Here is a 55,641-nt window from a genome sequence, read left to right on the forward strand (position 1 = left end):
GCCCAAGCATGGAAAATGGTTCCTCTTCTCGGATCCAACTCGCAAAATCGTTTCTCTACTAAATTTATAGACTTACCTAGCCTAACCCCTCAATCAACCGGCCGCGCGGGTTTTCCCGGCGCCCATTCGCAGCGAGGGATCATGTTCAGCCTGACCAGACGCGTTGTCGGCCTCGGCCTTTTGGCGGCGAGCGCCGCCTTGTCGTTTAGCGCCTCGGCGCAGGAGCTCAAGCAGCTCAACATCGGCTACCAGAAGACCGGCCTGCCGGTCATCGCCCGGCAGCAGCAGGTGATCGAGAAGGCGCTGAGCGACAAGGGTGTCGCGGTGAAGTGGGTCGAATTCACCGCCGGCCCGCCGCTGGTCGAAGCACTCAATGTCGGCGCCATCGATGTCGGCTGGACCGGCGACGCGCCGCCGATCTTCGGCCAGTCGGCCGGCGCCAACATCGTCTATGCCGCCGCACTTCCGGCCAATGGTGACGGCGAAGCGATCTTCGTCAAGCCGGCATCGCCGATCCAGTCGCTCGCCGATCTCAAGGGCAAGCGGATCGGCGTCGGGAAGGGTACCAGCGCCCACAATCTGCTTGTCGCGGCGCTCGAAAAGGCAAGCATTCCCTTCGACCAGATTACGCCGGTCTACCTCAGCCCGGCCGATGCTGCGGCAGCCTTCGCCAGTGACCAGATCGATGCCTGGGCTGTCTGGGATCCGTTCTTCGCCATCGCCGAGACGCGCTACCAGCCGCGCGTGCTGACGCGCTCCAGCGAGATGCTCAAGGTGAACACCTATTTCCTCGCCAACAAGGATTTTGCCAAGGCGCATCCGGAGGCCATCACCACGACGATAGCCGCGCTTGGCGTCGCGGCGAAATGGGCGGACGCGAACCGCGACAAGGTGGCCGCCGCCCTGCATGAAGTGACCGGCGTGCCGCTCGACGCGCAGACGATCGCCGCCAACCGCACCAAGTTCGGCATCTTCCCGATCACCGACGAGGTCATCGCGGGCCAGCAGGCGACCGCCGACCGCTTCTACAAGCTCGGGCTGATCCCGAATGCGGTGCGCATCTCCGACGCCGTGTGGACCGCGCCCGGCAACTGATTTTTCTCGCGCGGCGCCGGGCGGAAACGTCCGGCACCTTTGCCGTTTCCGCTTCAAGGATCTTGCCATGACCGCTCAAGCCAATCCGCAAGCCGGGCCACTCGATTTCTTCTGGTTCATCCCGACGCATGGCGACGGCTCCTATCTCGGTTCCGAGCAGCAGCAGCGGCCGCCCGAGTTCGCCTATTTCAAAGAGATCGCGCAAGCGGTCGACCGGCTCGGCTTTCCCGGCGTGCTGCTGCCGACCGGGCAGAATTGCGAGGATTCCTGGATCACCGCCTCCGGCCTTGCGGCGCTGACGGAAAAGCTCAAATTCCTGGTGGCGCTGCGGCCCGGCGTGACGCTGCCGACCTTCGCGGCGCGCCAGACGGCGGCGCTCGACCGGCTGAGCAATGGCCGGCTGCTGCTCAATGTCGTGGTCGGCGGCAATCCGACCGAACTCGCCGGCGACGGCGTCTTCCTGCCGCATGACGAGCGCTATGCCCAGGCGCAGGAATTCCTGACCATCTGGCGCGCGCTGGTGTCGGGCCAGAGCGTCAATTTCAACGGCAAATACTACCGCGTCGACAATGGCCGCCTCGACCTGTTGCCGAGCCAGGAGCGGCCGCCGCTCTATTTCGGCGGATCGTCGGATGCGGGCCAGGAGCTCGCCGCCGATCTCGTCGACATGTATCTGACCTGGGGCGAGCCGCCGGCGCAGGTCGCCGAGAAGCTGGCTGCTGCGCGCAAGAAGGCCGAACGGCGCGGCAGAAAACTGCGTTTCGGCATCAGGCTGCATTTCATTGTGCGCGAGACCGAGGAAGAGGCCTGGCGCGCTGCCGACCGGCTGATCAGCCACGTCACCGATGCGCAAATCGAAAACGCCCAGGCCCGCTTCACCAAGGAGATGGATTCGGTCGGCCAGCGGCGCATGGCAGAACTGCATGGCGGCCGCCGCGACCGGCTGGTGGTGTCGCCCAATCTGTGGGCCGGCGTCGGGCTGGTGCGCGGCGGCGCCGGCACCGCGCTGGTCGGCTCGCCGGAGCAGATCGTCGAACGCATCCGCGAGTACCAGGCGATCGGCATCGACACCATCATCGGCTCCGGCTACCCGCATCTCGAGGAAGCCTACCGCGTCGCCGAGCTTCTGTTCCCGCGGCTTGGGCTCGGGACCAAACGGGCGCAGGCGCATGAGAACATCGCCAACGAGTTCGCGGTCGGCTTCCATGGCGCGAACCGCCTGCAGGCCTCGTCATGACACTGACTCAACGCGTCAAACAGAACGGCATCGGTTGGCTGTTGCCGGCGCTGGTGATCGTTGGCTGGGAAGCCGCCAGCCGCGTGGGCGTCATGCCGGCCAATGTGCTGCCGGCACCGAGTGCGGTGGCCGAAGCCTTCTGGCGGCTGACGCTGTCGGGCGAGCTGATCCAAAACATCGGCGTCAGCACGCTGCGCGCGCTGGCCGGCTTTGCCGTCGGCGGCTCGATCGGCTTTGCGCTCGGCCTTGCCAACGGGCTTTCGGCGCTGAGCCGCGGCCTGACCGACACGACGCTGCAGATGATCCGCAACATCCCGCATCTGGCGCTGATCCCGCTGGTCATCCTGTGGTTCGGCATCGACGAGGAAGCCAAACTGTTCCTGGTGGCACTCGGCGTGTTCTTCCCGATCTATGTCAACACGCTGCTCGGCATCCAGAGCGTCGACCCGCAGCTGGTCGAAATGGGCCGGGTCTACGGCATGGACCGGCGCGCGCTTTTCCTGTGCGTCATCCTGCCCGGCGCACTGCCGGCGATCTTCGTCGGCCTGCGCTATGCCTTGGGCATCATGTGGCTGACGCTGATCGTGGCGGAGACCATCTCGGCCAGTTCCGGCCTTGGCTACATGGCCATGCAGGCACGCGAATTCCTGCTCATCGATGTCGTCGTGCTGTCGATCCTGATCTATGCGCTGCTCGGCAAGCTCGCCGACAGCCTCGCCCGCCTGCTCGAGCGGCTGTCGCTCGGCTGGCATCCCGCCTTCCAGAACGCCTGAGGTATCGATGCCCGCCGCCAGCCTCGCCGCCGTCCGCTCCTTCGTCGCCGCCCCGATACCGACACGGCCGGCGGTGTCAGTCGAAAGCCCGCGCGCCTTCGCCTTCAAGGGCGTGGAGAAGCGTTTTGGCGACAAGGTCGTGCTCGACGGCATCGATATCGACGTGCCGGTCGGACAGTTTGTCGCCGTCATCGGCAAGAGCGGCTGCGGCAAGAGCACGCTTTTGCGGCTGCTGGCCGGACTCGACCGGCCGACCGCCGGATCCCTGATATTCGGGCCGGAAGCAAAGGCCGGCGCCGGGGAAGAGAGCCGCACACGCTTCATGTTCCAGGAGCCACGGCTGCTGCCCTGGGCCAGCGTGGTCAAAAATGTCGAGGTCGGGCTGACCGGCATTGCCGCCGGCGCGGAAGCCAGGCGGCGCGCGCTCGCTATTCTGGGTGAGGTCGGCCTCGCAGACCGGGCCGACGAATGGCCCTCTGTGCTGTCCGGCGGCCAGAAGCAGCGCGTGGCGCTGGCGCGCGCGCTGATCGGCCAGCCGCAGATACTGGCGCTCGACGAGCCGCTCGGCGCGCTCGACGCGCTGACCCGGATCGAAATGCAGCAGCTTCTGGAGCGCATCTGGCTCGAGCAGAAATTCACCGCCGTGCTGGTCACGCATGATGTCGCCGAGGCGGTGGCGCTCGCCGACCGGGTGGTGGTGATCAGCGAAGGCCGGATCGCGCTCGACCTCGAGGTGCCGGTGGCGCGGCCGCGCTGGCGCGGCTCCGTCGAGCTCGCCCGCCTGGAGGGCAGGATTTTGGATCAGCTGTTCGGCTAGTTCCTTGACCAGGATCGGCCGGCGGCTGCTCGTCAGATGCGCGAACGGCTCGCCCACGCCAGGCCCAGCAGGCCGAGCATCATGGTGACGATGCCGATATAGAGCCATTGCGACTGGCCGGTCATGAAGCTGCCGCCGACCACGCCTATGCCCTGCAGCGACCACAGCGCGCCGATGGCGAGCACAATCAGGGCCAGCAGATATCTGAACAGTCTCATCGCCGAGATTCCTTTCCCAAGTCGATCGTCAACTGCGCCATGGCCGTGATGAAAGAGCGAAAGGAAGAGGTCCAGTCGCGCGTGTTTTTACTTGTATAATAACGCCTTATCTTGCTGAAGGTATCTGCAAGATCGCCGCGAAAGCCGCCTGAAATACGCCAGTGCATCGCGAAAAACCCCTGACAAACTGTTTCCCAGTGACTCCAAACGTGTGCCAGTGCCACGGAACCGCCAGATACCTGCCGCATTTCCTGCCTTATTCGACACTTAACGGCTGGGGTCTGTCCAAGAACGGAGCCAATCCCCCAACATGAAGAAAATAAACCAGACCGCGCTTGTCGCGGTAACGATAGCGGCTGGCCTGATGGTCGGCGTGTCCGCCTCCTCCGCCGCCGGCCAATGCGGCCGTGCTTCCTGGTACGCGCTGCACTCCCGGACCGCCAATGGCGAGCGCATGAACCCGTCGGCAATGACCGCCGCGCACCGCAGCCTGCCCTTCGGCACCAGGCTGAAGGTGACCAACCAGAACAATGGCCGCAGCGTCGTCGTGCGCATCAACGACCGTGGCCCATTCATAAAGGGGCGCGTGCTCGACCTGTCGAAGGGCGCCGCCGGCCAGCTCGGCTTCATCGGCTCGGGCCATACCTCCGTCTGCATGGCGCGCGTCTGATCCTGCCGTGTCCGGCCCATCGGGGGCCGGACTCGTCCTGCCATGCTGACCCGCCAGTCCTGGCTTTCGCAGCTGCACATTGAGCCGGCTGCCTCTGTTCAAAGCGGATTCTCAAGGCCTTGGACCAAAGAATGGCATATGTCACGCCACGTGACGTATTGCATCGCAGCAATATCTTGTTAACCTCCGCGCGAGACATTCAAGGCTCGGCGCTGCTCGTCGTCCTTCAGTCACGGCAGCTGCGGAGTACCTGATGTTCTACCAGCTCTATGAAATGAACCATGCCGCCCTGCAGCCCGCGCGGCTCTATGCCGATGCGGTGCGGCTGTTCTACACCAATCCGCTCAACCCGTTTTCGCACACGCCGTGGGGCCGCTCGGTGGCTGCGACCGCCGAATTGTTCGAGCGCACGACGCGCCGTTACGGCAAGCCGCATTTCGACCTGACCAAGACCGTGGTCGACTGGAAGAGCGTCGAGGTCAACGAAAAAACGGTGTGGTCGCGGCCGTTCTGCAACCTCACCCGCTTCGAACGGTCCGTGCCTGCCGGGCGCAAGGCCGACCCAAAGCTTTTGATCGTGGCGCCGATGTCGGGCCATTACGCGACGCTGCTGCGCGGCACGGTCGAGGCGATGCTGCCCTATGCCGACGTGCACATCACCGACTGGGTCGATGCCCGCATGGTGCCGGTGACCGACGGCCATTTCGACCTCGACGACTACATCGACTACATCATCGGCATGCTGCATGCGCTGGGGCCGGACACCCATGTTATGGCGGTGTGCCAGCCTTCGGTGCCGGTGCTGGCGGCGGTGGCGCTGATGGAAAAGCACGGCGATCCGTTCGTGCCCTCGACCATGACGTTGATGGGCGGGCCGATCGACACCCGTCGCAACCCGACCGCCGTCAACCTTCTGGCCAAGGAAAAGGGCATCGACTGGTTCCGCGACAATGTCATCATGAACGCACCGTGGCCGGTGCCGGGCTTCGGCCGCGAGGTCTATCCGGGCTTCCTGCAGCTGTCGGGCTTCATGAGCATGAACCTCGACCGCCACATCATTGCCCACAAAGACTTCTTCATGCACCTGGTCAAGCATGACGGCGACAATGCCGAGAAGCACCGCGACTTCTACGACGAATATCTGGCGGTTATGGACCTGACGGCGGAGTTCTATCTGCAGACCGTCGACACGGTGTTCGTGCGCCACGCTCTGCCCAAGGGCGAGATGATGCATCGCGGCGAAATCGTCGACACCAAGGCGATCCGCAACGTCGCGCTGTTTACGGTCGAAGGCGAGAACGACGACATTTCCGGCCTCGGCCAGACCCAGGCCGCGCACGACCTCTGCCCCAACATCCCGGCCGACCGGCATGCCCACTACATGCAGCCGGCCGTCGGCCATTACGGCGTCTTCAACGGTTCGCGCTTCCGCTCGGAAATCGTGCCGCGCATCGTCGATTTCATCACCAGCTACGGCCGCCAGAACCGCGTGGCGGTCAAACCGAGGCTGGTTCGCTCCGCCAAGGGCTGAGGCTCGATACAGCTGTGGCGTGCATTGCCTGCAACAGCGGGGCGACTTTGCACGCTAGAGGCGTTCTGTTGCACAATAGACGCTGTTGGGCGGGCGCGGGTAACCATGCCGATGAATCTCTCTCCCCCCATAATTGACACGGACTGTAAATCCCCTTTAACCTTTCGTTAACAACAAGGGCGAACGGGGACAATGACTTCCTCAGCGATGGCACGGACGCTGCGCTTGTGTGCGGCAACAGGGCTTGCGGTTTTGGGATGCTGGGGGGCGCCGGCATTGGCGGGCGGCGCCATGGCAACCGGCGGCATGACGTCGCAACCGATCGGCCACTATGATTTCTGCAAGGCGCATCCGGGCGAATGTTCGATCCGGCCGAGCAATCTCGTTCCCGCCGCGATGACCGATGCCTTCATGCGCAAGCTGATCAGCGTCACCGCCAGGGTCAACGCCGCCGTCAAGCCGATGAGCGACTACGACATTTACGGCAAGGACGAAGTCTGGGCCTATCCCGACAAGGGCGTCGGCGACTGCGAGGACTATGTGCTGGAAAAGCGCCGCCAGCTCTTCCGCTCGGGCGTGTCGCTGGCTGATCTCCTGATCACCGTCGTGCGCAAGCCGGACGGCGAAGGCCATGCGGTGCTGACGGTGCGCACCGACAAGGGTGACTACGTCCTCGACAATCTCACCGACAAGGTGAAGATCTGGGACGCCACCGGCTACCGCTTCCTCAAGCGGCAGGCGATCGACAACACCGGCCGCTGGGTCTCGATCCGCGGTGGCCAGCAAGTGCTGGTAGGCGCGGTCCAGTAATACGGACACGACGGTTTTCGAACAGGCTGCTGCGCGCGGCCGCTTCGATACGCCTTAGTCGCTTTAACACAATAGGTTGGCGCCGCCCCTCATTGCCCTGCCGGGCATTTCTCCCCGTATAGCGACGGGGAGAAAGAACGCCGTCGCGTACGATTTCGCCAACCATCGAAAGGGCGCGCCGAGGCTGCGGCCCGCCCCCTTCTCCCCGTCACTATACGGGGAGAAGGTGCCGGCAGGCGGATGAGGGGCGGCGCCAGCGTTGCCAACCGCGCACCCCCGAACCGCCTTTCCAAAAAAATTTCGCAACCTCCGTGAACCAAACCGTCTCCGCCAGCGACACACAGCCGTAAACGAACCCAACCAATCCAACCAAGGAGACTTCAAATGACTGCTTTTCTGCGTAACACCTTCCTCGCCGCCGTCGCGGTATCGTCGTTGGCCGGATCGGCTTTGGCCGACCAGAACATCCCGAGCTGCGCCAAGACGTCGACCAACGACCTGTGGAGCAACCGCTGCTGCGGCGCCGGCGACGTGAGCTGCCTGGGCAAGGGCCGCGACCATGGCGAACATGGCAGTACTGGCGGCCGTGGCGGCCAGGCTGGCGCGAAGTAATCTCGCCATATGCCCGCTGGCAATCCGCCGGCGGGCATCGCTTTCAGATGAAGTGAATGTGGCACGAGAGGAACTCGCGCCCGCGACGCGTCAACGCCAAGCTACGCCCGCCGTCCAAGTGCTGCCCGGATCGACGCGGTGATGCGGCGAAGCTCGGCTTCGTCCAGCTTCTCGATGTTTTCGGCCAGCAGATTGGCGAGTTCCGTCGCCGCAGGGCTGAGCCCCGACGTGTCGAGCTTTACCCGCGGATGCGAGGCCTCGGCCAGCCGCGCCAGCTCTTCGGCATCGTCCCAGATGACATTGAAATAGCCGATGATTTTCTGGATGAGCGTCCAGGTCGGAGCGCCGCGGCGGCCATGTTCCAACGCCGACAGATAGGCCGCGCTGACGCCGATCGCCTCGGCCATGTCCTTCTGGCGGACACCGCGCTCGATTCTCAGCGCGCGAATCTTTTCCCCGAACGGCGTCATCCGCGAACTCGCCTGAGCCGAACGTATAGTGCGCCCGAACCGCCATGGTTGCGGGCGGCATGGTCGTGGCTGGAAACCAGCGGCCGAAAGGCGGGCGTCGACAGCCAGGCAGGCACGGCGCGCCGCAAGACGCCATCGCCGCCCGAGGACGAACCTTTTCCCGTAATGATCAGGACATAGCGGATGCCGCCGGCATGCGCCCGGTGCAGGAACGAAAACAGCAACGAATAGGCCTCATCCTGCGTCATGCCATGCAGGTCGACGCGGCCTTCGATCGGCAACCTGCCCTTCTTCAGCCTGTCCAGCGTCGGCTCGTCCAGCGCATGCGAAACATGCTGTGCCTTCGGCTTGGCGGCGACGACAGCGCTGACGACGGCCGGCACCTGCACCGGCTTGGGGTCGACGACGATGTCGGGAATGTCGACCGCCATCCTGCCCTTCAACGGCCGCGCCGTGCGCGCCACCAGGTTCCAAAGCACCCGGTCGTCTTCGCTGAGCTTATCGGGGCGCCGGCTCATCGATTCGACCCCGAAACGAGGCCACGCGGCACCAGCGCATAGAAATCGGCCGAATTGCGCACGACCCCGGCGATCTCGCCGGCCGCGTCGCCGGAACCGGCGAAGAGATCGCCGCGCGCCGGTCCAGTGATGGCCGAGCCGGTATCCTGCGCGATCATCAGCCGCCGGAACGGTTTCTGGTCGAAGGCGGTCAGCGACGGCGCGTTTATGTAGAAGGGCGTGCCGAAAGTGTGCAGCAGCCGGTCGACGGCGAGCGAACGGCCCGGGGTCAGCGGCACCTTGGCGGCGGCGATAGGACCGAGCGTCGCATCGTCGACCGCCGCTTCGCGAAAGAAGATGTAGGAGCGGTTCTGCCAGAGGATCTTGTCGATACGGTCGGGATGCGCCCGGAACCAGGCGCGGATCGACTGCATCGTCACTTTTTCCAGCGGGATCTCGCCGATCTCGGCGAGAATCTTGCCCGGACCGGTGAAACGTTGGCCGGATTTGGCGGCATATGTGACACGACAGAGCCGGCCGTCGGTCATCTTCAGCCTGGCCGCGCCCTGCACATGGATGAAGAACGCATCGACTTTTTCCGCAAGCCAGGCGATTTCCAGGCCTTTCCCGGCCAGCGCGCCGCGCTCGATAGCGCCGCGATCAAGATATTCCACCAGCCCCTGCGGCGTGTCGCGGGCGAAGGCCAGGTATTCGTCCATGTCCTCGGGGCGGTTGGCGTCATCAATGTCGACGAGATCTGCCGGTCGCGCCAGCAGCGGCACCGTGAATTGATCCGTGCGCACCGGCGAGGCCTCGACCTCCGGCTCGTAGAAGCCGGTGACCAGGCCGGCATTCTCGGCCTGAACCTGGGCCGGAATGAAATGGCGCTCGAAAAACGCACGAGCGCCGTTCCGATTCGGTAGCGAAACGGAGCGCGCCTCGTCATAGGCGCCGGCAAAAGCCTCGAACCGGACGCCAAGCGAGCCGGTGCGATAAGGCTTGTTCAGGACATGGAAGGCCGAACGGCGAAAGGCCTCATAAGCGGAGAGGTGATCGTCCGCGCCCCAGCCGGGAAGATCGTCGAAGGACTTTTCGACGAAAAGCGGCGATAGCGACACCTCAGCCTCGCCACTGGCCATGTTTGCCTGCATGTCGCTATCCCAAAACCGCTGCCCACTTTGGGCGACATGCAAAGATTCAGTCTTCTTCCTCGGTGGCGACCAGCTTCCAGTTCGGATCGCGCGAGCGTGTGTCGCGGGCGAAGGTCCAGACGTCCTTGACCTCGGCCACCGTCTCGGGATCGCCGTCGATGACAGCGCCCGCCTTGTCGCGGGTCGCCGAGATCAGCTCGCTGACGATGCGCAGCGTGATGTGCGCCTCGCCGCCCTTCATCTCGGCCGAGACGATGTCGGCCTTGTCGATGCCGACAAAGGAGGACTGGATCTTTTCGGCTTTCGCCTCGCGGTCGCCGATAGCGGCGACGAAACCATCAAAAACCTCACGCGACAACAGGTTCTTCAGCGTTTTGCGGTCGCCATCGGCATAGGCCATGACGATCATCTCATAGGCCATCTTGGCGCCGTCGACGAAACCCTTGGGCTCGAAGGACGGATCATTGTCCTTGATTGTGCGCAGGCCTTTGTTGAGGTCGGTGTCGGGCTTGGCGAAGGCGTCGATGGCTGCATAGGTTTCGGCAGCCGTTTCGCCCGGCAGGCGCTTGCGCGGCAGTGAAACCACATTTTCGGGTTTCTGGGTCGCGTCCTTCTCGGTGCGGCTGGCCGTATAGGGATCGAAAGGCGGACGTTCGCTGCCCGTGCGGCGGCCGAGCACGTTGCGCAGCTGGAAGAAGATCACCACTGCGGCAATCAGAAAGAAAATGGTGCCGAAGTCGAAGAATCCCATATCTTTCGCCAATCAATCCCTGACCCGGCCGGGACCGCAGGCCAATCCGGGCCGCGGTCGCATAGCGTTCAACATGCAAAGCATATAGAACGCATGGCGCAATCATTCAAATCAAAGGCAGGCATACCTATCTAACGGCCTCAGTGCCAGCGGCGATTGTACGCCGTCCGGCGAAACATGGAAACGATCGGTCAAGACTTGCGCATTTCCTTCCTCCCTTTGTTCCTGCTTGCGCTGCCCCTGCTGGAAATCGCCGGTTTTGTCATTGTCGGCCGCGAGGTCGGGGCGCTGGCGACAGTCGGCCTGGTGCTGGCTTCCAGCATTGCCGGCGTGCTTCTGCTCCGGCACCAGGGTTTCGGTGTCATGGCGCGGGTACGCGCCGAGATGGCCGGCGGCGGCGACCCCAGCCGCCAGCTCGCGCATGGCGCCATGATCGTGGTTGCCGCGATCCTTTTGATCATCCCCGGCTTCATCACCGACATTATCGGCCTGCTGCTGTTCCTGCCGCCGGTGCGCGACCTTGCCTGGCGCAGGCTCAAGGGCCGCATCGTCGTGGCCACCGATTTCACCGGCAGTTTCCGTGGCAGGTCGCGCGACAAGGTCATCGATCTCGACGATGGCGACTATTCGCGCGAGGATGATTTCAAACGCGGCCCCGACCACAATTCGCCGTGGCGGCGGCTGAAGGATGACTGAAGTCGCCTTGAGGGCGGTCAGGCCCTGAATTCCGGACGCCGGTGCCGCCTTTCGCGAGCCGAGGCAAATGCCCGGAGCCCGAAGGCGGCAAAACCTTGTCTTGTCATGCCGACCATGCTAGCCAACGCCCGATTTCAATTCGGTCAGCGCTGCTGCCCAGGCAAAAGGATCAAGGCTCATGGCCAGCAAAGATGACGCGCCGGTCGGCGCCGCAAACGGCAACGGCGAAACGGCACAGCCGTCGCTCAACGTGCTTGCCCAGTATGTGAAGGACCTGTCCTTCGAAAGCCCCGGCGCGCCGAACTCGCTGCGCGGCCGCGACAAGGCCCCCGGCATCGCCATCAACGTCAATGTCAACGCCAACCCGCTGTCCGACAAGCAGTTCGACGTCAATTTGTCGTTGAACGCCAAGGCGTCCTTCGACCAGGAAGTGCTGTTCAATGTCGAGCTGGTCTATGGCGGCGTCTTTTCCATCTCCGGCTTCCCGCAGGAACACATGCTGCCGATCCTGTTCATCGAATGCCCGCGGCTGCTGTTCCCGTTCGCCCGCCAGATCATCGCCGAAGCCACCCGCAATGGCGGCTTCCCGCCGCTGATGCTCGACCCGATCGATTTCGCGCAGATGTTCCAGCAGAAGCTGGCTGAGGACCAGGCCGCATCGAAGGTCAAGGTGAGCTGAGGCTTGCCACTATGGATTGAAAAGCCCGGCCTTGTGCCGGGCTTTTTTTGTTTGAGACGAGCATACTGAGATGCTGGCGGGACAGCACCCCCCTCTGCCTTGCCAGGCATCTCCCCCTCAAGGGGGGAGATGGCCGTCATCGCGACCTTCGCCAATCTTCGACGTTGCAGGAATAGCCGGAGCGGCGAAGCTGCCAATCTCCCCCCTTGAGGGGGAGATGGCCGGCAGGCCAGAGGGGGGTGTGACGGAACGCTACCTTCCCGATCTGCTCACCCCGCCGCCACCTTCAGCCACAGCGCCTTTTCACCGAGCGTCGCCACCAGCCCGGCATGCGCGGCGCGCTCGCCCTCGGTCAGGCGCGGCGGCAGTGCGATCGGCCTGGCGGCGATTGAGATGTCGATGTCGGCGACGTCACCATTGCCATTGACCTGCACCGCCACCGTTTCGAGGATGAGCGCAGCCTGCTTGCCGCCGATGAGCTCGATATAGACCTCGGCCAAGAGCTCGGAATCGAGCAGCGCGCCGTGCTTGGTGCGGTGGCCGTTGTCGATGCCGTAGCGGCGGCAGAGCGCGTCGAGCGAATTGGGACCCATCGGGTGCTTGCGCCGTGCCAAGGCGAGGGTGTCGACGACGCGCCCGGTGTCGATGACCGACTGGCCGAGCCGGCCGAATTCCGTATTGAGGAAGCCGATGTCGAAATTGGCGTTGTGGGCGACGAGCTTGGCGCCGTCGGTAAAAGACAGCCATTCCTCGGCGATTTCGGCAAAGGTCGGCTTGCCGACCAGGTCGGCGGCGCTGATGCCGTGCACGGCCTGCGCCTCGACATGGACGGCGCGCCCTTGCGGATTGATGAATTTGTGGAAGGTGCGGCCGGTCGGGAAGCGGTTGACCAGTTCGACGCCGCCAAGCTCGATGATGCGGTCGTCGCGCATGTCGAGGCCGGTGGTTTCGGTATCGAAAATGATCTCACGCATAGAATCAGCTCACTGCTTAAGAGAGCAGAATCATACGAGGGAATAAAATGGCAATGGGCAATGCCTCTTTTCCCCTTCTCCCCTTGTGGGAGAAGGTGGATCGGCGCGATAGCGCCGAGACGGATGAGGGGTGTTCCAGCGGAATGAGACGTCGGCGTTCTCTGGAACACCCCTCATCCGTCGCCTTCGGCGACACCTTCTCCCACAAGGGGAGAAGGAAAGCGTCAGCGCCCTGAGAGCTCAGCAATAACGGCGCCGACCGCTGCGCGGGCTGCGTCCATGCCTTCACCGGTGTCGATGACGAAATCGGCCTGGCGGCGTTTTTCGGCGTCGGGTACCTGCTTGGCCAGGATTGCCGCCAGCTTTTCCTCGCTCATGCCCGGCCGCGCCAGCACACGGGCGCGCTGGATGTCGGCCGGGGCGGTGACGACGACGACCTTGTCGACGCGGTTGCGGCCGCCGGTTTCGAACAGCAGCGGAATGTCGAGCACGACAAGCGGCGCGCCGGCGGCACGGTGTTTGGCCAGGAAGGCATCGGCGTCGGCACGCACCAGCGGGTGGACGATTGTCTCCAATGTCTTCAGCGCGGCGGCATCGCCGAGCACCCGCCCGGCGAGCTTGGTGCGGTCGACCACGCCAGACATGGTGGTGCCGGGAAAGGCCGCCTCGACCAGCGGCGCGGCTTTGCCTGAATAAAGCCGATGCACAGTCTCGTCGGAATCATGCACCGGAACGCCGGCGTCGCTGAACATCCTGGCCGTCGTCGACTTGCCCATGCCGATCGATCCGGTGAGGCCGAGCACGATCATCATTTTGCGCCCATCATTTGGCGCCCATCATTTGGCGACCCCATCATTTGGCAGCAATGTCGGCGACGATCATCTGCCGCAACTCCGGCGTGACCTCCGGCTTCTTGCCGAACCAGCGTTCGAAGCCGGGAACGGCCTGGTGCAGCAGCATGCCGAGCCCATCGACCGTCTTCAAATTGCGCGCCCGCGCCGCGGCGAGCAGCGGCGTCTCCAGTGGCACATAGACAATGTCGGAAACGATGGCATGGCCAGGCAGCCCGGCCGGATCGGCGGCCAGCGTGGCATCGCCATGCATGCCGAGCGCCGTCGTGTTGATCAGCAGGCCGGCATCGGCAAGCAGTTCGCCGATCGCGCCATGCGCCGTGATGCCAGCGCCGAAGCGGTCCGCCAGTTCCTGCGCCCGCGCCAGTGTGCGGTTGACGATGCGGATATCCCTGACGCCGCGCACTTTCAGCGCGTGGATGACTCCGCGCGAGGCGCCGCCGGCGCCGAGCACCACGGCCGGACCGTTTCTGTCCCAGCCCGGCGCATGCTCGTCGAGATTGCCGGCAAAGCCGATCCAGTCCGAATTGCCACCCCACAGCACGCCGTCTTCCAGCCACAGCATATTGACAGCGCCTATCATATCCGCCGCCTCGTCGCGGCGTTCGACCCGGGCGAAGGCGACCTCCTTGTGCGGGATGGTGACGTTGCCGCCCTGGTAGCTATTGGCATGGAGCGATGAGAGAAACTCTGGAAAATCGGCGGGCGCGACGTCAATGGCGCGGTAGCTGCCATCGATGCCGTATGTCTTCAGCCAATAGCCATGAATCCTGGGCGAGCGCGAATGCGCGATCGGGTGGCCGGTGACAAAAGCTTTTTTCTCAACCATCGATGGCTCCGAGCGCGTGCAATTCCTTCAGCACCGGCAAAAGCGGCAGGCCGACAATGGTGAAATAGTCGCCTTCGATCTTTTCGAACAGCTGAATGCCTTCGCCTTCGACCTGGTAGGCGCCGACGCTGGCCAGCGCCTTGGCGCCGACGCGGGCCAGATGACGGCCGATGAACGCCGGGTCGAGCTTGCGCATGGTGAGGCTGGCGATGCCGACATGGCGCCACAGCACCTTGCCATCGCGGCACAGCACGGCGGCGCTGTTCAGCTGATGCGTCTTGCCCGACAGCGCCAGCAAGTGGCGGCGCGCGCCTTCCATGTCGGCCGGCTTGTGGAACACCTCGTCGCCAAGCGACAGCGTCTGGTCGCAGCCGAGCACCAAGGCGCCCGGTTTGCGCTCACTGACCTCGGTCGCCTTGGCCTCGGCGAGTATTGAAGCGACATCTTCCGGCGACACACCGCTATCCTGCAACGGCGCCTCGAGCGCACGCTCGTCGACGTCGGCCGGCACGGCTTCGATGTCGAGGCCGGCATTGATGAGCATGGCTTTTCGGAACGGGGAGCCGGAGGCGAGGATGATTTTTTCGGTCATTTTTTGATCCAGTTTAACCGCCGCAACGCAGAAGATTGCCAGGTTGGCGGGGCAGCACCCCCCTCTGCCCTACCGGGCATCTCCCCCTCAAAGGGGGAGATCATGCGCTCAGCCGCTTTCGTCAACTATCAAGGCTGCAAGGTCAAGCGAGGCGATGAAACCGCCAATCTCCCCCCTTGAGGGGGAGATGTCCGGCAGGACAGAGGGGGGTGTGAAGGATCGCGGCGTTGCGAAGGCTCTCTCAACTACCCAGCCATCTATCTATTCTTCCCGCGCAGGGCAACAATGGCCGCTGCCGTCTCCTCGATCGAGCGGCGGCTGACGTCGATCATCGGCCAGTTGTGGCGGGTGCAGATCTGGCGGGCATAGGCGAGTTCTTCCGTGATCGAGGCGCGGTCGACATAATCGGTCGCTTCGTAAGTGCTGCTGTTGCCGAGAATGCGGTTCTGCCGGACATGCGAGATGCGTTCTGCGGTGGCGATGAGCCCGACGATCAGCGGCTTCGAGGCGGCGACCAGGCTTTCGGGCACCGGCACGCCGAGCACGATGGGGATGTTGGCGGTCTTGATGCCGCGGTTGGCGAGATAGATGCTGGTCGGCGTCTTCGATGTCCTTGAAATGCCGATCAGCACGATGTCGGCATCGTCCATATTGAGCGGCAGCTGGCCGTCATCGTGCTCCATGGTGAAGTTCAGCGCATCGATGCGACGAAAATAGTCGGCGTCGAGCACATGCTGGGCACCGACGCGCCGGCCGGCCGGCGTGCCGAGATAGGACTGGAACACGGTCAGCACCGGCTCCAGCACCGAGACGCAAGGCAGACCCATGGCCGCACAACGCTCGTCGATGCCGCGCGCCAGCTTCTGGTCGACGACGGTATAAAGAATAATGCCCGGTTCCTCCTCGATGTCCTCGAACACTTTCGCCACCTGCTTTTCGGTGCGGATGAGCGGGTAGATGTGCTCGATGGCGCGGGCATCCTTGTATTGCGCCGACGCCGCGCGACCGGCCGCCAGCAGCGTTTCGCCGGTGGCGTCGGAAATCAGGTGCAGGTGGAAGAAGCTCTGGGGTTTGTTCACAGGGGGCGGCCTCAGGCTGTGGGCTTGTGTGGATAAACAGGGACCGGGAAAGCGGCCGGCTGGAGGCGACTGTATCAGATGGCGGGTTGTCCACAATTCGATGCGCTGTCGGCTTCGTCGGCCGGCTGGGGACAATTTTGGGGACGGTCGTTTTTGCCAGCGCCTCATCCACAGAGCTGGTTTTGCGAGGCTGGCGTCAAGCCATTGACTCCAGTGATGGAATCCTGGTCATCCACACTCTCCGCCAATCCCCTGGAAGAAGCACGCGACAATATGCTGGCTGGCCTTTTCCAGGGCAAAGCGGGACAGCTGACAACCACCACAACCAACAGACTCTTAGAATCAGAAGATTCTAGAAATAGACTATTTAATTATAGAGAAGGCAGGGGAAGAGAGCGCTCAATGCCCGAGAACCGCATCATGCTGGACGTGCTGAGAGGCGAGGCGCGCTTTCCGCCGCCGCTCTGGATGATGCGTCAGGCCGGGCGCTATCTGCCGGAATATCGCGAGACCAGGAAGCGCGCCGGATCCTTTCTCGATCTCTGCTACAATCCAGACCTTGCCGTTGAAGTGACGCTGCAGCCGATCGAGCGCTTCGGCTTCGATGCCTCGATCCTGTTCTCCGACATCCTTGTCGTGCCCCATGCGCTGGGCCGTGACGTGCGCTTCGAAGAGGGTCGCGGACCGCTGCTGACGCCGATCACGGCGGCGGAGATTTCAGCTCTCAACAGCGAAACGTTTCACGTGAATCTCGAACCGGTCTACGAGACGGTTCGCCGGCTGCGTGCAAAACTGCCTGACGAAACGACGCTGATTGGCTTTTGCGGCGCGCCGTGGACGGTGGCGACCTACATGATTGCCGGCCACGGCACACCCGACCAGGCGCCGGCGAGGCTGTTTGCCTATCGCGAACCCGCGGCTTTCCAGCAGCTTTTGAAAGTGCTTGCCATTCATTCGGCGGCCTATCTGATCCGACAGATCGAGGCCGGCGCCGACGTGGTGCAGATTTTTGATTCCTGGTCCGGCGTGCTCGACGATGCTTCTTTCGAAGCATTCTGTGTTGCGCCGGTGGCGGAGATCGTCGGGAAGGTTCGTGCCGTTCACCCCGATGTTCCGATCATCGGTTTTCCCAAGGGTGCCGGTGCCCGCTACCAGACCTATCGTGAGAAGACCGGTGTGACGGGGTTAGGGATCGACTGGACGGTGCCCCTGGACGCGGCGAAGGCACTGCAGGCCGGTGGCGCCGTGCAGGGCAACCTCGATCCCTTGCGGCTCGTGGCTGGCGGCACGGCGCTGTCCGATGGCGTCGATGCGATCCTGAAGGCGTTGGGTGACGGGCCGCTGATCTTCAATCTCGGCCACGGTATCACGCCCGAGACGCCGGTGGCGCATGTCGAAGCAATGGTGAAGCAGGTGCGGAGCGCAACACGCTGATGGCTCAGTCGAACAATACGGGTAACGCTGCCGGCAGCACGGGTCAGGCAATGATGCGCATGACCATTGGCATCGTTGTCCTGGTGGTTCTCACCGCACTTCTGTTTTTTTTCGCCCCTGAGGACTTCTACCCCTGGGCGAAGGCGATCCATATCCTCGCCGTGATCTCCTGGATGGCGGGCATGCTCTATCTGCCGCGGCTGCTGGTTTATCACGCCGATGCCGAGAAGGGGTCGGTGCAGTCGGAAACCTTCAAGGTGATGGAGCGTCGGCTGCTGCGCGGCATCATAAATCCGGCGATGGTCGTCACCTGGGTGTTCGGGCTCTGGATGGCCTGGAAAGTTTTTGGCTTTCACGGCGGCTGGCTGCACGCCAAGATCGGCTTGGTGCTTCTGCTGTCCGGCGTGCATGGCTATTTGGCGGGCGCTGTCCGTAAATTCGCCGAGGATCGCAACGAAAAACCGGCAAGACACTGGCGGATCGTCAACGAGATCCCCACATTGCTGATGATCGCCATTGTGATCCTGGTTGTCGGCAAGCCGTTTTAGGCGTTTGTTTGACGCAATTCCCAAGGGAAAACCGCCAACACTTTTCCTGGAATTGCTTTTATCGGCGCCGCAAAACGCAGCTTGCTCTTTCAAACGACCGACGATACAAGACGGGTCTTCCTTCCCGTCATGCGCCGCCCATTTCGCTTTTCGGCCGCGCCCGGCATTTGTCGCATCCAGCCGATATTTCCCTCCAAAAGCCTACTCAGAGTCCGTCTATGCAAGAAATGAAACTCGCAGAGTTCAAGAACAAGAAACCGCCAGAGCTGATCGCTTATGCCGAATCGCTCGAAGTGGAAAACGCCAGCGTCATGCGCAAGCAGGAGCTGATGTTTGCCATCCTGAAGAAACTGGCAGCCCAGGAAATCGAGATCATCGGTGACGGTGTGGTCGAAGTGCTGCAGGACGGCTTCGGCTTCCTGCGCTCCGCCAATGCCAACTATCTGCCGGGTCCCGATGATATTTACATCTCGCCCTCGCAGATCCGCCGCTTCTCCTTGAAGACCGGCGACACCGTCGAAGGGCCGATCCGCAGCCCGAAAGAGGGCGAGCGCTATTTCGCCCTGCTCAAGGTCAACACCATCAATTTCGACGATCCCGAAAAGATCCGTCACAAGATTCACTTCGACAATCTGACGCCGCTCTATCCGACCAAGCGGCTGAAGATGGAGATCGACAATCCGACCAGCAAGGACATCTCGCCGCGCGTCATCGACCTGGTGGCGCCGATCGGCAAGGGCCAGCGCGCACTGATCAACGCGCAGCCGCGTACCGGTAAAACCGTGCTGATGCAGAACATCGCCCACTCGATCACGGCCAACCATCCGGAATGCTATCTGATCGTGCTTCTGATCGACGAGCGACCGGAAGAAGTGACCGACATGCAGCGCTCGGTGAAGGGCGAGGTCATCTCCTCGACCTTCGACGAGCCGGCGGTGCGTCACGTCCAGGTCGCCGAAATGGTCATCGAGAAGGCCAAGCGCCTGGTCGAACATGGCCGCGACGTCGTCATCCTGCTCGATTCGATCACCCGTCTCGGCCGCGCCTACAACACCGTCGTGCCGTCATCTGGCAAGGTGCTGACCGGCGGTGTCGACGCCAACGCGCTGCAGCGGCCGAAGCGCTTCTTCGGTGCCGCCCGTAACATCGAGGAAGGCGGTTCGCTGACCATCATCGCCACCGCGCTGATCGACACCGGCAGCCGCATGGACGAAGTCATCTTCGAAGAGTTCAAGGGTACCGGCAACTGCGAAATCCAGCTCGACCGCAAGGTCGCTGACAAGCGCATCTATCCGGCCATGGACATCTTGAAGTCCGGTACCCGCAAGGAGGACCTGCTGGTCTCCAAGCAGGACCTGCAGAAGATCTTCGTGCTGCGCCGCATCCTGGCGCCGATGGGAACAACCGACGCGATCGAGTTCCTCATCGACAAGCTGAAGCAGACCAAGACCAACGCCGATTTCTTTGATTCGATGAACACGTAAGAACGGCCCACTCCGGTCAATGCATTGAAGCCCCATTCCGGGAAACCGGGATGGGGTTTTTCGTTGTCCTGTGAACAGGTCGCATTCCCGATACGGAGTGGCCATAGGCGGCAACTTCTATCGCTCCCTTCATGCGAGGACTCGTGCCCCGAAGATCGGAAGCCGCATGAAGAAAACAATCCCGACCTTGATCGGCTTTTCGGCCATTCTGACATGGTCATTTCTGGCGCTGCTTTCGACCGCGGCGGGACCGGTTCCGCCTTTTCAACTCGCGGCGATGACGTTTCTGCTCGGCGGGATGGTCGGCGCCTCGAGTTGGCTTGTCCGTCCGTCGGCGATCCGGTCGCTGCGCCAGCCATGGCAGGTCTGGGCGCTCGGCACGGCGGGGCTGTGCATCTACCACTGCGCCTATTTCTTCGCCATCCAGTCGGCGCCACCGGTCGAGGTCAGCCTGATCGCCTATCTTTGGCCGTTGCTGATCGTCGTCTTTGCCGCCTTCCTGCCCGGAGAGAAGCTAAAGGCCCATCACGTCGCCGGCGTCGCGCTTGGCCTCGTGGGCGCCATCGTTGTGATCACCAGGGGCGGCACGATCGGCTTGGCCAATGGCGTGATGAAGGGCCATGTCATCGCGCTGTTCTGCGCTTTCATCTGGGCCGGCTATTCGGTTCTGTCGCGCCGCTTCGGCAAGGTGCCGACCGATGTCGTGGCGGGCTATTGCTTCATCACCGCAGCGGTCGCTTTCGTGCTGCATCTGACGCTCGAAACCACCGTCTGGCCGCAGTCGGCAACGCAGTGGAGCGCCATCGTCCTCCTGGGCGCGATACCGCTCGGCGCCGGCTTTTACGCCTGGGATTATGGCTGCAAGCACGGGGACATCATGATCCTCGGCGCTTTGTCCTATGCCGCGCCGCTGTTTTCGGTGATCGTGCTTCTGCTGGCGGGCTTCGGCGTGTTTCATTGGTCAGTCGCCATGGCCTGCATCCTGATCACGGTCGGAGCGGTGATCGCGGCCAAGGATTTGCTGCTTAGGCCTCGGTCGCCCGCTATTGACGCAACGCCGCGTCCTTCGGCCTTGGATGGAAGGACTGGCTGAGCTACTGGCGCCGCAGCAGCTGTTCGAGTTCCTGTGGATCCGACACCACCGGCAGGCAAACCTGGCCGGTGCAAAGCCATGCGCCGGGTTTGTCGGTTGGCGGCAGGATGCCGCCGGGCAAGGTTGGTCGATTCGCTTCCGTTCCGATCGCGACAGTAATATCGACACGACGCGGGTCCGGATTCCGATTCGCAACCGGAACGAGGCTTGGACTCTCTGGTGAATCGACGAGCACAAGCTTCAATGGTTCCAACGCCAGCGCACAGGCGTTGACGATGCCGGCCTGGCCATAGGACTGGTGCCCTGCCCGCCCCATGGCGTGTTCAGCAACCCGCCACGCTCTGTCCTGCAGATCGACATCGCCGGTGACCGACGCCAGGCGAACCAGCGCTTCGACAATCTGACTGGTTGCCGAAGAGATCGCTTCGTCGACATCGCCACGGATGCGGATCGGCACATCGGTGCCGTCCGACGCCGTCAAATAGTAGCCGGTGCCGTCGTTGTCCCGATGCCGGCGGTCAAGCTGTTCGATGAATTGCCTCGCCCGATCGACATAGGTTGAATCGCCCATGGCTTCGAACAGTGCGATCGCCGCATTGGTCATCGCTGCATAGTCGCTGGACAGCGCCGGAAACAGTTTCTTGGCGCCGAGCATGGAGTGCGGCAAGCGGCCGTCATGGCCTGCCTCGGCAATATGAGCAAAGGCTTTTGCAGCTGCCTCTATCCAGTCGCGTCGGTTCAGCGAGCGGCCGGCTTCGGCAAGGGCCGCAATCATCAGGCCGTTCCAATCGGTCAGCGCCTTGCCGTCCCTGCCCGGACGCACGCGCTGTTCCCTTGCCGCCAGTAGCTTTGCTTTCAAAGGGACGAGCAGCTCGCTGTCGGGCACGCTTTGGCTTTGTTGCGCGTCGGTCTGATGGATGATTGGCTTGCCTTCCCAGCCATGCGGCGCGGAAAGCATGAAGTGTTTGAAAAACAAGGTAGAATCGGCCCCAAGAACGGCCTCGATCTCGCCCTTGCTCCAGGTGTAGAAGAGCCCCTCCTCGCCGTCGCTGTCGGCATCGAGGCTGGCAGCGAAAGCGCCGCCATCGACGCGCATTTCGCGCAGCAGCCAGGCGATCGTCTCTTCGATTCGTATCCGGAACAAATCCTTGCCGGTCGCTGCATAGGCCCAGTTGCACAGGCGGATGAGCTGCGCGTTGTCGTAGAGCATCTTCTCGAAATGCGGCACCAGCCACTCGGCGTCGGTGGAGTAGCGGCTGAGCCCGCCGCCGACATGGTCATAAATGCCGCCGGCCAGCATCTTTTCCAGGCTGATGAAAACGGCATCACGGTGCGCTGCGACGCCGTCGCGCAGCCAGGATAGCCAGAGCGTCTGCATGAACGGCGCGTTGGGAAACTTCGGCGCGCCGCTTAAGCCCCCGAGATCCCGGTCGATCATGCTGTCGATGCGGCCGGCAAGATCGCTCAGCGTCTCTTTGTCGAGCGCGGCCTTGGCGTGGACGCCGGCCAGGCGCGCCTCGACGTGACTGGTCAGGCCGTCGGCGCTCTGGTCGAGGCTGTCCCGCTTCTCGCGCCAAGCCTTGTCGACGGCTTCCATCACCTGGATGAAGCCGGCACGGCCATAGCGCGCCTCGCGCGGAAAATAGGTGCCGCCCCAGAACGGCTTGCCGTCGGGGTTGAGGAACATGGTCAGCGGCCAGCCGCCCTGCTCGCCCATCGACGACAGCGCCGCCATATAGATCTGGTCGATGTCCGGCCGCTCCTCGCGATCGACCTTGATATTGACGAACAGCCGGTTCATGACGGCGGCGACCGCGTCGTTCTCGAAACTTTCATGCGCCATGACATGGCACCAATGGCAGGCGGCATAGCCGATTGAGAGCAGAATGGGCCGTTGCAATGTTTTGGCTTCGGCCAGTGCCGCCGGCGACCAGGCCCGCCAATGCACGGGATTGCCGCTGTGCTGCTGCAGATAGGGGCTGGCTTCTTCGGCAAGCAGGTTTTGCGCAGGCAAGGTCACGGGCGGCAAGCTCGGTTTGGCGGTGTCGGAATTGTTGACCGGAAGCTAGGGCGGTTCGGAAGAGCGGGCAAATGATTTCAGGCGATTCGATTGTAGCGCTGTCCAGCGGCCGCCTCCCCGCGGGGATCGCCGTCATCCGCATTTCCGGCCCAAAGACTCGATTCGTTATCGAAACGACTGCCGGCAGCGTGGTTAAGGACCGGGTTGCGGCCTTGCGCAAGCTTCGGGCGGCGGACGGATCGTTGATCGACAACGGCCTGGTGTTGTTTTTTCCCGGGCCGAACAGCTTTACCGGCGAGGATGTCGCCGAATTCCACGTCCATGGCGGCCGCGCCGTCGCCGGAAAGATGCTGGAGGTCATCGCCGGTTTTGATGGCGTCCGGCACGCAGAGCCAGGCGAATTCACGCGGCGCGCCTTTCTCAACGGCAAGCTCGACCTGGTCGAGACCGAGGCGCTTGCGGATCTGGTCAGTGCCGAGACCGAGGCGCAGCGCCGCTTTGCGGTGCAAAATGCCGAGGGAGCGCAGAGTGCGCTCTATCTCGGTTGGCGGCGGCGATTGATCCACGCACGGGCGATGATCGAAGCGGAAATCGACTTTGCCGACGAGGACGACGTGCCGGGTTCCGTTTCGGATGCGGTCTGGTCCGATGTCAGAGTAATGGTCGACGAGATCGGCCAGCATGTCGACGGATTCCATGCCGCCGAGATCATCCGCGACGGTTTCGAGGTCGTTATCCTCGGCGCGCCGAATGCCGGCAAGTCCAGTCTGTTCAATGCGCTGGCCCGACGCGAGGCGGCGATTGTTACCGATGAGCCGGGCACGACGCGCGATTTGCTCGAGGTGGTGCTGGATCTTAATGGCGTGCGGGTCAGGGTGACCGACACGGCCGGATTGCGTGATGCGCCCGGCAAGGTCGAGGCAATCGGCATCGAGAGGGCACGCGCCAAGGCGCATGGTGCCGACCTCGTCTTGCTACTTGAAGACATGGTCGATCCCGTCGATGCCGGTGCGGTGCGTTCCGATGCGCCGCTCCTGAGAATTGGAACCAAAGCCGATCTGGCCGGAGGAAAATTGGGGGGTTACGACACGATCATTTCGACCAGGGATGGCACGGGACTGAAGGATCTACTGGCCGAGATCGGCCTGCGCGCCGCCGCCGCGATTGGCGATGCCGGCGATATTCTGCCGTCGCGGCTGCGCCATGTGGAACTGCTGAAGGAGACCACGCGGTTTCTGGTCTCGGCTGTGTCAGGGCAGGATCGCGGCCAGGAGCTGCGGGCAGAGGAGTTGCGCCTTGCTGCGGACCGGCTTGGCCGGATCGTCGGGGCTGTCGATGTCGAGGATTTGCTCGACGTGATTTTTTCGCAGTTTTGCATCGGGAAGTGACTCACGTGAAACACGGAGCGCGGCGCAGATCGCGACTCACGTGAAACATTGGGCCGGCGTCGTTGTTTCACGTGAAACGGGCCGCTGCGCTAAAAGAATCTCAACTTGGTCGGAGGTCAGCGCGGTGTAGATCGGCGTGATTACACTCACCGCCCATGACTCACGTGAAACACCGCAACCCGGCCTCGTCGACCGTTGTCAACCATATCGAATCACCCCTCCATCCTTGACAGCGCCGTCTCTCGGGGACATGTGTCGGGCAATCTCTGAATCTGGAACGGAAAATGATCGATCACTATGATGTGGTTGTGGTGGGCGGCGGCCATGCCGGGTGCGAGGCGGCCAGTGTGGCTGCGCGTGCCGGCGCCAGGACCGCGCTGGTGACGCTGCGCTTCGACACGATCGGCGTCATGTCCTGCAACCCGGCCATCGGCGGGCTCGGCAAGGGCCATCTGGTGCGCGAGATCGACGCCATGGACGGGCTGATGGGGCGCGTTGCCGATGCCGCCGGCATCCAGTTCCGCCTGCTCAATCGTCGCAAGGGACCTGCCGTGCGCGGGCCGCGCACACAGGCGGACCGCAAGTTGTACCGGCTGGCCATGCAGGAAGCGATTCGGCAGCAGAACGATCTCGACGTCGTCGAAGGCGAGGTTCTGGACTTCGAGATCGACGATGGACGGATCGCCGCCGTGCTCCTGGCCGATGGCCGGCGGCTGGCCTGTGGCGCCGTCGTTTTGACCACTGGCACCTTCCTGCGCGGCCTCATCCATATTGGCGAAAGGAAGATCGTCGGCGGGCGGATGAATGAACAGGCGAGCCTTGGCCTGTCGGCGACGATGAGCCGCGCCGGCTTTGCGCTCGGGCGGCTGAAGACCGGAACACCGCCGCGGCTGGATGGCCGCACCATCGACTGGGTTTCGCTGGAAAGCCAGGCGGCGGACGAACATCCCTCGCCGTTCTCGCTGCTGACCGATGCGATACAGAACCCGCAGATCCATTGCGGCATCACCCGCACAACGCCGGCGACGCATGAGCTGATCCGCGCCAATCTCGGCCGCTCGGCCATGTATTCCGGCTCGATCGAGGGCGTCGGACCACGCTATTGCCCGTCGATCGAGGACAAGATCGTCAAGTTCGGCGATCGCGAGGGACACCAGATTTTCCTCGAGCCGGAAGGGCTCGACGACGACACCGTCTACCCCAACGGCATCTCGACCTCCCTGCCCGAGGATGTGCAACTCGAGATTCTGAAGACGATACCGGGCCTGGAGCGCGCGACCATGCTGCAGCCCGGCTATGCCATCGAATACGACCATGTCGATCCGCGCGAGCTCGAACCGACGCTGGAGACCAAGCGGATCGCCGGCCTGTTCCTGGCCGGACAGATCAACGGTACCACCGGTTATGAAGAAGCCGGCGCGCAAGGCCTGCTTGCCGGGCTGAACGCGGCGCGCAAGGCGGCCGCCGGCGACCAGATCGTACTCAGCCGCACCGAGGCCTATATCGGCGTGATGGTCGACGACCTCACCAGCCGTGGTATTGCCGAACCCTATCGCATGTTCACCTCGCGGGCTGAGTTCCGGCTGTCGCTGCGGGCCGACAACGCCGATGAGCGGCTGACGCCGCTGGCGATGCGGCTGGGGATTGCTTCGTCGCAGCGGATGCAGCGGTTCAATCAAGTGACTGAGGGCCTCGATAAGGCACGCGACCTCGCCCGGGCAACGACCATGACGCCCAATGAAGCGGCGCGGCATGGGCTTGAGGTGAACAAGGATGGCGTGCGCCGCTCGGCCTATGAACTGCTCGCCTACCCCGGCGTCGATGTCGCCTGGCTCGCCCGTGTCGCACCGGCCTTTGGTGCTATCGACGCCAAGACGGCAGAGCGGCTCGAAACGGAAGCGAAATATTCGGTTTATCTCGATCGCCAGCAAGCCGATGTCGCGCAGATCCGGCATGAGGAAAGCCGGCTGATCCCCGCCTCTGTCGATTTTGCCGATGTTCCAGGACTTTCTAATGAGCTTAAGCAGAAGATGCGGACGCGGCAGCCGCGCTCGATTGCAGATGCGCAGCGCATGGAAGGCATGACACCGGCGGCGCTCGCGATCATCGTCGCGCATGTCCGCAACGCCGAATCGGCGGCGCAAAGGGCCGTTGCGTGAGCGCTGCCTCATGGACGAGCCTGCAAGAGGCCGCGGGACCGGTTTCACGTGAAACATTCGAGTGCCTGGTGGCGTTCGAACAGCTGTTTCTAAAATGGAACCGCAGCATCAACCTTGCGGCGCCGTCGACGCTGGACGATGTCTGGGGGCGCCACATTCTGGATAGCGCCCAGCTGGCGCGAATCGCTCCTGACGCAAAACGCTGGGTCGATCTCGGTTCGGGCGGCGGCTTTCCCGGTCTGGTGCTGGCTTTCCTGCTTGTCGAGCGCGATGGCGCGTCGATCGATCTGGTCGAGAGCAACCGCAAGAAAGCGTCGTTCCTGCAAGCGGTCATCGGCCAGTTCGGTTTGCCGGCTCGGGTCGTCGCGCGACGCATCGACGACAGCTATGCGTTTGTTTCCGCACCGGAAATCGTCACGGCACGAGCACTAGCCGCGCTGCCCGCACTGCTCGATCTGTCGGCGCCATGGCTGACCAAGGGGTCGCGCGCGCTGTTCCACAAAGGCCGGGATTACCGCGTAGAAGTGGAAGAAAGCACTCACCGCTGGGCCTTCGATCTGGTAGAACATCCGAGCATGACCGACGCCCATGGCGTCATCCTCGAATTGGCCGATCTGCGGACTGCGTAACCTTCCTTTTCGCGACCGCCGGCGACCCTTTGGCGACCCGCAAGATGAATACTTGGCATAGACCCATGAAAACCGGACCCCGCATCATCACCGTCGCCAACCAGAAGGGCGGTGTCGGCAAGACCACGACGGCCATCAATCTGGCCACGGCGCTGGCCGCGATCGGCGAAAAGGTGCTGATCGTCGATCTCGACCCGCAAGGCAATGCCTCGACAGGTCTCGGCATCGACCGCAAGGACCGGACCGTCTCATCCTATGACGTGCTGACCGGCGAACTTGGCCTGGAAGACGCCGCCATTCCAACGGCTGTGCCCGGCCTGTCGATCGTGCCGTCGACGCTCGACCTGCTTGGCATCGAGATGGAGATCGCTTCCGCGCCAGACCGGGTGCTCAAGCTGCGCAACGCGGTGCGCGCCGCTACTGAACGCGGTGCGCCCTTCGGCTATGTGCTGATCGACTGCCCGCCCTCGCTCAACCTTTTGACGTTGAATTCCATGGCGGCAGCCGATTCTGTTCTTGTGCCGCTGCAATGCGAATTCTTCGCTCTGGAAGGTCTCAGCCAGTTGCTCGAAACGGTCGAGCAGGTGCGCCGTACAATCAATCCCGACCTGATCATCCAAGGTATCGTGCTGACCATGTATGACGGCCGCAACAACCTGGCCAACCAGGTTGTGCAGGATGTACGGGCGCATATGGGCGACAAGGTCTACGAGACCATCATTCCGCGCAATGTGCGGGTGTCCGAGGCGCCTTCCTACGGCAAGCCGGCGATCCTTTACGATCTGAAGTGCTCGGGCAGCCAGGCCTATCTGCAGCTGGCGTCCGAAGTGATCCGCCGCGAGCGTAAATTGCGCGCCGCTTGATTAGGCGTGGTTGATAAAACAAGCCGATTCGATACCGAAACGATTCTGAAACCTGGAATTGAGATGAGCGAAGACCTTTCGAGAAAGAGACTGGGGCGGGGACTGGCGGCGCTGATCGGCGAGATCGATCGCCCGGCGGCGCCGGAAAAGCCGGGCTTGAATGCCGACGGCAAGGTGCCGATCGAGTTTCTGAGCCCGAACCCGAAAAACCCGCGCCGGCATTTCGGCGATTCCGATCTGACCGATCTCGCCCAGTCGATCCGCGAACATGGCGTGGTGCAGCCGGTGGTGGCGCGGCCGTCGCCGACGCAGGCAGGGCGCTACGAGATCATCGCCGGTGAGCGGCGCTGGCGCGCGGCGCAGCGCGCCGGGCTGACCGAGATCCCGATCATCGTGCGCGACGTCAACGACCGCATGGCGCTCGAACTGGCGATCATCGAAAACGTCCAGCGCACCGACCTCAATCCGGTCGAGGAAGCGCTGGGCTACCAGCAGCTGATCGACGATCACGGCTACACCCAGGCCGATCTCGGCAATGTCATCGGCAAGAGCCGCAGCCATGTCGCCAACACGCTGAGGCTGTTGAAGCTGCCCGACGTTATCCGCGACATGCTGGTCGATGGCGCGCTGTCGGCCGGCCATGCCCGCACGCTGGTGACGGCGCAGGATCCGGCCGGCCTTGCCAAGCAGATCGTCGAAGAAGGGCTTTCGGTGCGCCAGGCCGAAGCACTGGCGCAGATGCCGGCTGGCGGCACGCCGCCCAAGGCAAAGCCGGCGCAAAATGGGTCGGACAAGGATGCCGACACGCTGGCGCTGGAAAAGCTGATGACCGACACGATCGGCATGATCGTGACCATCGAGCACAAGGGCAAGGGCGGCGCCATCCGCGTGAACTACCGCAGCCTGGAGCAGCTGGACGAGCTGTGCCGACGGTTGAAGGACGAGCGCTAGGCGGTTGAGCCGCCACGGTATTTAGCCGGCAAATGAAGTTACGGCTTAAGATGAAGGGCTGGCGGTTGCCGGCCCTCTTCTTTTGTAGCGTGGGAACGGCCAATCTCCCCCCTTGTGGGGGAGATGCCCGGCAGGGCAGAGGGGGGCGCGAAGGAGTGCCAACCTTGCCGTACTTGGCTAGAGTCTTTCACGTTTTGATGGAAGCGTATCCGGCGTTTGCGAAGTAGTTCTTGCATTCGCCGGGTTCGATTGTTTCGACGAGGTGGCCGATGTGGTGCCAAGTGTCCTCGACGGTTCGCTTCTGGGCTTGTCGCATCCAGTGTTTGATCTTGGCGAAGGCCTGCTCGTGTCCACCCATCTTGCCCGGTGCCACCGAGCCGGTCGTCTCATGGCGCTGCAACAGCTTCACCGCGGCCGAAACCGAAATGCCGAACCGTTTGGCGGCAGACCGGCGGCTTTCACCACTCAAAACCGCCGCCACAGCCCGCTCGCGAAGATCATTGGAAAGAGGTCGGGTCATCAGATGCTGGCCTCCACTCCAGCCAGCATCTTGAATCACAAAACCGACAAATCGGGAATCCCCTTCGATTCCATCAAGTCGTGAACCGCTCTAGATGTTTCTCTGGAAATGCTGGTGCAGTTCGCTGAGACGTCGGCGGGACAGCGCCCCCCCTCTGGCTTGCCAGCCATCTCCCCCACAAGGGGGGAGATTGGCCAATCGCCTTACCTCTGCCCCAATCTCGCACTTTCCACGGCAATGCCAAGCAGCGCCTGCCGTGCGAGCGCTTCGGACAGATCCGGCCGCCGCCTTGTCTGCAACACCGCCGTTTGCAACCGGTTCAGCGCGCGGCTGAGCGCGTCGATGTTCCAGCGTTCCAGCGCTTTCTCCACCAGCTTGCGGCGCGTGAAAAAAACCGGTGGCCGCGCGCTCGCCACGGCAGAGGCGGCGTTGCGGCCGGCGGAGTCCATCTGGCCGCGCATGACCTGAAGCTGCTGCAGCTGGCGCATGGCCGAGGACAGCACTAGGAAGGGATGACCGCCGGACAGGCAGTGGCGGGTGAAAGCGGTGTCGAAGTCACCGACTTTGCCTTCCAGCACCGCGTCGACGGCATCGTCGAAGGAGGCGCCGGAGACGTCGCCGGACATCGCCCTGACGTCGTCGAGGCCGATTTCCCGCTGGCCATGCGCGTAAAGCACCAGCTTTTCGATCTCGCCGCGCGATGCCAGCCGGTCGCCGCCGAGATTGCGGCGCAGCGCCTGGCGCGCATCGAGCGCCATCGACATGCCGGCTTTGCGCAATTCGTCGTCGATGACGCTGTCGATGTCGCGGGCCTCGTCGGCGTAGCAGGGCAGCGCCATGGCGGTGTCGGCTGCCTCGACGATGGCGCGCAGGCCGACGCCTTTCTTGAGGTCACCGGCCTCGATCAGGATGATGGCGTCCCGAGCAGGCTCGGCCGTCAGCGCCTTGACGTCCTCGGCCAGTGGCTTCTGGCCGCTGGCGTTGCGCACCCATAGAAGTCGCCGGTCGGAAAACATGGGCACGGTGCGGGCTTCATCCAGCAGCCGGCCCTGGTCGCGATCGACCTCCGCGCCATCGAGCCGGACCACGGAGAATGGGTCGTCGAGCGGCAGGCCGGTTTTTTCGGCAAAGGCCTTTGCGCGCTCGGCGACGAGGCCGCGGTCGGGACCGTAAAGCAGGACGATCGAGATGCGCGCGTCCGGCTTCGCCAGCCACGAATCGACCTCGTATCCTTTTTTCTGCGCCATGGTGGGTGGTTAGCATGATGTGGGCAAGGAGTGAACGTTCTCCGAAGAGTTTGCCGACCTTGGCGACTTTCCTCTCCCTCCGGAGGGGGGAGAGGTGGCGCTGCGAAGCAGCGACGGAGTGGGGGAACCACCTGGCAATCGCGGCGAACTGACATAGGAAGGGCACTAGCTCAGGCATCGCCTTGCGCCCGAGGGTCGACCCCCACTCCGTCGAGCTTCGCTCGACACCTCTCCCCCGATCGACGGGGGAGAGGAAAGGCGCGAACTCGCGGACCTTGGCGCCCTCCCTCCCAAAGGTCGTGAAGTGCGTTATCTGCCGGAAACGCTGCAAAACCTTGCGCCAAATTGCGTCCCGCCCCGAAACATCGACAAGAAATTTCGCCGACATATCTGCATCTTGCGGGCGCTTGCCGGCTGACACGCCCAGTCGGGTGCGGGGCCTGATGAATTGGCGCTGTGCGGGGCGCGCGGATGTGCAAATATCGGCGCCAGGCAAATGGGAGGACCATGGTCATGACCGATGCTGGGATGTTGCGGTTTCATGTGCCGGAGCCGGAAGTGCGGCCGGGCGGCACGCCCGACTTCTCCAACGTGCCGATCCCCAAGGCCGGCTCGGCGCCGCGGCCGGAGATCGATGTCGATCCGCGCACCATCCGCGACATGGCGTTCTCGATCATCCGGGTGCTGAACCGGGATGGCGAGGCGGTCGGGCCATGGGCCGGGCTGCTTTCCGACGAGGAACTGCTCGAAGGGTTGCGCCACATGATGACGCTGCGCAGTTTCGATGCCCGCATGCAGATGGCGCAGCGCCAGGGCAAGACCTCGTTCTACATGCAGCATCTCGGCGAAGAGGCGGTGAGCTGCGCCTTCCGCAAGGCACTGATGCCTGGAGACATGAATTTCCCGACCTATCGGCAAGCCGGCCTGCTCATTGCCGACGGCTATCCGATGGTCACGATGATGAACCAGATCTACTCCAACGAGGCCGATCCGTTGAAGGGCCGGCAATTGCCGATCATGTACTCGTCGAAGGAGCATGGTTTCTTCTCGATCTCCGGCAATCTGGCGACGCAGTACATCCAGGCGGTCGGCTGGGCGATGGCCTCGGCGATTTCCAACGATTCGAAAATCGCGGCGGCGTGGATCGGCGACGGCTCGACCGCCGAATCCGATTTCCATTCCGCGCTGGTGTTTGCCTCGACCTACAAGGCGCCGGTCATTTTGAATGTCGTCAACAACCAGTGGGCGATCTCGACGTTTCAGGGCATCGCCCGCGGCGGCTCCGGCACCTTTGCCGCGCGCGGTCTCGGCTTCGGCATTCCGGCGCTGCGCGTCGACGGCAATGATTATCTCGCCGTGCACGCGGTGGCCAAATGGGCGGCGGAGCGGGCGCGAAAGAATCTCGGGCCGACGCTGATCGAGTACGTCACCTACCGCGCCGGGGCGCATTCGAGTTCGGATGACCCGTCGGCCTATCGGCCGAAGACCGAGTCCGACGCCTGGCCGCTCGGCGATCCGGTCGTGCGGTTGAAGAACCATCTGATCCAGCGCGGCGTCTGGTCGGACGAGCGTCATGCCCAGGCGGAAGCCGAAACCTTGGAAACGGTGATCACGGCGCAGAAGGAGGCCGAAAGCAACGGCACGCTGCATGCCGGCGGCAAGCCGTCGACGCGCGAAATGTTCGAGGGCGTGTTTGCCGAGATGCCGCCGCATCTGCGGCGCCAGCGCCAGCAGGCGGGAGTCTGACCATGCCGAGACGGACCATGATCGAGGCGATCCGCGACGCCATGGATGTGTCGATGGCACGTGACGAACGCGTCATTGTCTATGGCGAGGATGTCGGCTTCTTTGGCGGGGTCTTCCGAGTCACCCATGGCCTGCAGGCCAAATACGGCAAGAGCCGCTGCTTCGACGCGCCGATTAACGAATCCGGCATTGTCGGTTCGGCCATCGGCATGGCGGCCTACGGGTTGAAGCCGTGCGTGGAAATTCAGTTTGCCGACTACATGTACCCGGCCTACGACCAGCTGACCCAGGAAGCCGCAAGGCTGCGCTACCGCTCGAACGGCGATTTCACCTGCCCGATCGTGGTGCGCATGCCGACCGGCGGCGGTATTTTTGGCGGCCAGACTCACAGCCAGAGTCCGGAAGCGCTGTTTACCCATGTGTCGGGATTGAAGACGGTGGTGCCGTCCAACCCGCATGATGCCAAGGGGCTGCTGATCGCAGCGATCGAGGACCCTGATCCGGTGATTTTTTTGGAGCCGAAGCGGCTCTATAACGGCCCGTTCGACGGCCATCACGACCGGCCGGTGACGCCGTGGTCGAAGCATGAGCTGGGCGAGGTCGCCGATGGCCATTACACCGTGCCGCTCGGCAAGGCGGCGATACGCAGGGCGGGCTCGGCCGTTACGGTGCTTGCCTACGGCACCATGGTCTATGTCGCGCAGGCGGCGGTCGAGGAAACCGGCATCGATGCCGAGATCATCGATCTCAGGACGCTGCTGCCGCTCGACCTCGACACCATCGTCGCCTCGGTCAAGAAAACCGGCCGCTGCGTGGTCGTGCATGAGGCGACGCTGACCTCGGGCTTCGGCGCCGAGCTTTCGGCGCTGGTGCAGGAGAATTGTTTCTATCATCTCGAAGCGCCGGTGGCGCGCGTCACTGGTTGGGACACGCCCTACCCGCATGCGCAGGAATGGGAGTATTTCCCGGGGCCGGCCCGTGTCGGCCGCGCGCTTATCGAAACCATGGGAGCTTAAGATGGGCGAACACATCATCAAGCTGCCCGATGTCGGCGAAGGCGTCGCCGAGGCCGAACTTGTGGAGTGGCACGTCAAGGTCGGCGATCTCGTGCGCGAGGATAGCGTGCTTGCCGCCGTGATGACCGACAAGGCGACGGTGGAGATCCCCTCGCCGGTTGATGGCGAGATCCTGTGGCTGGGTGCCGAGATCGGTGACACGGTGGCGATCGGCTCGCCGATCGTGCGGCTGAAGGTGGCGGGCGAGGGCAATGTGAAGCCGGATGCCGCCGGCGAGACGGCGAAAGCCGAGGCGCCGGCGAAACCAGCTGAGACGAAGCTGGCCGAGACCAAGCCCGAGGCGCGCCCGGAACCAAAGCCGAAGCCGGCAGAGCCGGCGGCCAAAGCCGCGCCGGCGCCAGCCGCCGCGGCGAAAAGCAATTCCGGCGCGCCGCGCCCCGAGGGCGAAAGGCCGCTGGCGTCGCCCGCCATTCGGCTCAGGGCAAAAGAGGCCGGCATCGATCTGCGCCAGGTCTCGGGTACCGGCCCTGCCGGCCGCATAAGCCATGAGGACATCGAGGCGTTCCTGGCGCGCGGCCCACAGGTCGCGAAGGCCTCGGGACTCGCTCGCAACGACAGTGTCGAGGACATCAAGGTCATTGGTCTCAGGCGCAAGATCGCCGAAAAAATGTCGCTGGCCAAGTCGCGCATCCCGCACATCACCTATGTCGAGGAGATCGACGTCACCGCGCTCGAGGAGTTGCGCGCCGCGCTCAACAAGGAAAAGCGCAAGGGTGTCGAAAGGCCGAAACTGACGCTGCTGCCGTTCCTGATGCGGGCGATGGTCAAGGCGATCGCCGATCAGCCCAACATCAACGCGCTGTTCGACGACGAGGCTGGCATTATCCACCAGCATGGCGGCGTCCATATCGGCATTGCCGCGCAGACGCCGTCGGGGCTGGTGGTGCCGGTGGTCAAGCATGCCGAGGCGCGCGACCTCTGGGATTGCGCTATCGAGCTCAACCGGCTGGCCGAGGCGGCGAAGTCGGGCACGGCGAGCCGTGACGAGCTGTCGGGATCGACCATCACCATCACCTCGCTCGGCGCTATGGGCGGCGTGGCGACGACGCCGGTGATCAATCATCCGGAAGTGGCGATCGTCGGCGTCAACAAGATGATGGTGCGCCCGGTCTGGGACGGCACCCAGTTCATCCCGCGCAAGATGATGAACCTGTCGTCGAGCTTCGACCACCGGGTGGTCGACGGCTGGGACGCGGCGGTGTTCATCCAGCGGATCAAGGCGCTGCTGGAAACGCCGGCGCTGATATTTGTGGATTGAGGGGCGGAACGACCGAGATGACGGCGGGACAGCGCCCCCCTCTGCCTTACCAGGCATCTCCCCCACAAGGGGGGAGATTGGACGTCACGCCGGGTTTCGCCAACCTTCATTGGTTGAGGAGCGGGCGAAGCGACGAAACTGCCAATCTCCCCCCTCGTGGGGGAGATGTCCGGCAGGACAGAGGGGGGCGCGAAGGATCGCGACGGAACATTCCCTCGCATCGAAGGGTCACGCCATGAAAGAAATCTCCTGCAAGCTGCTCGTCATCGGCGCCGGGCCCGGCGGCTATGTCTGCGCCATTCGTGCCGGCCAGCTCGGCGTCGATACGGTAATCGTCGAAGCCGGCAAACCGGGCGGCACCTGTCTCAATGTCGGCTGCATCCCGTCCAAGGCGATGATCCATGCGGCGGAGGAATTCGAGGCGGTGTCGCACATGGCCGGCGGCACCAGCCCGCTCGGCATTTCGGTCGCGGCACCGGTGCTCGATCTCGGCAAGACCGTCGCCTGGAAGGACGGCATTGTTAGCCGGCTGACCAGCGGCGTCGCCGGCCTGCTCAAGAAGGCCAAGGTCAAGACCGTCTATGGCTGGGCGACGTTTCGCGACGGCAAGACCGTCGCGGTCGAAACCGAGACCGGCACGCAGATCATCCGCGCCGAGACCGTGGTGATCGCCACCGGCTCGGCGTCGGTCGAATTGCCGTTCCTGCCGTTCGGTGGGCCTGTGATTTCATCCACAGAAGCGCTGGCTCTCAGCGAAGTGCCAAAGAAACTCGCCGTGGTCGGCGGCGGCTATATCGGGCTCGAACTCGGCATGGCCTTTGCCAAGATGGGCGCTGCGGTGACCGTGGTCGAGGCCTTGCCGCGCGTGCTGGCGCAGTATGACGCAGAACTCACCCGGCCCGTGGTGAAACGGCTGGGGCAGCTCGGCGTCGAAGTGATGCTCGGCGCCAAGGCCAAAGGCGTCAAGGGCGACGCGCTGTTGGTCGAGACCTCGGACGGCAAGAGCGCCAAAATTGCTGCGGACCAGATCCTGGTGACGGTCGGCCGCAAGCCGGTGACCGAGGGCTGGGGGCTGGATCAGATCGACCTCGACATGGCCGGCAAATTCATCAAGATCGACGACCAGTGCCGCACCTCGATGCGCGGCATCTATGCCATTGGCGACGTCACCGGCGAGCCGATGCTGGCGCACCGGGCGATGGCGCAGGGCGAAATGGTGGCCGAGATCGTCACCGGCCACAAGCGCAGCTGGGACAAGCGCTCGATCCCGGCCGTCTGTTTCACCGATCCGGAACTGGTCACCGCCGGGCTGACGCCGGAAGAGGCCAAGGCGCTCGGCGAGATCAAGATCGGTCAGTTTCCGTTTGCCGCCAATGGCCGGGCGATGACCAAGCTCGGCGAGGACGGGCTCGTCCGCGTCGTGGCGCGTGCGGACAATCATCTGGTGCTCGGCATCCAGGCGGTCGGGCAAGGCGTGTCGGAGCTGGCGGCGGCGTTCGGGCTGGCGCTGGAAATGGGGGCGCGGCTGGAGGACATCGCTGGCACCATCCACGCGCATCCGACGCAGGGCGAAGGGTTCCAGGAAGCAGCGCTGAAGGCGCTGGGCCACGCGCTGCATATTTAAAACTCCCCCTTCTCCCCTTGTGGGAGAAGGTGTCGCCGAAGGCGACGGATGAGGGGTGTTCCAGGGAGCACCAACGTCTCACTCCGCTGGAACACCCCTCATCCGTCTCGGCGCTATCGCGCCGATCCACCTTCTCCCACAAGGGGAGAAGGGAAGAGCGCGGCATCGCCGGCCGGCGACGAGCCGTCGGTTGTCGCAAATCGGCAGAATGTACTAAGTGTCTGTCCATGGGCACAGGACTGAAGAAATACATCGCCATACGCTACAACATCGCCGCTCGCTTCAAGCCGAGCCAGTGGGATGGAAAGGGCCGCGCCAATCTCGACCCGGTGTGGCTGGTCGAGCGGCTGGCGTTGTTCGACACCTATTGCGCCCCATCCCTTGAAAGCCAATCGCTCAGGGATTTCACCGTCCTGGTCGCGTTCGATGCCGACACGCACGAGAATTACGTCAGGACGGTGTGCCGCTGCGTGGCCGGCGTCGACGTCAGGCCGATCCTTGTCGAGGCCGGCGAGGATCACAATGATCGCTTCAATGCGTTCGTCCAGGCCGATACCGATGCCGAATATGTCTCGCTGACGCGGCTCGACAGCGACGACTCACTGGCGCCGACCTTCATGGAGCGGGCCGACCACTACGCGCGCACGGAGATCGCCAAAGGTGCGGTGGATACGCAACCTCTGTATATCGCCTTTCCGCACGGCCACAATTTCCACGTGGCGACCAATTGGTATACGGACCACGACTACGTGACCTCGGCTTTCGGCACGCTGGTCGAAAAGAGATCGCCGTCGATGAGCGGCATCTACAGTGCGCACCACGCGAAGATGGCGACGATCCACAACACCGTCGTGGCGGCATCGAAGGGCGCGCAATGGTGCATCGTCATCCATGACAACAACGCCGCCAATGTGTTGAAGGGAAAGCCGGTCGCGGAGCCGTCTTTCACAGTCGGCCGGCCGGGTGCCGAAACCAAGGTGCCAGTGCGAAGGGAAAGCGCCCGACGACAGGGGGCGCAGGCCAGCATGGCGCCGCGAACCGCGGACAATTTCATCCGGTTTCTGCTCGGACGACCGATGCTGCTGCGGAAGTAGAGGGGCAGTTTTTTCCTTCTCCCCTTGTGGGAGAAGGTGTCGCCGAAGGCGACGGATGAGGGGTGTTCCAGGGAACACCGACGCCTCACTCCGCTGGACACCCCTCATCCGTCTTGCCGCTTCGCGGCAATCCACCTTCTCCCACAGGGGGAGAAGGCAAGGGGCGCAGCTCAGCTCGCGAGCCGGCTTACCATCTCGTGCTGGGCATAGGCGCGGCCGAAGCGATTGGCCAGGAATGCGTCGAGCGCGATGTCTTCCTGCTTGACGAAACCGGTCGCCGGCAGGCTGCCGTCGGCCAGCATGTCGAGCACGGCGCAGATGCCGGACGCAGTGGTGATCTGGATGGCGCTGCGGACCTGGTCGCCGACGCGCTGCGAATAGATCTTGTTGGCGTAGGTTTCCTGCAGCAGGCGGCCGTTGCGGCGGCCCGAGACGGTGACGAAGACGATGACCACGTCCTGCAGCGTTGCCGGCAAAGCGCTTTCAAAAATGTCCTTCAGCACGTCGCGGCGGTGGCGCAAGCCGAGATCGTTGAGCAGCGCCTTCATGATGGCGGCGTGGCCGGGATAGCGGATGGTGCGGTAGTTCAGCGTGCGCACCTTGCCCTTCAGCGTCTCGGCCAAGGTGCCGAGCCCACCCGAAGTGTTGAAGGCCTCGTAGGTGACGCCGTCGAGCGAAAACTCCTCGCGCTCTTCCAGCGGCGGCACTTCGATCAACTCGCCCTCGACGATCGCCTCGCAGGGCTCGCAATATTCGTTGATGACGCCGTCGGTGCTCCAGGTCAGATTGTAGTTCAGCGCGTTGGACGGGTATTGCGGCAGCGCGCCGACGCGCATGCGCACGCTTTCCAGCGTGTCGAAACGGCTGGCGAGATCGTTGGCGACGATCGAGATGAAGCCCGGCGCCAGGCCGCATTGCGGAATGAAGGCGCTCTTGCCCGAACGCGCAAGTTCCTTGACGCGGCGGGTCGAGACGACGTCCTCGGTCAGGTCGAGATAGTGGACGCCGGTGGCGGCAGCCGCCTCGGCGATGCGCGTGGTCAGATGGAACGGAGCGGCGCTCAGCACGGCGAAAGCGCCGGCAAGGGCTGCCTCGAGTGCGCCCGGCGCGGCGATGTCGAGCTCCAGTGCCTCGACGCCGGCGGGGAGTTCGGCCGCGGCAAGCTGCGCCGCTGCGCGGTCGACGACGGTGACATGGTAGTCGCCGGTGTCGGCGAGCATGCCTGCAATGGTCGAGCCGATCTTGCCGGCGCCGACGACGATGATTTTCTTCATGACCTTGTCCCTCGTGAAAGCCTTTGTCCCTACCGCTGCGCGGCGGACGCGATGCTTTCAACAATCGCAGCTTGCCTGTCGAAAGGAAGCGTGGAATTGTTCGAAACGAACCCTGCAACTGAACGATATGCCGACAAGGTTCGTCGAAATGCTCAGCGATGCCGAACAAAAACTGCTTTCCCTGCTGCGCGCCAATGCGCGGGCCTCGACGGCCGAGCTGGCACGCCAGCTCGGGGTATCGCGCACCACCGTGCAGAGCCGGATCGAGCGTCTGGAACAGCGCGGCATCATTGTCGGCTATGGCGTTCGTCTGGCGCCCGACTATGAGCAGGGGCTGGTCCGGGCGCATGTGCTGCTCACCGTCACGCCCAAGCTCGCCGACAAGGTGGTGCGCGCACTGCAGGCACTGCCGCCGGTCAGGACGCTGCATTCGGTCAGCGGGAATTTCGACATGATCGTCATCGTCGACGCGCCGTCGATCCGGGATCTGGACGCGCTGCTGGACGAGATCGGAGCGATGGACGGGGTCGAGCGGACGTCGTCGTCGATAATTTTGTCGACGCGGATTGATCGGTGATTGCACGCTCGGAGGTGGAGACGTCGGCGGGACAGCGCCCTCTGCCTTGCCAGGCATCTCCCCACGAGGGGGGAGATTGGCAGCTTCGCCGATCGCGCCTTCCTTCAACGCCGAAGATTGGCGAAAGCCGAGGTGACGTCTGATCTCCCCACAAGTGGGGAGATGGCCGGCAGGCCAGAGGGGGGCGCGAAGGAACGAGACGTCTGTTGCCCCGCCTGATTGCTACGCCCTCCGCCGCTCCGGTCCGTTATCCAGCCACGCCACATCCTCCGGCGACAGCTTGATATCCAGCGCCTTCAAACTGTCCTCCAGCTCGTCCAGCGTGCGTGGGCCGATCAGGGGCACGGACGGGAAGGGCTGCGCCAGCACGTAGGCGAGCGCGACGTGGATCGGGCTTTTGCCGAGCCGACCGGCCAGCTCGATGGCGCGGTCGCGGCGCCCAAAATTTTTCTCGGAGTACCAGACCCGAACCAGCTCCTCATTATCCTGCTTGTCGCGGCCGGCGCGGTCGGTGAAGAAACCGCGGCCTTGGCTCGACCAGGCGAAGTTGGGCATCTGCCTTTTCGTCAGCCAGGCTTTCCACTCGTCGGTGGACGAGGTGATGCAGCCGGCCCAGATCGGCTCCAGCATCTCGGCCAGCGAGAAATTGTTGGAGAGCGCACCTGGCTTCTGCTTGCCGGTGCGCTCGGCATAGGCGATCGCCTCGTCCATGCGCGCCATCGTCCAGTTCGAGCCGCCGAACAGGCCGCGGATACGGCCGGCTTTCGCCTCCGCGTCCATGGCGTCGACGAACTCGCCGACCGGCACGTCGGGATTGTCGCGGTGCATGAAATAGATGTCGACATGGTCGGTCTGCAGCCGGTCCAGCGTCTGGGCGAGTTGCTTGCCGATGACATCGGGATAGCACAGCGGCGAGTGCGCGCCCTTGGCTATGATGACCGACTGTTCGCGCACGCCGCGATTCTTCAACCACTGGCCGAGCAGCGTCTCGGTGTAGCCGGCGCCGTAGACATAGCCGGTGTCGAACAGATTGCCGCCGGCCTCGAAGAAGGCATCGAGCAGGATCGAGCCGGACGAGAAGGTGCGGAAATCCTCGAAGCCGAGCGCCACCACGGAGGCCGGTTTCGCCAGGCCCGGGATTTTGCGCTTGCCGATGGCGGCGCCGTCGGTGCGCAGTGGCCTGCCGGAAATGGTGTTGGTCCGCTTAGCCGGCTTTTCGATCTCGTATTCGAGCCCGACGGCAGCGCGCCATCTGTCGAGGACGCGCAGCGTGCCGAGGCTGTCGGCCCAGGACATGCCCGGCCAGGCAAATTCCTGCTTGCCGGCGAGGATCGCGTCGCCGGCGGCATCGACCTCGAAGGAATAGAGGTGGCGCGTCTCGTTGACGCTGATGGTTTCGAGCGTGCCGTCAGCGTGGATCACGTCGATCTTGCCGAGGCCGACATCGCGATTGCCGCCGGCGAACCAGAAATCCGGAACGTCGATGCGGCCTTTGGTGCCGAGGATCGAGAGCACATTCTCCTGGTTGAGCGAGATGCTGCAGGACACGTTGGCGACGATGCCACCGGGAAAGTGCAGCAACGCCGAGGCCCACTCGTCAACGCCGGACTCCCCTAGATGGGCTGTACCGACGACCTTGTCGGGGTCGGCGAAGGGTTTTCCGACAGCAGCACCCGCGATCAGCCGCGCCATCGAGACGGGATAGCCGCCGACATCGAGAATGCCACCGCCGGCGAGATCATTGGCATAGAGCCGGTGTTCCGGCATGAAGCCCGGCATGGCAAAGCCGAAGCTCGATTTGATCATCCTGACTTCGCCGATGACGCCGGACTTGATGAGTTCCACCAGCTTCAGCGTCTGCGGGTGCAGCCGGTACATGAAGGCTTCGCCGAGGAAGGTTCCGGCCTTGCGCGCGGCATGGATCATGGCGTCGGCCTCGAAGGCGGTCAGCGCCAGCGGCTTTTCGCACAGCACATGCTTGCCTGCCTCGGCCGCCTTGATCGCCCATTCGGCATGGCCGGGATGCGGGATGGCGATGTAGACGGCGTCGATTTCGGGGTCGTCGAGCAGCGCCTTGTAACCGTCGAGGATACGGGCGCCGGGAAACGTCTCGGCGAGGCCTTCCTTGCCGGGATTGCGGGCGCCGAGTGCTGCCAGCTTGCCGGTGCGCGAGCCCGCCACGCCGCCGGCAAAGGCTTTGGCGATGCTGCCCGGCCCGAGGATTCCCCAACGGATGGGCGCGGTTGAAGTCATGGTCATTCTCCTTGGGAGGCTGGAAGGGGTCAGCGCAGCCGCTGGCCGTTTTCGTCGAACAGATAGGATTTGCGGATGGACACGGTGATCTCCGAGGTGTCGGGGACCTTCGCCGCATCGCGCTGGATCACCAGGTCCTCGCCATGGGCGGTCCGGGCATAGATGAAGCTGGTGCCGCCGAGATGCTCGACCACGTCGATGCCGACGGTGAGGTCGGCATCGCCTTCACCGCCATTGCCGAAATGTTCGGGCCGCACGCCGACAATGACCTTGGCTCCGGTTTCCGGCACGGCGCCGGCCAGCGGCTGCATGATGCGGGTCTTTTCCTCGCCCACCAGTTCGACGGTGACGCTCCTCGTGTTGCGCCCGACGACGCGGCCTTTGATGAAATTCATCTTCGGCGAGCCGACGAAGCCGGCGACGAACTGGTTGTCGGGATTGTCGTAGAGGTCGAGTGGCCGGCCGATCTGCTCGACATGGCCGCCGCGCAGCACCACGATGCGGTCGGCTAAGGTCATCGCTTCGGTCTGGTCGTGGGTGACGTAGATCATCGTCGTGCCGAGCTCCTTGTGCAGGCGCGAGATCTCGACCCGCATCTGGACCCTGAGTTCGGCGTCGAGATTGCTCAGCGGCTCGTCGAACAGGAACACTTGTGGTTCGCGCACGATGGCGCGGCCGATGGCGACGCGCTGGCGCTGGCCGCCCGACAATTGCTTCGGCCGCCGCGCCATCAGCTCGCTGATGCGAAGGATTTCGGAGGCCCGTTTCACCCGCCGCTCGGTGTCCTGCTTGGGGTTGCCGGTCATCCTCAGGCCAAAGCTCAGATTCTGCTCCACGCTCATGTGCGGATAGAGCGCGTAGGACTGGAACACCATGGCGATGCCGCGCTCGGCCGGCTCGACATCGTTCATCACCTTGCTGGCAATGGCGATCTCGCCGCCGCTGATATCCTCCAGCCCGGCAATCATCCGCAGCAATGTCGACTTGCCGCAGCCGGAAGGGCCGACGAAGACGACGAACTCGCCATCGGCGATATCGATGTTGGCGCCGTGGATGATCTCATAAGAGCCGAAGCGCTTGAGGACGTTGGTGAGGGTGACTGCCGCCATGCTCTTCCCTATTTGACCGCGCCGGCGGCAATGCCGGCGATGAAATGACGCTGCAGCAGCACGAAGACGACGAGCATCGGCACGGTCAGCATGACGGCGCCGGCCATGATGCCGCCCCACGACACCTTGGTCAGGCCGATCAGCGTGCCGAGCGCCACCGGTGCCGTCATCGCGCCGGGCTGGCTGTTGATCAAAAGCGGCCAGAGGTAATTGTTCCATGAGGCGAGGAACAGGATGATGGCGAGTGCCGCCAGCATGGGTCGCGCCAAGGGCAAAGCGACGAACAGGAAGATACGCCATTCCTTGACGCCCTCGACGCGGGCCGCGTCGAACAGATCGTGCGGCATCATCGAGAAGGCCTGGCGCATGAACAGGACGCCGAGCGAATTGAACAAAGGCGGCACGATCAGCGCCACCCAGGTGTTGGCGAGCTGGAAGTCGCGCGCCACCATGATGAATTGCGGGATCAGCACCACCGCATAGGGCAGCGTGATGGTGCCGAGGATGATCGCCACCACCGCGCCCTTGCCGAAGAACTGGTAGCGGGCCAGCGCCCAGCCGGCCATCGAGGTCAGCAGCACCGAGAAGAAGGTGTAGGTCACCGCCACCGCCACCGAAATGCCGATGGCGCCGACGAAATTGGTGTCGCGCTGCAGATTGTTGAAATTGTCGACGAAATTGCCGTGCGGCAGAAGCTCGATGCCGGGGCTGAAAATGCCGTTGTCGGGCATGGTCGAAAACACCACCATCATCCACAGCGGAAACAGCCAGATCACCGCCAGTGGCGTCAGGAACAGATGCAGCAGGACGCTTCGGCCGAGCCGGCGTTGCGACAGCGAACTCATTTCGGCTCCCCTCTCATTTCGGCTCTCTTGTCAGCCACAGCTGCACCAGCGTGATGGCGATGGCCAGGCCCGCCATGGTGTAGGCGACGGCCGAGGCGTAGCCGAAATTGAGCGAGCGAAAGCCCTGGCGGTAGAGCAAAAGGCCGAGCGTCTCGGTGCCGCCGCCCGGCCCGCCGCGCTCGGTGATCAGGAACGGCTCGGTGAACAATTGCATGGTGCCGATGATCGACAGCACGGCGCAAAAGACGATGACGGGCTTGAGCAGCGGCAGGGTGATGTAGAAGAATTGCTTGACCTTGCTGACGCGGTCGAGCGTCGCTGCCTCATAGACGTCCTCGGGGATCGACTGCAGGCCGGCGAGCAGGATGATGGCGTTGTAGCCGGCCCAGCGCCAGGTCACCGCGATCATGATCAGCGCCATGGCCGGGGTGACGTTGGAGAACCAGTCGATCTTGGCCAGGCCGACGCTGGCGAGCAGCTTGTTGATGATGCCGAAATCGAGATTGAACATCAGCCGGAACACCGCGGAGTAGGCGACTTCGCCGACCACGACCGGGGCAAAGAAGGCAAAGCGGTAGAGACCGCGGACTTTAAGCAGCGGCGAGTTCAGCAGCACCGCCATGACGATGGCCAGCGAGATCATCACCGGCACCTGGATGACGAGGATGAGCAGCGTGTTCTTCAGCGCGTTGAAGAAAGCGGGATCGCCGATCAGGCGACCCCAGTTGAAGGTGGGGGCAAACCGCCACGGCACGGTGCGCGTTGCCTGGAAGGAGATCATGAACGAGGAGATGATCGGCCACACCCAGAAGATGGCGAAGATCAGCAGGTAGGGCGTGAGGAAGCGATACGCGGTGGCGTTCTGGTAGCGCATGGTTCCTCCTCCCTTTGTTGTCTTGCGCCGTTATCTGTCGAGAACGGCGCTGCCCCTCATCCGCCTGCCGGCACCTTCTCCCCGTATAGTGACGGGGAGAAGGGAAGATGATCGCTTACTTGACCGGCAAGCCGGTCGCCGAGGCGATCTGGCTGGCGGCGTCGTCGAGGGCGGCCTTGGCGTCGGGATAACCGCCGCCGAGATATTTGGTCTGCACCGCCCGCATGATGATTTCGGCATCGCTCTGGAACTGCGTGCCGCGGCTCGGCACCACTTTGGGCAGCGTGGCGAGGATGTCCTTCCACACCGCCTGGCCGCCCCAATAGGGCAGGCCTTGCGAGACATAGGGATCGTCGAGCGCCGAGATCAGCGACGGCACCAGGCCGAAATCCTTCAGCATGGTGATCTGGCCTTCGTTGGTCTCCAGCGTGTATTTCAGATAGGCGTAGGCGGCTTCCTTGTTTTTCGAGGCCGAGGTGATGGCCAGCGACGAACCGCCGAGATTGGCGGCGCGCGGGCCGTCGGCGGTGAGCGAAGGCATCAGATAGACGCCCCATTTGCCGTTTTCGCCGGCCGATTCGGTGCGGATGGTGCCCTCATACCAACCGCCATAGACCTGGGTGGCGACGGTGCCGGCGGTGTTGTTGGTGATCTTGGTGCCCCAGTCGGCCGACGAGATGATGCCGGCGTCCTTCATGTCCTTGATCTTGGTCAGCGTATCGACGCATTTCGGCTGGTTGACGGTGATCGACTGCCCGTCCTCGGCGAAATAGCCGCAGCCCTGCTCGTTGGAGATCATGCGGAAGAATTCGGTGTCGCCGTTGAAATCGGCATTGGTCATGGTGACGCCGGGATTGGCGGCCTGGATCTTCTTGCCGGCGGCGATGAAATCGTCCCAGGTCTTGATCGAGGCCGGATCGACGCCGGCTTTCTCGTAGAAGTCGCGGCGGTAGAAGGCGGCGACCGGGCCGGAATCCCACGGCATGGCATAGGCCTTGTCGCCGACTTCCAGCTCGGTGCGCTTGAAATCGGGGAATTTTTTCGCGTCGTCGGCGGTATAGCCCAGCGTGTGCAGGTCGACGAAACAGTCGGGGAACTGGGTCCAATAGTTCTCGGCCTCGCCATTCTCGACCGAGACGATATCCGGCAGGCCGACGCCGCCGGCAGCACAGCCGGCGATCGACTTGTCATAGGTCGGCTGGTTGCCGAGGTCCTGAACGGTGACCTTGACGTCGGGATATTGCTTGTTGAAGCCGGCGACCGTCGCCTTCAGCGACGAAGCGGCGATGTTCCAGCTCCAGATCGTGATTTCGCCAGACTGCGCCAAGGCCGGGCCGGAGCCCAAGGCAAGCGCCAGCGCGGCACAGGTCAGTGTCGTGCGCATTGAAATCCTCCCATTTCATTTGCTCTCTCTTCGCGAGCATGGCTAGACTAGGCGGCGCGGAAGGCTTGTCCCCGACAACGGGAATAAAAGATGGGCGGAAAGTAAGATGCCTGAACGGCCGTTTTACCAGCCTGGCGCCAGCAGCGTCGAAGGCCTGCCGATGGCCTTGCAGATGTTTCACAACCATCCGCTGGTGATGCTGAAGCCGCATTGGCATGCCCAGGTCGAGGTCAATTTCATCGTCCGCGGCAGCGTGCACTACCGCATGAACGAGCATGAGATTTCGCTGACCGCCGGCGACATGTGCCTGTTCTGGGGTGGCCTGCCGCACCAGATGGACGATCTCTCCGACGACGCCATCTATGCCGGCGCGCATCTGCCGCTGGTGCATTTCTTCCGTCTGCATCTGCCGACGGACATCCGCCACCGGCTGATGACGGGCGCAACGCTGGTGACATCGGCCACCGACCCGGCGGATCATCACAATTTCGAGCGTTGGAACCGCTACTTCCGCTCCGGCGATCCGGCGATAACCGAGCATGGCGTGAACGAGCTGTTGCTGCGGCTGGAGCGGGTGCGGTTCGAGCCCTACCGGCTGGTGCCGGAAACCGCCATCGGCCAGGAAACCGGCGGCCCGTTCGACCAGCAATCGCTGCGCAATGTCGGGCGCATGTGCGACTTCATCGCCGAGAATTTCCTCTACGAGATCGACTGCGTCGACATCGCCGCGGCCGCCGACATCCATCCGAAATACGCCATGAGCATCTTCAAGAAGTCGACCGGCATGACGCTCAATGAGTATATGAACCTGTTGCGGTTGAGCTACGCGCAGGCACTGCTGATGCATGAAGACGCCAATGTGCTGCGCGTCGCCATGGATTCAGGCTTCGGTTCGCTCAGTGCTTTCAACAAATCCTTCCGCAAGCTCGCCGGCATGTCGCCGTCGGATTTTCGCCGGGGTGCGGTGGGCGTCAGATAGCGAAATCACCCCGGAATCATGCCAGGGCTGCAATCTCCTGGATAAAGTCCAGAAGCGCCCGGACCTTGGCCGGCGGCAGGTGGCGCGAGGGATGATAGGCATAAAGCGGAAAGCGTTCTTCCGACCATTCCGGCAGGATCTGCACAAGCTCGCCTCGCGACAGCAAGGGCGCCAGGCCGATCGCGAGGCTCTGGAAGATGCCCTGACCGGCCAGGCAGGCGGCCATCGCCGCCGAAGGGTCATCCATGACCAGGCGGCTGGAGACTTTGACTTCGCTGACCTCTGTGCCGCGCTGGAACTCCCAGGCAAACGGCAGGCCGGTCTGCGGATCCCGGAAGAGGATTGTTTCGTGGTGAACGAGGTCGTGCGGCGATTGCGGTTCGCCGTGCTTTTCGAGATAGGCCGGCGCGGCAACCGTCAGGACACGGGTCTCCAGCAGCTTGCGCACGATGAGAGATGACGCATCGGGCGGGCCGAAGCGCACCGCCACATCGATGCCAGCCATCATCTCCTCACGGTAGTTGCTGGTGAAGAAATCGACCGAAAGCAAGGGGTAGCGGGCCAGGAACTGCTGCAGCCTCGGCGCCAGCACCATGCGCGCGAACCATGGGTCCACCGAGACTCGCAGCCGGCCTCGTACGATCGCCGCGGCGCCCGCGGCCTCGGCGGCCGCCTCATCCAGGCCGGCAAGAAGCGGCATCACCTGAGCGTGGAAGCGGCGTCCTTCCTCGGTGAGGCTGACCCCGCGTGGATTGCGGTCGAACAGCCGCACGCCGACCCGCGCCTCCAAACGCGCGACGGCCCGGCTGACCGCCGACGGCGTCAGGCCGAGCATCTCGGCGGCGCGGGCGAAATTCCCGGCCTCGGTCACCGCTGCCAGGACGCCGACGCCGGTTAGCAGCCGCGTGTCGAAAGCCATTCGATCTCCCTTCGCCCCCCGGTTGCCGGCCTGCCCCTTCCGGCGATGGCGAGCAGTGAATTTGAGTCACTATAGCACTGACTTTAATGCGCGTGAATCACACATGAGTGCGGCTTACAACGGCGGCGTCACCGCGAGCGGACCGAGCAAGCCGTATTTGCTTCGATCCGGAAAGGAGCCAGCAATGAACGACCTCACACGCAGAACCATGCTTCAGCGCGGCGGAATGCTGGGAGCCATCCTGGCTCTCGATGCGGTCAGCCCTGCCTTGGCCAAGACAATTTCAGGCGGCCCGCCGGCGCGATTCAAGGCGATCGATGCCGCCTTGCGCGAAGGCGTTGCACGAAACGACGTGGCCGGTGTCATCGCTGTCGCAGCGACGTCGAAGGGCGTGGTCTACGAAGGCGCGTTCGGCAAGGCCGACGTCGCGACGGGCACGCCGATGACGCTGGACACGGTGTTCTGGCTGCTGTCGATGACCAAGGCCTTCACCGCGACGGCCTGCATGCAGCTGATCGAGCAGGGCCGCCTGCACCTGGACGACGACGCGCCGAAATACCTGCCTGAACTGGCCAACCCGCAGGTCCTCGAAGGTTTCGCCGACGATGGAACGCCGCGTTTGCGGCCGGCCAAGCGGGCGATCAAGGTTCGGCATCTGCTGACGCACACCTCCGGCTACACCTACTCGGTCTGGAGCGAGGCGCTGACCCGCTACGAGAAGGTGGCTGGAATGCCTGATATCGCGACCTGCAGGAACGCCGCCTTTACGGCGCCGCTCGAGTTTGAGCCCGGCGAGCGGTGGGAATACGGCATCAGCATGGATTGGGTCGGCAAGCTGGTCGAGGCGGTGTCGGACCAGTCGCTCGAGATCTATTTCCGCGAGAACATCTTCGCCCCGCTCGGCATGAAGGATTCAGGCTTTCTGATCGGCAGCGGGCAGAAGCGGCGTGTCGCCACCTTTCACAGTCGCCGTGCCGATGGCGGGCTCGAGCCGGCGCCTTTCGAGATGCCGCAACGGCCGGAGTTCTTCATGGGCGGTGGCGGCGCCTTCTCGACGCCGCGCGACTACATGGCCTTCCTGCAAGCGCTGCTCAACGGCGGCGCGCTGCATGGCGTCCGCATCCTGCGGCCGGAGACGGTCGCCATGATGATGCGGAACCAGATCGGCGAGCTCAACGTCCAGGAGATGCACTCGGCGCAGCCCGCCTATTCCCGCAACTTCGACCAGTTCCCGGGACAGGAGCACAAATGGGGCCTGTCCTTCGACATCAATATGCAGCCCGGACCGAACGGACGCTCCGCCGGCAGCATCTCCTGGGCCGGCCTGCTCAACTGCTACTTCTGGCTCGACCCGGTCAAGCACGTTACCGGCGCGCTCTTCACCCAGGTCCTGCCCTTCTACGACGAGCGGGTCGTCGGGCTGTACGGGGAATTCGAGCGCCGCCTCTATGCCGGGCTCGCCTGAGCCCAGACGACAAACACAAACCTTCTGGAGACCCATCATGTATGCAATCACCGGTATAACCGGCAAGGTCGGCGGCGTGCTTGCGCGCAGCCTGCTCGCCAAGGGCCTGCCCGTCCGCGCCGTTCTGCGCGACGCGGCCAAGACGAATGAGTGGCGAGACCGGGGCTGCGACATCGCACTCGCCGAGATGGACGATGCGGCAAGCCTGACGTCGGCCTTCAGCGGTGCCGCGGGTGTCTTCATCCTGCCGCCCTCCGAGTTCGACCCGGAACCCGGCTTTCCCGAGGCCAGGCGTGTCATCGCGGCCGTGACGGCGGCTCTGGCCAAGGCCCGCCCCGGCAAGATTGTCTGCCTGTCGACCATCGGCGCGGATGCGCCGCACGAAAACCTGCTGACCCAGCGCACGCTGCTGGAACAGTCGCTGCGGGAGATTGGGCTTCCGGTCACCTTGCTGAGGCCCGCCTGGTTCATGGAGAACGCGCTCTGGGACGTTGCCTCGGCGCGCGACGAAGGCGTGCTGTACAGCTTCCTGCAGCCGGCGGACAAACCGGTCGCGATGGTGGCGACGCAAGATGTCGGGCGGCTGGCGGCCATGCTTCTCCAGGAGGAGTGGAGCGGGACGCGGGTCGTCGAGCTGGAGGGGCCCGCGCGCGTGTCGCCAAACGATATCGCCCGCGCCTTTGCCACCGCGCTGGAGCGCACGGTCCGGGTCGAGACGGTGCCCCGCGAGAGCTGGGAGCAGATTTTTCGCACCCAGGGAACGCGAAATCCATCGCCCCGGATGCGCATGCTCGACGGCTTCAACGAAGGATGGATCGAGTTCAGCGAGCACGGTCGGTCGGCGGTCAAAGGGATGACGACGCTCGACGACGTCATCGCCGAACTGGCGAGCAGGGGCAACGCAGCCGCCTGACATGATCACGGCTGCTGTCGACGACTCTCTGCACTGCTATGGATAAGTTCAGCCCGGTACCCAAATCGGCCTCAGGCCGGCGAAGCCTTTGCTGCAACAGGGAAACCGACAACCACCGCCAGGCCGGGACGCCGGTCCTCAAGCACGACGGAAGCGCCATGCAGGTCGGCGATGGCCCGCACCAGGCTGAGGCCGAGTCCGCTGCCGGGCGTGGTGCGGCTCGTGTCCAGCCGGTAGAGCCGCTGGAACACTTTTTCGCGCTCCTCGGTCGGGATGCCGGGACCGTTGTCGGCGATCTCGGCAACAATGCGATCGCCTTGCCGGCTTACCATCAGCTTGATGAGCGTGCCATCGGGGCAATGGCGCAGGGCGTTTTCGACCAGATTGGCAAACAGTTGCGTCAGCAAATCGCGATCGCCATGAACCAGGCATGGCGCGCTCTGGACAATGTCTGCCGACAGCGACTTGCCGTCATCCTCGGCAACGCCGGCATAGATCTCGGCAATGGCTTCGACGACGCCGTTGAGGTCGAGATCGACGAAGCGCGCCTTGCGGGCGCCGGCCTCGATCTGGGCAATGCGCAACAGCGCATCGAAGGTCTCGTTGATCTGCAGGCTTTCCGTGCGCGCCTCCGTCAACTCGTCGGATACGGCCTCGCCCCGCGCGGTCTTGTCGGCGGCCGCCTCCAGAATCATTTGCAGCCGGTTCAGTGGCGTCTTCAGATCATGCGCGATGTCGGCGCTGACCTGGCGCATGCCGTCGACCAGCGCTGCCAGCCGTTCGAGTGCGGCGTTGACCTGTGAGGACACGCCATCAATGTCGTCGCCATTGCCGAGCAGGGGAATGCGGGCATCGAGCCGGCCGTTTGAGACATCATCCATGGTGGCGGCGATGCCGTCGAGGCGGCGCTGCACGCGCGACGCCAGCAAGGCGCCGCCGGCCACCGCGAGCCCCGAGATGATCAGGGTTGCCCAGCCGAAGCTCATCAAAACGATGCTCTCCAGCTCCTTGATCTCGGACAGCGAGAAGGCGACGGTCAGGCTGTCGGAGCCGACCGAGCCGGACCAGGCACGGTACATGGTGCCGGGCGGCACGCCCGGCAGGGAAACTGCGAAATCCGAAAAGCCGTCGGGCAAATCGGCGGCGGTGAAATTCCCGGCCAGATGATTGCCGGCGGCATCGGTCAGCGAGAACAGCTGTTCCTTGCTGGGGCTGAGCGCGGCATGGCTGTCGACCGCCGAGACCAGATCCTCCTGGTCGTTCTCGGCATAGGTCACCGCGACGACCGAATAGGTTTCCCTGACCGACTGGTCCAGCTGCTCGGCAAGATCGGCGCTCATCAGCTGGTAGACGATGGCGCCGGACAGGATGAAGGCGAGCACGAACAGCAAGGCGAAGGTGAGTGCCAGCCGGAACGGCGTGCTGCGCAGCAGGCTGGCGCTTGTTTCCTTCATCGCGCTAGAGCGTGATGCCGAAAAGTGTGACGCGGTTTTCGGGCGACATCATGCTCTATCCCTTTGATTTAGAGCCGGATTCAGATTTCAGGTCGATACGACCTGAAATCATCCGGCTCTAGGCGGACTTCGGCCAGAACAGCCATAACAGCGCCAGTGCCGCCAATATCCAGACTGCAATCATGAAGACCAGTCCGGCCTTGCCAACCGGCCTGTCGCGGCGCGTGGCCGCATCGCGGAATTCCTGCATGAGATCGGCTGGCACCAGCTTGACCGCAAGCATGATGCCGAGCGGGACGATCAGCAGATCATCCAGATAGCCGATGACCGGGATAAAATCAGGAATGAGGTCGATAGGGCTGAGAGCATAGGCTGCAACCGCCCCGGCAGCGGCCTTTGCATACCAAGGCACACGGGGATCGCGGGCGGCAAGCCACAATGCCACCGTGTCGCGCTTGATGCCGCGCGCCCATCGCTTTGCAGAGTCCAGCATCGACATTTCGCTTATATACGGACAGCCAGTCGGACGTGCGAGATGCGATCGAGCATGGTCCATTCAACTCGACGCGTGCAAGCTGTAGCCGGTGTTGCGCACGGTGTGGATCAACGCGGTTTCGAACGGCCTGTCGATCTTGGCCCGCAGCCGGCTGATATGGGTTTCGACGACGCTGGTCTTGGGGTCGAAATGGAAATCCCAGACCCGCTCCAGAAGCATGGTGCGGGTGATGACACGGCCTTCGCCGCGCATCAGCACTTCGAGCAGGCTGAATTCGCGGGGCTGCAGGTCGATGGCCTGGCCCTGCCTGGTGACGCGGCGCAGGATCAGGTCCATTTCGAGATCGCCGATGCGCAGTGTTGTTTTCTGCTCCTGCGCCGCCGGCCTGCGGCCGAGCGCATTGATGCGGGCGAGCAGTTCGGAAAAGGCGAAGGGTTTTACCAGATAATCGTCGCCACCGGCCTCGAGCCCCTCGACGCGGTCGTCGACACCGCCGACCGAGGTCAAAAAGATCGCCGGCGTGCGGACGCCAGCGGCCCGTACCGCCTTGATCATCGACAGGCCGTCGAGGCCGGGCAGCATGCGGTCGGCGACGATCACGTCATAGGCATCGCGGGTTGCGGCAAACAGCCCGTCACGGCCATCGCGCAGCAGGTCGCAGATATGGCCTGCCTCGCTCAGGCCCCTGACGACATAGTCGGCGGTCCGGGGGTCATCCTCGACAAGCAGAAGTCGCATCGTTGTTCCGATCGCTGGTTGACCGCCCCCGGCGAGCCTCTAACGCCCTGTTTTGGCGCAATTCCGGCCGAAAAGCGGTTTCACACTTTTTCCTGGAATAGTCGGTTCCGCCTCGCGATGCCGGATTGTGAGGCGTCACGAGCCGAAAAAGCCGAGCAGCGGCTCCATGGTCTCGAAGCTCCGATCCATTTCATAGGGGCCGATGAGCGGAATGCCGATATGGCCATAGCGGACCGACAGCTGCGCCTCCGATACCGACTCGTCCGCCCCGGCCAAAGCTGCGAGGTAAAGCGCCGAGGCAAGGCCGGTGCGGTCCGATCCCTCCTTGCAATGGATCAGCACCGGTTTGGGCGCCGATTGCAGCACGGCGATCAGCGCCAGCGATTGCTGCTGCGTCAGTTCGGTGCGGGCGTTCATCGGGAAGTCGATATGGCGGATGCCAAGCTCGTTGGCAGCCTTCACTTCCTCGTCGTACCAGGCCTGTCCCGGACCCGCGCCTCGCAGATTGACGATTGTGGCAATGTGATATTTGTCGCGGTAGGCGCGGATCTCGTCTGCGCTCGGCTGGGCCGAGCGATAGGCCTCGCCCGCGACAATGGTGTGGAAATTGTTGTTGAGGTGGGTTGCCGCGAGCGCGCCGCCGGCAACCGCAACGACAGCGACCAGCGACGCCAGCCAGATCCGCATCGACCTGCGTCGTGGTGTGTTCAAATCGGCCATGGTCTCGCTTTCCGTGGTGCGGCTCTCAAAGCTTACTCCGATTCAATCAGGATGCGGTCGTCATCGTCGCCGCTCCTCTTCAGCGTCATATAGAGGACAAGAGCGGCAATGCAGCCGAGAAAGATCACACTGGTGAAGGTGGTGCCGAAGCCGAGCCCGCCATATTCTCCCGGTTGTGACAGCAAATCGCCGAACGAAGCGCCAAGCGGTCGCGTCAGGATGTAGGCCAGCCAGAAAGCGAGGATCGCGTTAAGGCCGAAGGCGAAATAGCCGATGGCGATGAGCGCGATGACCGCGCCGAACAACATGCCGGTGGTGAGGTAGCCCATGTCGAATGTCTCGGCGACCAGGTCGCCGGCCGCGGTGCCGAGCGAGAACGTGAACAGGATCGCCAGCCAGTAGAAGATCTCGCGTCTGGTGGAAACGATCGTATGGATCGAAAGCGTCCTTTCGCTGGCATACCAGACCGCGAACGTCGCAGTGAGCACCACCGTGAAGGCGATGGTGGCGGTTTCCAGGCGCACGCCGAAATTGTCGACCAGATTGTCGGTAACCAGTGTGCCGACGACGCTGATCAGCACCACCGCCAGCCAGTAGGCCCATGGCACATAGCGTTTCTGTGCAAACTGCAAAGCCAGCGCGACGACCAGAATGCCGGTCATGATCAGCGACGTCAGCGGCAGGCCAAGGCCGAGATTGACTGAGAGATAGTCGGCCGCCGTCTCGCCCATGGTTACCGCCAAGAGCTTGATCAGCCAGAATTCGACGGTGACCTCAGGGACCCTGTTGGGCGATGCCAGGGCGGCGGATGCTGTGCTTGTTGACGAGAGCATGATGGTATCCTTGTCGTTTCGGCGGGGATGGCCCGCGCCCGGCATGTGCAGCGAGGCTTGGCGTTACTTGCCCATGATCTTCATGGCCTGGGCGAACAAGTCGTCGGCGCGCTTGTCGTCGTCGGCATTGCAGCGCTCGACGCCTTTGGCCTCGAGATCGGACACTTTGGTCTTGTCCGCGGCGCTCAGCGCCACTGAGGCTTCCGCCGCGCGCAGGGCCTTGAGGGCGTCTTCGCAAGGCGCCGGCGCGGCAGCGGCTGAAAGGACCGGGTTGGCGATGGCAATTGCACCGAGCGCGAAAGCGAGAGCCAGCTTTTTCATCTTGGATATTCCTGTGTTGCGCGGATGTCCCGGCGATGGAGAAACGATCTCCGGCATGTCGGCCGGCACAAGGACCATAGGCAGGCGACCTCGCCGCCATCTGTCCGCCCGCTTACAAATTCGTAAGAATGGCCGAAATCCCCGCCGTTCGCCTCGCAATCGCCGCACGGAAGCGCTAGTGGATGGCGAGACACCGGCGCGATAGGCCCTGCCGGAGAGCAGGATCTATGATGAGCTACTCTCCCCCAAAGCCGGCGGCGAAGGTGTTCGACCAGCACAAGCGGCTGATTGTGGTTCAGGTTGCCGCAGTCCTCGCCATTGTGCCGCTGCTGTTCACCAAGCCCTTTCTCGTCGAAGGGTCGGACGGGCACGAATACATCGAAGCGCTGGGCATCGGCTTCGTGCTGGTCTGCTTCCTTGGCCGGCTGTGGAGCATTCTCTATGTCGGCGGCAGGAAGAACGCCGAACTGGTCACCATCGGCCCGTTCTCGATGACCCGGAATCCGCTCTATTTCTTTTCCACGGTCGGCGCCGCGGGCGCCGGGTTGATGTATGGATCATTGCTGGTGGCGGCGGCCCTGGCTCTGGCGAGCTACCTTGTGTTTCGGGTGACGGCGCGCAAGGAAGCCGAGTTCCTGTTTGGAAAGTTCGGCCCCGCCTACAGCGCCTATGCCGAGCGCACGCCGGCTTTCTGGCCGAACCCGATGCTGTTTCACGACCAGGCTGAACGCCAATTCTCGACAAGAACGTTGCGGCGGACATTCGTGGACGGGCTCTATTTCCTGGCGCTGTTCCCGATCATCGAGACGATCGAGCAGTTGAGGAGCAGCGGCGTGCTGCCGGTGTTTTTCACCCTCTACTGACCGAGCGCCGTGCCGCGCGGCGCACGCTGTAGAGCAGGATGGCGAGGCAGCCGAGCAGAAGCAGGACGCCGCCGGCGAGCGGCGGCAGCGCCAGCAGCTTCACCGCCGCGGTGATCGCCACGATCAACAGCAGCGCCAGCGTCGCCAAACTGCCGTCG

At 63.6% G+C, this 55,641-nt stretch carries 56 protein-coding genes (1 of these 56 only partly in view); 29 read left to right on the plus strand and 27 right to left on the minus strand.

The annotated features are described in order from the left end of the window. The first annotated feature begins 141 nt into the window (after nt 1–141). The 4 genes from H0241_RS25070 (at nt 142) to H0241_RS25085 (ending at nt 3,922) form a co-directional block, all read left to right on the plus strand. Nucleotides 142–1,095: a sulfonate ABC transporter substrate-binding protein gene (locus H0241_RS25070; RefSeq protein ID WP_181060524.1), complete on the plus strand. Its 954-nt coding sequence runs from the start codon at nt 142–144 to the stop codon at nt 1,093–1,095. Nucleotides 1,096–1,162: 67 nt separating this feature from the next. After that, a complete protein-coding gene (ssuD, locus tag H0241_RS25075) occupies nt 1,163–2,332 on the plus strand; it encodes an FMNH2-dependent alkanesulfonate monooxygenase (RefSeq protein ID WP_181060525.1) in 1,170 nt (389 codons plus the stop codon). Continuing rightward, nucleotides 2,329–3,105 carry an ABC transporter permease subunit gene (locus tag H0241_RS25080; RefSeq protein WP_181060526.1) on the plus strand — a complete coding sequence of 259 codons (777 nt, stop codon included), beginning with the start codon at nt 2,329–2,331 and terminating at the stop codon, nt 3,103–3,105. Before ssuD ends, H0241_RS25080 begins: the two co-directional genes overlap by 4 nt. 7 nt (nt 3,106–3,112) lie before the next feature. Continuing rightward, nucleotides 3,113–3,922: an ATP-binding cassette domain-containing protein gene (locus H0241_RS25085; RefSeq protein ID WP_181060527.1), complete on the plus strand. Its 810-nt coding sequence runs from the start codon at nt 3,113–3,115 to the stop codon at nt 3,920–3,922. A 32-nt stretch (nt 3,923–3,954) separates the two neighbouring features. Here the strand turns inward: H0241_RS25085 and H0241_RS25090 are convergent, their stop codons facing one another. Further along, nucleotides 3,955–4,140 (minus strand): hypothetical protein, encoded by a 186-nt coding sequence (locus H0241_RS25090; protein WP_181060528.1) that lies wholly within the window; start codon nt 4,138–4,140, stop codon nt 3,955–3,957. A gap of 310 nt (nt 4,141–4,450) precedes the next feature. Between H0241_RS25090 and H0241_RS25095 the strand changes: the two genes are divergently transcribed. From H0241_RS25095 to H0241_RS25110, 4 genes are all read left to right on the plus strand, one after another. Continuing rightward, nucleotides 4,451–4,810, plus strand: coding sequence for a septal ring lytic transglycosylase RlpA family protein (locus H0241_RS25095; protein WP_181060529.1), 360 nt, complete (start codon nt 4,451–4,453; stop codon nt 4,808–4,810). A gap of 253 nt (nt 4,811–5,063) precedes the next feature. Continuing rightward, nucleotides 5,064–6,341, plus strand: a complete 1,278-nt coding sequence (locus H0241_RS25100) for a polyhydroxyalkanoate depolymerase (protein ID WP_181060530.1) — start codon at nt 5,064–5,066, stop codon at nt 6,339–6,341. Between the two features lie 192 nt (nt 6,342–6,533). Then, nucleotides 6,534–7,151: a transglutaminase-like cysteine peptidase gene (locus H0241_RS25105; RefSeq protein ID WP_181060531.1), complete on the plus strand. Its 618-nt coding sequence runs from the start codon at nt 6,534–6,536 to the stop codon at nt 7,149–7,151. Between the two features lie 384 nt (nt 7,152–7,535). Further along, a complete protein-coding gene (locus H0241_RS25110) occupies nt 7,536–7,763 on the plus strand; it encodes a hypothetical protein (RefSeq protein WP_181060532.1) in 228 nt (75 codons plus the stop codon). A gap of 101 nt (nt 7,764–7,864) precedes the next feature. On the opposite strand, the gene H0241_RS25115 is transcribed toward H0241_RS25110, so the two are convergent. From H0241_RS25115 to H0241_RS25130, 4 genes are all read right to left on the minus strand, one after another. Continuing rightward, nucleotides 7,865–8,233, minus strand: a complete 369-nt coding sequence (locus H0241_RS25115) for a helix-turn-helix domain-containing protein (RefSeq protein ID WP_181060533.1) — start codon at nt 8,231–8,233, stop codon at nt 7,865–7,867. Then, complete coding sequence (locus tag H0241_RS25120; protein ID WP_181060534.1) at nt 8,230–8,751, minus strand: Smr/MutS family protein; 522 nt, start codon at nt 8,749–8,751, stop codon at nt 8,230–8,232. Before H0241_RS25120 ends, H0241_RS25115 begins: the two co-directional genes overlap by 4 nt. Next, nucleotides 8,748–9,848 (minus strand): murein transglycosylase A, encoded by a 1,101-nt coding sequence (gene mltA / locus H0241_RS25125; protein ID WP_181060653.1) that lies wholly within the window; start codon nt 9,846–9,848, stop codon nt 8,748–8,750. The genes H0241_RS25120 and mltA overlap by 4 nt, the downstream gene beginning before the upstream one ends. 79 nt (nt 9,849–9,927) lie before the next feature. Then, nucleotides 9,928–10,632 (minus strand): Tim44/TimA family putative adaptor protein, encoded by a 705-nt coding sequence (locus H0241_RS25130; RefSeq protein ID WP_181060535.1) that lies wholly within the window; start codon nt 10,630–10,632, stop codon nt 9,928–9,930. 198 nt (nt 10,633–10,830) lie between these two features. Here H0241_RS25130 and H0241_RS25135 point away from each other — a divergent pair, with 198 nt between their 5' ends. Together H0241_RS25135 and secB are read left to right on the plus strand one after the other, a co-directional pair. Further along, nucleotides 10,831–11,328: an FxsA family protein gene (locus H0241_RS25135; protein ID WP_328824826.1), complete on the plus strand. Its 498-nt coding sequence runs from the start codon at nt 10,831–10,833 to the stop codon at nt 11,326–11,328. A 178-nt stretch (nt 11,329–11,506) separates the two neighbouring features. Next, nucleotides 11,507–12,007: a protein-export chaperone SecB gene (gene secB, locus H0241_RS25140; protein ID WP_181060537.1), complete on the plus strand. Its 501-nt coding sequence runs from the start codon at nt 11,507–11,509 to the stop codon at nt 12,005–12,007. A 269-nt stretch (nt 12,008–12,276) separates the two neighbouring features. Here the strand turns inward: secB and dnaQ are convergent, their stop codons facing one another. The 5 genes from dnaQ to H0241_RS25165 all read right to left on the minus strand — a co-directional run bounded on the left by dnaQ (nt 12,277) and on the right by H0241_RS25165 (nt 16,332). Further along, a complete protein-coding gene (gene dnaQ, locus H0241_RS25145; RefSeq protein WP_181060538.1) occupies nt 12,277–12,981 on the minus strand; it encodes a DNA polymerase III subunit epsilon in 705 nt (234 codons plus the stop codon). A 224-nt stretch (nt 12,982–13,205) separates the two neighbouring features. Further along, nucleotides 13,206–13,790, minus strand: a complete 585-nt coding sequence (coaE, locus tag H0241_RS25150; RefSeq protein WP_181060654.1) for a dephospho-CoA kinase — start codon at nt 13,788–13,790, stop codon at nt 13,206–13,208. A 43-nt stretch (nt 13,791–13,833) separates the two neighbouring features. Further along, nucleotides 13,834–14,661: a shikimate dehydrogenase gene (locus tag H0241_RS25155; RefSeq protein WP_181060539.1), complete on the minus strand. Its 828-nt coding sequence runs from the start codon at nt 14,659–14,661 to the stop codon at nt 13,834–13,836. Then, the gene (locus H0241_RS25160) at nt 14,654–15,253 is read right to left on the minus strand and encodes a Maf-like protein (protein ID WP_181060540.1); all 600 of its coding nucleotides are present in this window, start codon (nt 15,251–15,253) and stop codon (nt 14,654–14,656) included. Before H0241_RS25160 ends, H0241_RS25155 begins: the two co-directional genes overlap by 8 nt. A gap of 257 nt (nt 15,254–15,510) precedes the next feature. Continuing rightward, nucleotides 15,511–16,332 carry a pyruvate, water dikinase regulatory protein gene (locus tag H0241_RS25165; RefSeq protein ID WP_181060541.1) on the minus strand — a complete coding sequence of 274 codons (822 nt, stop codon included), beginning with the start codon at nt 16,330–16,332 and terminating at the stop codon, nt 15,511–15,513. 402 nt (nt 16,333–16,734) lie between these two features. Between H0241_RS25165 and hemE the strand changes: the two genes are divergently transcribed. The 4 genes from hemE (at nt 16,735) to yddG (ending at nt 20,891) form a co-directional block, all read left to right on the plus strand. After that, nucleotides 16,735–17,766 (plus strand): uroporphyrinogen decarboxylase, encoded by a 1,032-nt coding sequence (gene hemE, locus H0241_RS25170; protein WP_181060542.1) that lies wholly within the window; start codon nt 16,735–16,737, stop codon nt 17,764–17,766. After that, entirely contained in the window at nt 17,766–18,314 is a 549-nt protein-coding gene (gene hemJ / locus H0241_RS25175) for a protoporphyrinogen oxidase HemJ (RefSeq protein WP_181060543.1), read from the plus strand. The genes hemE and hemJ overlap by 1 nt, the downstream gene beginning before the upstream one ends. Before the next feature lie 218 nt (nt 18,315–18,532). Beyond that, nucleotides 18,533–19,798 (plus strand): transcription termination factor Rho, encoded by a 1,266-nt coding sequence (gene rho, locus H0241_RS25180; RefSeq protein ID WP_112560220.1) that lies wholly within the window; start codon nt 18,533–18,535, stop codon nt 19,796–19,798. Between the two features lie 166 nt (nt 19,799–19,964). Further along, nucleotides 19,965–20,891, plus strand: a complete 927-nt coding sequence (gene yddG / locus H0241_RS25185) for an aromatic amino acid exporter YddG (RefSeq protein ID WP_181060544.1) — start codon at nt 19,965–19,967, stop codon at nt 20,889–20,891. 1 nt (nt 20,892) lies between these two features. Here yddG and H0241_RS25190 read toward each other — a convergent pair whose 3' ends face one another. Next, entirely contained in the window at nt 20,893–22,911 is a 2,019-nt protein-coding gene (locus H0241_RS25190; protein WP_181060545.1) for a thioredoxin domain-containing protein, read from the minus strand. A 71-nt stretch (nt 22,912–22,982) separates the two neighbouring features. On the opposite strand from H0241_RS25190, the gene mnmE reads away from it, so the two are divergent. The 5 genes from mnmE (at nt 22,983) to H0241_RS25215 (ending at nt 28,901) form a co-directional block, all read left to right on the plus strand. Then, nucleotides 22,983–24,299, plus strand: a complete 1,317-nt coding sequence (gene mnmE, locus H0241_RS25195; RefSeq protein WP_181060546.1) for a tRNA uridine-5-carboxymethylaminomethyl(34) synthesis GTPase MnmE — start codon at nt 22,983–22,985, stop codon at nt 24,297–24,299. A 284-nt stretch (nt 24,300–24,583) separates the two neighbouring features. Next, on the plus strand, nt 24,584–26,458 hold the full coding sequence (mnmG, locus tag H0241_RS25200) for a tRNA uridine-5-carboxymethylaminomethyl(34) synthesis enzyme MnmG (protein ID WP_181060547.1): 1,875 nt from the start codon (nt 24,584–24,586) through the stop codon (nt 26,456–26,458). Then, nucleotides 26,455–27,087: a 16S rRNA (guanine(527)-N(7))-methyltransferase RsmG gene (gene rsmG / locus H0241_RS25205; RefSeq protein ID WP_181060548.1), complete on the plus strand. Its 633-nt coding sequence runs from the start codon at nt 26,455–26,457 to the stop codon at nt 27,085–27,087. Before mnmG ends, rsmG begins: the two co-directional genes overlap by 4 nt. A 65-nt stretch (nt 27,088–27,152) precedes the next feature. Beyond that, nucleotides 27,153–27,950 carry a ParA family protein gene (locus H0241_RS25210; protein WP_181060549.1) on the plus strand — a complete coding sequence of 266 codons (798 nt, stop codon included), beginning with the start codon at nt 27,153–27,155 and terminating at the stop codon, nt 27,948–27,950. Between the two features lie 63 nt (nt 27,951–28,013). After that, complete coding sequence (locus tag H0241_RS25215; RefSeq protein ID WP_181060550.1) at nt 28,014–28,901, plus strand: ParB/RepB/Spo0J family partition protein; 888 nt, start codon at nt 28,014–28,016, stop codon at nt 28,899–28,901. Nucleotides 28,902–29,088: 187 nt separating this feature from the next. Here the strand turns inward: H0241_RS25215 and H0241_RS25220 are convergent, their stop codons facing one another. Then, nucleotides 29,089–29,460 (minus strand): hypothetical protein, encoded by a 372-nt coding sequence (locus tag H0241_RS25220; RefSeq protein WP_407941773.1) that lies wholly within the window; start codon nt 29,458–29,460, stop codon nt 29,089–29,091. Between the two features lie 164 nt (nt 29,461–29,624). After that, entirely contained in the window at nt 29,625–30,668 is a 1,044-nt protein-coding gene (gene holA, locus H0241_RS25225; protein WP_181060552.1) for a DNA polymerase III subunit delta, read from the minus strand. Between the two features lie 513 nt (nt 30,669–31,181). On the opposite strand from holA, the gene H0241_RS25230 reads away from it, so the two are divergent. The 5 genes from H0241_RS25230 (at nt 31,182) to H0241_RS25250 (ending at nt 37,466) form a co-directional block, all read left to right on the plus strand. Then, the gene (locus H0241_RS25230; protein ID WP_181060553.1) at nt 31,182–32,414 is read left to right on the plus strand and encodes a 3-methyl-2-oxobutanoate dehydrogenase (2-methylpropanoyl-transferring) subunit alpha; all 1,233 of its coding nucleotides are present in this window, start codon (nt 31,182–31,184) and stop codon (nt 32,412–32,414) included. Nucleotides 32,415–32,416: 2 nt separating this feature from the next. Beyond that, nucleotides 32,417–33,430, plus strand: a complete 1,014-nt coding sequence (locus H0241_RS25235; RefSeq protein ID WP_181060554.1) for an alpha-ketoacid dehydrogenase subunit beta — start codon at nt 32,417–32,419, stop codon at nt 33,428–33,430. Between the two features lies 1 nt (nt 33,431). Then, complete coding sequence (locus tag H0241_RS25240; RefSeq protein WP_181060555.1) at nt 33,432–34,748, plus strand: dihydrolipoamide acetyltransferase family protein; 1,317 nt, start codon at nt 33,432–33,434, stop codon at nt 34,746–34,748. A gap of 235 nt (nt 34,749–34,983) precedes the next feature. After that, nucleotides 34,984–36,372 (plus strand): dihydrolipoyl dehydrogenase, encoded by a 1,389-nt coding sequence (lpdA, locus tag H0241_RS25245; protein WP_181060556.1) that lies wholly within the window; start codon nt 34,984–34,986, stop codon nt 36,370–36,372. Between the two features lie 227 nt (nt 36,373–36,599). Next, nucleotides 36,600–37,466 (plus strand): glycosyltransferase, encoded by an 867-nt coding sequence (locus tag H0241_RS25250; RefSeq protein ID WP_181060557.1) that lies wholly within the window; start codon nt 36,600–36,602, stop codon nt 37,464–37,466. A 170-nt stretch (nt 37,467–37,636) separates the two neighbouring features. On the opposite strand, the gene H0241_RS25255 is transcribed toward H0241_RS25250, so the two are convergent. Beyond that, a complete protein-coding gene (locus H0241_RS25255) occupies nt 37,637–38,740 on the minus strand; it encodes a saccharopine dehydrogenase family protein (protein WP_181060558.1) in 1,104 nt (367 codons plus the stop codon). 148 nt (nt 38,741–38,888) lie between these two features. Here H0241_RS25255 and H0241_RS25260 point away from each other — a divergent pair, with 148 nt between their 5' ends. Continuing rightward, the gene (locus tag H0241_RS25260; RefSeq protein WP_181060655.1) at nt 38,889–39,317 is read left to right on the plus strand and encodes an Lrp/AsnC family transcriptional regulator; all 429 of its coding nucleotides are present in this window, start codon (nt 38,889–38,891) and stop codon (nt 39,315–39,317) included. Between the two features lie 222 nt (nt 39,318–39,539). Here H0241_RS25260 and H0241_RS25265 read toward each other — a convergent pair whose 3' ends face one another. The 5 genes from H0241_RS25265 to H0241_RS25285 form a co-directional block, all read right to left on the minus strand. Continuing rightward, nucleotides 39,540–41,570: an aldo/keto reductase gene (locus H0241_RS25265; RefSeq protein WP_181060559.1), complete on the minus strand. Its 2,031-nt coding sequence runs from the start codon at nt 41,568–41,570 to the stop codon at nt 39,540–39,542. Between the two features lie 29 nt (nt 41,571–41,599). After that, entirely contained in the window at nt 41,600–42,679 is a 1,080-nt protein-coding gene (locus H0241_RS25270) for an ABC transporter ATP-binding protein (protein WP_181060560.1), read from the minus strand. 8 nt (nt 42,680–42,687) lie between these two features. Continuing rightward, nucleotides 42,688–43,524: a carbohydrate ABC transporter permease gene (locus H0241_RS25275; protein WP_181060561.1), complete on the minus strand. Its 837-nt coding sequence runs from the start codon at nt 43,522–43,524 to the stop codon at nt 42,688–42,690. A gap of 13 nt (nt 43,525–43,537) precedes the next feature. Further along, a complete protein-coding gene (locus tag H0241_RS25280; protein ID WP_181060562.1) occupies nt 43,538–44,398 on the minus strand; it encodes a carbohydrate ABC transporter permease in 861 nt (286 codons plus the stop codon). 115 nt (nt 44,399–44,513) lie between these two features. Next, complete coding sequence (locus H0241_RS25285) at nt 44,514–45,782, minus strand: extracellular solute-binding protein (RefSeq protein WP_181060563.1); 1,269 nt, start codon at nt 45,780–45,782, stop codon at nt 44,514–44,516. 106 nt (nt 45,783–45,888) lie between these two features. Between H0241_RS25285 and H0241_RS25290 the strand changes: the two genes are divergently transcribed. Beyond that, nucleotides 45,889–46,761, plus strand: a complete 873-nt coding sequence (locus tag H0241_RS25290) for a helix-turn-helix domain-containing protein (RefSeq protein ID WP_181060564.1) — start codon at nt 45,889–45,891, stop codon at nt 46,759–46,761. Between the two features lie 16 nt (nt 46,762–46,777). Here H0241_RS25290 and H0241_RS25295 read toward each other — a convergent pair whose 3' ends face one another. After that, nucleotides 46,778–47,680 carry a LysR family transcriptional regulator gene (locus tag H0241_RS25295; RefSeq protein ID WP_181060565.1) on the minus strand — a complete coding sequence of 301 codons (903 nt, stop codon included), beginning with the start codon at nt 47,678–47,680 and terminating at the stop codon, nt 46,778–46,780. A gap of 184 nt (nt 47,681–47,864) precedes the next feature. Here H0241_RS25295 and H0241_RS25300 point away from each other — a divergent pair, with 184 nt between their 5' ends. Together H0241_RS25300 and H0241_RS25305 are read left to right on the plus strand one after the other, a co-directional pair. After that, on the plus strand, nt 47,865–49,145 hold the full coding sequence (locus H0241_RS25300; protein WP_181060566.1) for a serine hydrolase domain-containing protein: 1,281 nt from the start codon (nt 47,865–47,867) through the stop codon (nt 49,143–49,145). A gap of 37 nt (nt 49,146–49,182) precedes the next feature. Beyond that, nucleotides 49,183–50,058 carry an NmrA family NAD(P)-binding protein gene (locus tag H0241_RS25305; RefSeq protein WP_181060567.1) on the plus strand — a complete coding sequence of 292 codons (876 nt, stop codon included), beginning with the start codon at nt 49,183–49,185 and terminating at the stop codon, nt 50,056–50,058. Nucleotides 50,059–50,129: 71 nt separating this feature from the next. On the opposite strand, the gene H0241_RS25310 is transcribed toward H0241_RS25305, so the two are convergent. The 6 genes from H0241_RS25310 to H0241_RS25335 form a co-directional block, all read right to left on the minus strand. Next, nucleotides 50,130–51,512: a HAMP domain-containing sensor histidine kinase gene (locus H0241_RS25310; RefSeq protein WP_181060568.1), complete on the minus strand. Its 1,383-nt coding sequence runs from the start codon at nt 51,510–51,512 to the stop codon at nt 50,130–50,132. Between the two features lie 118 nt (nt 51,513–51,630). Further along, nucleotides 51,631–52,011 (minus strand): YkvA family protein, encoded by a 381-nt coding sequence (locus tag H0241_RS25315; RefSeq protein WP_181060569.1) that lies wholly within the window; start codon nt 52,009–52,011, stop codon nt 51,631–51,633. Nucleotides 52,012–52,068: 57 nt separating this feature from the next. Next, nucleotides 52,069–52,746: a winged helix-turn-helix domain-containing protein gene (locus tag H0241_RS25320; RefSeq protein ID WP_181060570.1), complete on the minus strand. Its 678-nt coding sequence runs from the start codon at nt 52,744–52,746 to the stop codon at nt 52,069–52,071. Nucleotides 52,747–52,881: 135 nt separating this feature from the next. Beyond that, nucleotides 52,882–53,466 carry a tyrosine-protein phosphatase gene (locus H0241_RS25325; RefSeq protein ID WP_235984468.1) on the minus strand — a complete coding sequence of 195 codons (585 nt, stop codon included), beginning with the start codon at nt 53,464–53,466 and terminating at the stop codon, nt 52,882–52,884. Between the two features lie 32 nt (nt 53,467–53,498). Beyond that, on the minus strand, nt 53,499–54,299 hold the full coding sequence (locus H0241_RS25330; protein ID WP_181060571.1) for a COG4705 family protein: 801 nt from the start codon (nt 54,297–54,299) through the stop codon (nt 53,499–53,501). A gap of 63 nt (nt 54,300–54,362) precedes the next feature. After that, nucleotides 54,363–54,620, minus strand: a complete 258-nt coding sequence (locus H0241_RS25335; RefSeq protein WP_181060572.1) for a hypothetical protein — start codon at nt 54,618–54,620, stop codon at nt 54,363–54,365. Between the two features lie 230 nt (nt 54,621–54,850). On the opposite strand from H0241_RS25335, the gene H0241_RS25340 reads away from it, so the two are divergent. Continuing rightward, nucleotides 54,851–55,483, plus strand: coding sequence for a methyltransferase family protein (locus tag H0241_RS25340; RefSeq protein ID WP_181060573.1), 633 nt, complete (start codon nt 54,851–54,853; stop codon nt 55,481–55,483). Here H0241_RS25340 and H0241_RS25345 read toward each other — a convergent pair. After that, on the minus strand, nt 55,470–55,641 hold the 3' portion of the coding sequence (locus H0241_RS25345; RefSeq protein WP_181060574.1) for a hypothetical protein. The gene runs 50 nt beyond the window's last position; 172 of the gene's 222 nt are visible here — the last part of the coding sequence; the start codon falls outside the window, past its right edge — the gene reads right to left on this strand; it ends in the stop codon at nt 55,470–55,472. The genes H0241_RS25340 and H0241_RS25345 overlap by 14 nt on opposite strands.

This window comes from Mesorhizobium neociceri (genome assembly GCF_013520985.1).
Taxonomy (GTDB): domain Bacteria; phylum Pseudomonadota; class Alphaproteobacteria; order Rhizobiales; family Rhizobiaceae; genus Mesorhizobium; species Mesorhizobium neociceri.

Excerpts from the sequence above, each read along its gene's own strand:
- H0241_RS25240 (WP_181060555.1), top strand. The coding sequence starts at position 33,432 with ATGGGCGAACACATCATCAAGCTGCCCGATGTCGGCGAAGGCGTCGCC.
- H0241_RS25105 (WP_181060531.1), top strand. The coding sequence starts at position 6,534 with ATGACTTCCTCAGCGATGGCACGGACGCTGCGCTTGTGTGCGGCAACA.
- H0241_RS25300 (WP_181060566.1), top strand. The coding sequence starts at position 47,865 with ATGAACGACCTCACACGCAGAACCATGCTTCAGCGCGGCGGAATGCTG.
- H0241_RS25310 (WP_181060568.1), bottom strand. The coding sequence starts at position 51,512 with ATGAAGGAAACAAGCGCCAGCCTGCTGCGCAGCACGCCGTTCCGGCTG.
- secB (WP_181060537.1), top strand. The coding sequence starts at position 11,507 with ATGGCCAGCAAAGATGACGCGCCGGTCGGCGCCGCAAACGGCAACGGC.
- H0241_RS25210 (WP_181060549.1), top strand. The coding sequence starts at position 27,153 with ATGAAAACCGGACCCCGCATCATCACCGTCGCCAACCAGAAGGGCGGT.
- H0241_RS25265 (WP_181060559.1), bottom strand. The coding sequence starts at position 41,570 with ATGACTTCAACCGCGCCCATCCGTTGGGGAATCCTCGGGCCGGGCAGC.
- hemJ (WP_181060543.1), top strand. The coding sequence starts at position 17,766 with ATGGCTCAGTCGAACAATACGGGTAACGCTGCCGGCAGCACGGGTCAG.
- H0241_RS25260 (WP_181060655.1), top strand. The coding sequence starts at position 38,889 with ATGCTCAGCGATGCCGAACAAAAACTGCTTTCCCTGCTGCGCGCCAAT.
- hemE (WP_181060542.1), top strand. The coding sequence starts at position 16,735 with ATGCCCGAGAACCGCATCATGCTGGACGTGCTGAGAGGCGAGGCGCGC.
- H0241_RS25275 (WP_181060561.1), bottom strand. The coding sequence starts at position 43,524 with ATGAGTTCGCTGTCGCAACGCCGGCTCGGCCGAAGCGTCCTGCTGCAT.
- lpdA (WP_181060556.1), top strand. The coding sequence starts at position 34,984 with ATGAAAGAAATCTCCTGCAAGCTGCTCGTCATCGGCGCCGGGCCCGGC.
- H0241_RS25335 (WP_181060572.1), bottom strand. The coding sequence starts at position 54,620 with ATGAAAAAGCTGGCTCTCGCTTTCGCGCTCGGTGCAATTGCCATCGCC.
- H0241_RS25320 (WP_181060570.1), bottom strand. The coding sequence starts at position 52,746 with ATGCGACTTCTGCTTGTCGAGGATGACCCCCGGACCGCCGACTATGTC.
- H0241_RS25115 (WP_181060533.1), bottom strand. The coding sequence starts at position 8,233 with ATGACGCCGTTCGGGGAAAAGATTCGCGCGCTGAGAATCGAGCGCGGT.
- ssuD (WP_181060525.1), top strand. The coding sequence starts at position 1,163 with ATGACCGCTCAAGCCAATCCGCAAGCCGGGCCACTCGATTTCTTCTGG.
- rho (WP_112560220.1), top strand. The coding sequence starts at position 18,533 with ATGCAAGAAATGAAACTCGCAGAGTTCAAGAACAAGAAACCGCCAGAG.
- H0241_RS25100 (WP_181060530.1), top strand. The coding sequence starts at position 5,064 with ATGTTCTACCAGCTCTATGAAATGAACCATGCCGCCCTGCAGCCCGCG.
- holA (WP_181060552.1), bottom strand. The coding sequence starts at position 30,668 with ATGGCGCAGAAAAAAGGATACGAGGTCGATTCGTGGCTGGCGAAGCCG.
- coaE (WP_181060654.1), bottom strand. The coding sequence starts at position 13,790 with ATGATCGTGCTCGGCCTCACCGGATCGATCGGCATGGGCAAGTCGACG.
- H0241_RS25270 (WP_181060560.1), bottom strand. The coding sequence starts at position 42,679 with ATGGCGGCAGTCACCCTCACCAACGTCCTCAAGCGCTTCGGCTCTTAT.
- H0241_RS25230 (WP_181060553.1), top strand. The coding sequence starts at position 31,182 with ATGACCGATGCTGGGATGTTGCGGTTTCATGTGCCGGAGCCGGAAGTG.
- H0241_RS25130 (WP_181060535.1), bottom strand. The coding sequence starts at position 10,632 with ATGGGATTCTTCGACTTCGGCACCATTTTCTTTCTGATTGCCGCAGTG.
- H0241_RS25070 (WP_181060524.1), top strand. The coding sequence starts at position 142 with ATGTTCAGCCTGACCAGACGCGTTGTCGGCCTCGGCCTTTTGGCGGCG.
- H0241_RS25315 (WP_181060569.1), bottom strand. The coding sequence starts at position 52,011 with ATGTCGATGCTGGACTCTGCAAAGCGATGGGCGCGCGGCATCAAGCGC.
- mnmE (WP_181060546.1), top strand. The coding sequence starts at position 22,983 with ATGATTTCAGGCGATTCGATTGTAGCGCTGTCCAGCGGCCGCCTCCCC.
- H0241_RS25120 (WP_181060534.1), bottom strand. The coding sequence starts at position 8,751 with ATGAGCCGGCGCCCCGATAAGCTCAGCGAAGACGACCGGGTGCTTTGG.
- H0241_RS25255 (WP_181060558.1), bottom strand. The coding sequence starts at position 38,740 with ATGAAGAAAATCATCGTCGTCGGCGCCGGCAAGATCGGCTCGACCATT.
- H0241_RS25295 (WP_181060565.1), bottom strand. The coding sequence starts at position 47,680 with ATGGCTTTCGACACGCGGCTGCTAACCGGCGTCGGCGTCCTGGCAGCG.
- H0241_RS25095 (WP_181060529.1), top strand. The coding sequence starts at position 4,451 with ATGAAGAAAATAAACCAGACCGCGCTTGTCGCGGTAACGATAGCGGCT.
- H0241_RS25090 (WP_181060528.1), bottom strand. The coding sequence starts at position 4,140 with ATGAGACTGTTCAGATATCTGCTGGCCCTGATTGTGCTCGCCATCGGC.
- yddG (WP_181060544.1), top strand. The coding sequence starts at position 19,965 with ATGAAGAAAACAATCCCGACCTTGATCGGCTTTTCGGCCATTCTGACA.
- H0241_RS25235 (WP_181060554.1), top strand. The coding sequence starts at position 32,417 with ATGCCGAGACGGACCATGATCGAGGCGATCCGCGACGCCATGGATGTG.
- H0241_RS25340 (WP_181060573.1), top strand. The coding sequence starts at position 54,851 with ATGAGCTACTCTCCCCCAAAGCCGGCGGCGAAGGTGTTCGACCAGCAC.
- mnmG (WP_181060547.1), top strand. The coding sequence starts at position 24,584 with ATGATCGATCACTATGATGTGGTTGTGGTGGGCGGCGGCCATGCCGGG.
- H0241_RS25285 (WP_181060563.1), bottom strand. The coding sequence starts at position 45,782 with ATGCGCACGACACTGACCTGTGCCGCGCTGGCGCTTGCCTTGGGCTCC.
- H0241_RS25250 (WP_181060557.1), top strand. The coding sequence starts at position 36,600 with ATGGGCACAGGACTGAAGAAATACATCGCCATACGCTACAACATCGCC.
- H0241_RS25305 (WP_181060567.1), top strand. The coding sequence starts at position 49,183 with ATGTATGCAATCACCGGTATAACCGGCAAGGTCGGCGGCGTGCTTGCG.
- H0241_RS25330 (WP_181060571.1), bottom strand. The coding sequence starts at position 54,299 with ATGCTCTCGTCAACAAGCACAGCATCCGCCGCCCTGGCATCGCCCAAC.
- dnaQ (WP_181060538.1), bottom strand. The coding sequence starts at position 12,981 with ATGCGTGAGATCATTTTCGATACCGAAACCACCGGCCTCGACATGCGC.
- H0241_RS25085 (WP_181060527.1), top strand. The coding sequence starts at position 3,113 with ATGCCCGCCGCCAGCCTCGCCGCCGTCCGCTCCTTCGTCGCCGCCCCG.
- H0241_RS25290 (WP_181060564.1), top strand. The coding sequence starts at position 45,889 with ATGCCTGAACGGCCGTTTTACCAGCCTGGCGCCAGCAGCGTCGAAGGC.
- H0241_RS25215 (WP_181060550.1), top strand. The coding sequence starts at position 28,014 with ATGAGCGAAGACCTTTCGAGAAAGAGACTGGGGCGGGGACTGGCGGCG.
- H0241_RS25080 (WP_181060526.1), top strand. The coding sequence starts at position 2,329 with ATGACACTGACTCAACGCGTCAAACAGAACGGCATCGGTTGGCTGTTG.
- H0241_RS25160 (WP_181060540.1), bottom strand. The coding sequence starts at position 15,253 with ATGACCGAAAAAATCATCCTCGCCTCCGGCTCCCCGTTCCGAAAAGCC.
- H0241_RS25325 (WP_235984468.1), bottom strand. The coding sequence starts at position 53,466 with ATGGCCGATTTGAACACACCACGACGCAGGTCGATGCGGATCTGGCTG.
- H0241_RS25110 (WP_181060532.1), top strand. The coding sequence starts at position 7,536 with ATGACTGCTTTTCTGCGTAACACCTTCCTCGCCGCCGTCGCGGTATCG.
- H0241_RS25155 (WP_181060539.1), bottom strand. The coding sequence starts at position 14,661 with ATGGTTGAGAAAAAAGCTTTTGTCACCGGCCACCCGATCGCGCATTCG.
- H0241_RS25280 (WP_181060562.1), bottom strand. The coding sequence starts at position 44,398 with ATGCGCTACCAGAACGCCACCGCGTATCGCTTCCTCACGCCCTACCTG.